The sequence below is a fragment of the Salinicola sp. RZ23 genome (assembly GCF_003206675.1).
Classification (GTDB): domain Bacteria; phylum Pseudomonadota; class Gammaproteobacteria; order Pseudomonadales; family Halomonadaceae; genus Salinicola; species Salinicola endophyticus.
This window is the reverse complement of sequence record NZ_PZJK01000011.1, coordinates 54,092-111,042: the sequence shown is the minus strand read 5'-3', so window position 1 is coordinate 111,042 and position 56,951 is coordinate 54,092. Positions and strand designations below refer to the sequence as shown.

50 protein-coding genes (1 of these 50 cut by a window edge) are annotated in these 56,951 nt (G+C 66.3%); 20 read left to right on the top strand and 30 right to left on the bottom strand.

Translation table 11 applies throughout. From position 1 onward, the window contains the following. Positions 1-82: 82 nt before the first annotated feature. The 5 genes from DOM67_RS11845 (at position 83) to DOM67_RS11825 (ending at position 6,502) form a co-directional block, all read left to right on the top strand. Positions 83-1,744 (top strand): ABC transporter substrate-binding protein, encoded by a 1,662-nt coding sequence (locus DOM67_RS11845; RefSeq protein ID WP_110676100.1) that lies wholly within the window; start codon positions 83-85, stop codon positions 1,742-1,744. A gap of 95 nt (positions 1,745-1,839) precedes the next feature. Further along, entirely contained in the window at positions 1,840-2,796 is a 957-nt protein-coding gene (locus DOM67_RS11840; protein WP_110676099.1) for an ABC transporter permease, read from the top strand. Further along, the gene (locus tag DOM67_RS11835) at positions 2,793-3,701 is read left to right on the top strand and encodes an ABC transporter permease (protein ID WP_110676097.1); all 909 of its coding nucleotides are present in this window, start codon (positions 2,793-2,795) and stop codon (positions 3,699-3,701) included. The genes DOM67_RS11840 and DOM67_RS11835 overlap by 4 nt, the downstream gene beginning before the upstream one ends. Before the next feature lie 3 nt (positions 3,702-3,704). After that, positions 3,705-5,354 (top strand): ABC transporter ATP-binding protein, encoded by a 1,650-nt coding sequence (locus tag DOM67_RS11830; RefSeq protein ID WP_110676096.1) that lies wholly within the window; start codon positions 3,705-3,707, stop codon positions 5,352-5,354. A gap of 260 nt (positions 5,355-5,614) precedes the next feature. Further along, positions 5,615-6,502 carry a GNAT family N-acetyltransferase gene (locus tag DOM67_RS11825; RefSeq protein ID WP_110676095.1) on the top strand — a complete coding sequence of 296 codons (888 nt, stop codon included), beginning with the start codon at positions 5,615-5,617 and terminating at the stop codon, positions 6,500-6,502. Between the two features lie 13 nt (positions 6,503-6,515). On the opposite strand, the gene DOM67_RS11820 is transcribed toward DOM67_RS11825, so the two are convergent. Further along, positions 6,516-7,019 (bottom strand): Lrp/AsnC family transcriptional regulator, encoded by a 504-nt coding sequence (locus DOM67_RS11820; RefSeq protein WP_110676093.1) that lies wholly within the window; start codon positions 7,017-7,019, stop codon positions 6,516-6,518. 291 nt (positions 7,020-7,310) lie between these two features. Between DOM67_RS11820 and DOM67_RS11815 the strand changes: the two genes are divergently transcribed. After that, positions 7,311-7,802 carry an Lrp/AsnC family transcriptional regulator gene (locus DOM67_RS11815; protein ID WP_110676092.1) on the top strand — a complete coding sequence of 164 codons (492 nt, stop codon included), beginning with the start codon at positions 7,311-7,313 and terminating at the stop codon, positions 7,800-7,802. A gap of 13 nt (positions 7,803-7,815) precedes the next feature. On the opposite strand, the gene DOM67_RS11810 is transcribed toward DOM67_RS11815, so the two are convergent. From DOM67_RS11810 to DOM67_RS11800, 3 genes are all read right to left on the bottom strand, one after another. Further along, positions 7,816-9,723 (bottom strand): propionyl-CoA synthetase, encoded by a 1,908-nt coding sequence (locus tag DOM67_RS11810; protein ID WP_110676090.1) that lies wholly within the window; start codon positions 9,721-9,723, stop codon positions 7,816-7,818. A 182-nt stretch (positions 9,724-9,905) separates the two neighbouring features. Further along, entirely contained in the window at positions 9,906-10,829 is a 924-nt protein-coding gene (folE2, locus tag DOM67_RS11805) for a GTP cyclohydrolase FolE2 (protein ID WP_110676088.1), read from the bottom strand. 115 nt (positions 10,830-10,944) lie between these two features. Beyond that, the gene (locus tag DOM67_RS11800) at positions 10,945-11,811 is read right to left on the bottom strand and encodes an aldo/keto reductase family oxidoreductase (protein ID WP_110676086.1); all 867 of its coding nucleotides are present in this window, start codon (positions 11,809-11,811) and stop codon (positions 10,945-10,947) included. 119 nt (positions 11,812-11,930) lie between these two features. On the opposite strand from DOM67_RS11800, the gene DOM67_RS11795 reads away from it, so the two are divergent. After that, positions 11,931-12,860: a LysR family transcriptional regulator gene (locus DOM67_RS11795; protein WP_106419227.1), complete on the top strand. Its 930-nt coding sequence runs from the start codon at positions 11,931-11,933 to the stop codon at positions 12,858-12,860. 14 nt (positions 12,861-12,874) lie between these two features. On the opposite strand, the gene copD is transcribed toward DOM67_RS11795, so the two are convergent. The 4 genes from copD to DOM67_RS11775 all read right to left on the bottom strand — a co-directional run bounded on the left by copD (position 12,875) and on the right by DOM67_RS11775 (position 16,890). Continuing rightward, positions 12,875-13,759 (bottom strand): copper homeostasis membrane protein CopD, encoded by an 885-nt coding sequence (gene copD / locus DOM67_RS11790; RefSeq protein ID WP_157958852.1) that lies wholly within the window; start codon positions 13,757-13,759, stop codon positions 12,875-12,877. Next, positions 13,756-14,133: a copper homeostasis periplasmic binding protein CopC gene (gene copC, locus DOM67_RS11785; protein WP_198651801.1), complete on the bottom strand. Its 378-nt coding sequence runs from the start codon at positions 14,131-14,133 to the stop codon at positions 13,756-13,758. Before copC ends, copD begins: the two co-directional genes overlap by 4 nt. Before the next feature lie 70 nt (positions 14,134-14,203). Beyond that, positions 14,204-16,396, bottom strand: a complete 2,193-nt coding sequence (locus DOM67_RS11780; RefSeq protein WP_198651800.1) for a TonB-dependent receptor — start codon at positions 16,394-16,396, stop codon at positions 14,204-14,206. A gap of 98 nt (positions 16,397-16,494) precedes the next feature. After that, on the bottom strand, positions 16,495-16,890 hold the full coding sequence (locus DOM67_RS11775; protein ID WP_157958851.1) for a DUF2946 domain-containing protein: 396 nt from the start codon (positions 16,888-16,890) through the stop codon (positions 16,495-16,497). Between the two features lie 223 nt (positions 16,891-17,113). Between DOM67_RS11775 and DOM67_RS11770 the strand changes: the two genes are divergently transcribed. From DOM67_RS11770 to DOM67_RS11760, 3 genes are all read left to right on the top strand, one after another. Then, a complete protein-coding gene (locus DOM67_RS11770; RefSeq protein WP_110676081.1) occupies positions 17,114-18,082 on the top strand; it encodes a LysR substrate-binding domain-containing protein in 969 nt (322 codons plus the stop codon). A 101-nt stretch (positions 18,083-18,183) separates the two neighbouring features. After that, complete coding sequence (locus DOM67_RS11765) at positions 18,184-19,437, top strand: amidohydrolase family protein (protein WP_110676079.1); 1,254 nt, start codon at positions 18,184-18,186, stop codon at positions 19,435-19,437. Between the two features lie 80 nt (positions 19,438-19,517). Beyond that, positions 19,518-20,906 (top strand): sodium:solute symporter family protein, encoded by a 1,389-nt coding sequence (locus tag DOM67_RS11760; protein WP_198651799.1) that lies wholly within the window; start codon positions 19,518-19,520, stop codon positions 20,904-20,906. Positions 20,907-20,984: 78 nt separating this feature from the next. Here DOM67_RS11760 and DOM67_RS11755 read toward each other — a convergent pair whose 3' ends face one another. The 12 genes from DOM67_RS11755 to DOM67_RS11700 all read right to left on the bottom strand — a co-directional run bounded on the left by DOM67_RS11755 (position 20,985) and on the right by DOM67_RS11700 (position 33,149). Then, positions 20,985-21,581: a phosphatase PAP2 family protein gene (locus DOM67_RS11755; protein WP_110676077.1), complete on the bottom strand. Its 597-nt coding sequence runs from the start codon at positions 21,579-21,581 to the stop codon at positions 20,985-20,987. 428 nt (positions 21,582-22,009) lie between these two features. Beyond that, the gene (locus DOM67_RS11750; RefSeq protein ID WP_110676075.1) at positions 22,010-23,152 is read right to left on the bottom strand and encodes an N-acetylmuramoyl-L-alanine amidase; all 1,143 of its coding nucleotides are present in this window, start codon (positions 23,150-23,152) and stop codon (positions 22,010-22,012) included. A 155-nt stretch (positions 23,153-23,307) separates the two neighbouring features. Continuing rightward, positions 23,308-23,919, bottom strand: a complete 612-nt coding sequence (locus DOM67_RS11745; protein WP_110676073.1) for an HAD-IA family hydrolase — start codon at positions 23,917-23,919, stop codon at positions 23,308-23,310. Between the two features lie 116 nt (positions 23,920-24,035). Continuing rightward, positions 24,036-24,875 carry a metal ABC transporter permease gene (locus tag DOM67_RS11740; RefSeq protein WP_110676071.1) on the bottom strand — a complete coding sequence of 280 codons (840 nt, stop codon included), beginning with the start codon at positions 24,873-24,875 and terminating at the stop codon, positions 24,036-24,038. Next, positions 24,872-25,765: a metal ABC transporter permease gene (locus tag DOM67_RS11735; RefSeq protein WP_110676069.1), complete on the bottom strand. Its 894-nt coding sequence runs from the start codon at positions 25,763-25,765 to the stop codon at positions 24,872-24,874. Before DOM67_RS11735 ends, DOM67_RS11740 begins: the two co-directional genes overlap by 4 nt. Further along, entirely contained in the window at positions 25,762-26,763 is a 1,002-nt protein-coding gene (locus DOM67_RS11730) for a manganese/iron ABC transporter ATP-binding protein (RefSeq protein ID WP_110676067.1), read from the bottom strand. The genes DOM67_RS11735 and DOM67_RS11730 overlap by 4 nt, the downstream gene beginning before the upstream one ends. Next, positions 26,760-27,701 (bottom strand): metal ABC transporter substrate-binding protein, encoded by a 942-nt coding sequence (locus DOM67_RS11725; protein ID WP_280951063.1) that lies wholly within the window; start codon positions 27,699-27,701, stop codon positions 26,760-26,762. Before DOM67_RS11725 ends, DOM67_RS11730 begins: the two co-directional genes overlap by 4 nt. Positions 27,702-28,064: 363 nt before the next feature. After that, entirely contained in the window at positions 28,065-28,757 is a 693-nt protein-coding gene (locus tag DOM67_RS11720; protein ID WP_198651798.1) for an SDR family NAD(P)-dependent oxidoreductase, read from the bottom strand. Between the two features lie 177 nt (positions 28,758-28,934). After that, entirely contained in the window at positions 28,935-30,230 is a 1,296-nt protein-coding gene (locus DOM67_RS11715) for an aspartate aminotransferase family protein (protein ID WP_232825231.1), read from the bottom strand. A 17-nt stretch (positions 30,231-30,247) separates the two neighbouring features. Further along, positions 30,248-31,342 (bottom strand): phosphotransferase, encoded by a 1,095-nt coding sequence (locus DOM67_RS11710; RefSeq protein WP_157958850.1) that lies wholly within the window; start codon positions 31,340-31,342, stop codon positions 30,248-30,250. Then, positions 31,342-32,367 (bottom strand): histone deacetylase family protein, encoded by a 1,026-nt coding sequence (locus DOM67_RS11705; protein WP_110676059.1) that lies wholly within the window; start codon positions 32,365-32,367, stop codon positions 31,342-31,344. The genes DOM67_RS11710 and DOM67_RS11705 overlap by 1 nt, the downstream gene beginning before the upstream one ends. 98 nt (positions 32,368-32,465) lie before the next feature. Beyond that, positions 32,466-33,149 carry a GntR family transcriptional regulator gene (locus DOM67_RS11700; protein WP_110676057.1) on the bottom strand — a complete coding sequence of 228 codons (684 nt, stop codon included), beginning with the start codon at positions 33,147-33,149 and terminating at the stop codon, positions 32,466-32,468. Positions 33,150-33,321: 172 nt separating this feature from the next. Here DOM67_RS11700 and DOM67_RS11695 point away from each other — a divergent pair, with 172 nt between their 5' ends. The 7 genes from DOM67_RS11695 to DOM67_RS11665 all read left to right on the top strand — a co-directional run bounded on the left by DOM67_RS11695 (position 33,322) and on the right by DOM67_RS11665 (position 41,782). Beyond that, complete coding sequence (locus tag DOM67_RS11695) at positions 33,322-34,080, top strand: class II aldolase/adducin family protein (protein WP_110676128.1); 759 nt, start codon at positions 33,322-33,324, stop codon at positions 34,078-34,080. 230 nt (positions 34,081-34,310) lie between these two features. Continuing rightward, positions 34,311-35,882, top strand: a complete 1,572-nt coding sequence (locus tag DOM67_RS11690) for an ABC transporter substrate-binding protein (RefSeq protein WP_110676055.1) — start codon at positions 34,311-34,313, stop codon at positions 35,880-35,882. 67 nt (positions 35,883-35,949) lie between these two features. After that, positions 35,950-36,930, top strand: coding sequence for an ABC transporter permease (locus DOM67_RS11685; RefSeq protein WP_110676053.1), 981 nt, complete (start codon positions 35,950-35,952; stop codon positions 36,928-36,930). 209 nt (positions 36,931-37,139) lie between these two features. Beyond that, positions 37,140-37,973, top strand: coding sequence for an ABC transporter permease (locus DOM67_RS11680; protein WP_110676051.1), 834 nt, complete (start codon positions 37,140-37,142; stop codon positions 37,971-37,973). 10 nt (positions 37,974-37,983) lie between these two features. After that, positions 37,984-39,702: an ABC transporter ATP-binding protein gene (locus tag DOM67_RS11675; RefSeq protein ID WP_110676049.1), complete on the top strand. Its 1,719-nt coding sequence runs from the start codon at positions 37,984-37,986 to the stop codon at positions 39,700-39,702. A 24-nt stretch (positions 39,703-39,726) separates the two neighbouring features. Further along, positions 39,727-40,722, top strand: a complete 996-nt coding sequence (locus tag DOM67_RS11670) for a glyoxylate/hydroxypyruvate reductase A (RefSeq protein ID WP_232825230.1) — start codon at positions 39,727-39,729, stop codon at positions 40,720-40,722. Between the two features lie 40 nt (positions 40,723-40,762). Continuing rightward, complete coding sequence (locus tag DOM67_RS11665) at positions 40,763-41,782, top strand: histone deacetylase family protein (protein ID WP_110676047.1); 1,020 nt, start codon at positions 40,763-40,765, stop codon at positions 41,780-41,782. 3 nt (positions 41,783-41,785) lie between these two features. Here DOM67_RS11665 and DOM67_RS11660 read toward each other — a convergent pair whose 3' ends face one another. Next, positions 41,786-42,310 carry a GNAT family N-acetyltransferase gene (locus DOM67_RS11660; RefSeq protein ID WP_110676045.1) on the bottom strand — a complete coding sequence of 175 codons (525 nt, stop codon included), beginning with the start codon at positions 42,308-42,310 and terminating at the stop codon, positions 41,786-41,788. A gap of 170 nt (positions 42,311-42,480) precedes the next feature. On the opposite strand from DOM67_RS11660, the gene DOM67_RS19815 reads away from it, so the two are divergent. Together DOM67_RS19815 and DOM67_RS11655 are read left to right on the top strand one after the other, a co-directional pair. Beyond that, positions 42,481-42,687 carry a hypothetical protein gene (locus DOM67_RS19815; protein WP_157958849.1) on the top strand — a complete coding sequence of 69 codons (207 nt, stop codon included), beginning with the start codon at positions 42,481-42,483 and terminating at the stop codon, positions 42,685-42,687. Between the two features lie 281 nt (positions 42,688-42,968). Next, positions 42,969-43,919 (top strand): LysR substrate-binding domain-containing protein, encoded by a 951-nt coding sequence (locus tag DOM67_RS11655; RefSeq protein ID WP_110676043.1) that lies wholly within the window; start codon positions 42,969-42,971, stop codon positions 43,917-43,919. A gap of 25 nt (positions 43,920-43,944) precedes the next feature. Here DOM67_RS11655 and DOM67_RS11650 read toward each other — a convergent pair whose 3' ends face one another. From DOM67_RS11650 to DOM67_RS11610, 9 genes are all read right to left on the bottom strand, one after another. Further along, positions 43,945-45,429: a tripartite tricarboxylate transporter permease gene (locus DOM67_RS11650; protein ID WP_110676041.1), complete on the bottom strand. Its 1,485-nt coding sequence runs from the start codon at positions 45,427-45,429 to the stop codon at positions 43,945-43,947. A gap of 9 nt (positions 45,430-45,438) precedes the next feature. Then, entirely contained in the window at positions 45,439-45,966 is a 528-nt protein-coding gene (locus DOM67_RS11645; protein ID WP_110676039.1) for a tripartite tricarboxylate transporter TctB family protein, read from the bottom strand. 286 nt (positions 45,967-46,252) lie between these two features. Next, on the bottom strand, positions 46,253-47,458 hold the full coding sequence (gene pcaF, locus DOM67_RS11640; RefSeq protein ID WP_110676037.1) for a 3-oxoadipyl-CoA thiolase: 1,206 nt from the start codon (positions 47,456-47,458) through the stop codon (positions 46,253-46,255). After that, positions 47,458-49,572, bottom strand: a complete 2,115-nt coding sequence (locus DOM67_RS11635; RefSeq protein WP_110676035.1) for a 3-hydroxyacyl-CoA dehydrogenase NAD-binding domain-containing protein — start codon at positions 49,570-49,572, stop codon at positions 47,458-47,460. Before DOM67_RS11635 ends, pcaF begins: the two co-directional genes overlap by 1 nt. Further along, positions 49,565-51,679, bottom strand: a complete 2,115-nt coding sequence (locus DOM67_RS11630; RefSeq protein ID WP_110676033.1) for an acetate--CoA ligase family protein — start codon at positions 51,677-51,679, stop codon at positions 49,565-49,567. The genes DOM67_RS11635 and DOM67_RS11630 overlap by 8 nt, the downstream gene beginning before the upstream one ends. After that, positions 51,676-52,473: an enoyl-CoA hydratase/isomerase family protein gene (locus DOM67_RS11625; protein WP_110676031.1), complete on the bottom strand. Its 798-nt coding sequence runs from the start codon at positions 52,471-52,473 to the stop codon at positions 51,676-51,678. The genes DOM67_RS11630 and DOM67_RS11625 overlap by 4 nt, the downstream gene beginning before the upstream one ends. A gap of 187 nt (positions 52,474-52,660) precedes the next feature. Beyond that, positions 52,661-53,656, bottom strand: coding sequence for a tripartite tricarboxylate transporter substrate binding protein (locus DOM67_RS11620; RefSeq protein WP_110676029.1), 996 nt, complete (start codon positions 53,654-53,656; stop codon positions 52,661-52,663). A gap of 230 nt (positions 53,657-53,886) precedes the next feature. After that, positions 53,887-55,221 carry an MmgE/PrpD family protein gene (locus DOM67_RS11615; protein WP_110676027.1) on the bottom strand — a complete coding sequence of 445 codons (1,335 nt, stop codon included), beginning with the start codon at positions 55,219-55,221 and terminating at the stop codon, positions 53,887-53,889. A gap of 412 nt (positions 55,222-55,633) precedes the next feature. Next, positions 55,634-55,927: a DUF1330 domain-containing protein gene (locus DOM67_RS11610; protein ID WP_110676025.1), complete on the bottom strand. Its 294-nt coding sequence runs from the start codon at positions 55,925-55,927 to the stop codon at positions 55,634-55,636. Positions 55,928-56,013: 86 nt separating this feature from the next. On the opposite strand from DOM67_RS11610, the gene ribB reads away from it, so the two are divergent. After that, positions 56,014-56,951, top strand: the 5' portion of a protein-coding gene (ribB, locus tag DOM67_RS11605; RefSeq protein ID WP_110676023.1) for a 3,4-dihydroxy-2-butanone-4-phosphate synthase. Its footprint extends 226 nt past the window's final position; only the first 938 of its 1,164 coding nucleotides appear in the window; its start codon is at positions 56,014-56,016; its stop codon lies beyond the right edge, outside the window.

The window sequence follows — 56,951 nt, the reverse complement described above, 5'->3', positions numbered from 1 at the left end:
CGCCCGGTCGAGGAGAAACCCTGCTTCAGTAAGCGCTGTATCCGAGTTCCATAACAATGTCAGTCGATCTAGGAGAAGGCTTATGACGCGTCATGACAACAGTCGCGACAACCGTCACGACAACAATAGCGACAAGCTGACGTCTCCCCAGGAGAGTCTTCAGATCTACCGGGCCATGCAGCGCGGTCTGTCCCGCCGCGATGCCATGAAACTGCTCGGCGCGGCCGGGGTGCTGGCCATGGGCATGGGCGGGGTGCCCGGCTTGTCGCCGGCCTTCGCGGCCGGGGGCGAGGCGACCCCACAGCGCGGCGGGCGTATCCGTGTCGCTGCCCACTCCTCCTCGACCAAGGATTCTCTCGATCCGGCGCTGGGGGCGACGGCGATCGACTACTGCCGCGCCTTCATGTTCTACAACGGCCTGACCCAGTTCGACCCTGACCTGCGCCCGCAGCCGTGTCTGGCCGAGAGCTTCGAGACTACCGACAGCGGCAGCCGCTGGGTCTTCGTTTTGCGTCAGGGGGTGACCTTCCACGATGGCAAGGCGCTCACCCCCCAGGACGTGATCTACTCGATCATGCGCCACAAGGACCCCGCGGTCGGCTCCAAGGTGCTGTCGATGGTCGAGCAGATCGACAGCATCCGGGCTCTCGATCAGCGCCGGGTCGAGTTCAACCTCTCTTCGCCCAATATCGAACTGCCCTCGATTCTTGCCGTCTCGCATCTGGTCATCGTGGCCGATGGCACCCAGGACTTCTCGAAAGGCAACGGTACCGGCGCGTTCCGCTGTCAGGAGTTCTCGCCCGGGGTGCGCTCTGTCGGTGTGCGTAACGAGAACTACTGGCGCTCGGGGTATCCGTATCTGGACGCCATCGAGCTGGTCGGCATCAGCGATGAATCCTCCCGGGTCAATGCGCTGCTCTCCGGCGACGTCCAGATGATCAACAACCTCGGCGGCAACGCCGCGGAGCGGGTCAAGCAGAGCCAGAGCGCCGTGCTCAAGGCGACCAACTCCGGCAACTACACCGATCTGGTCATGCGCTTCGACCAGCAGCCGACGAGTCGGCCAGCGTTCCGCGAGGCGATGAAGTATCTCTTCGACCGCGAGCAGATCAAGCGCGTGGCGCTGCGTGGCTACGGCGAGATCGCCAACGATCAGCCCATCCCGCCGGGAGCGCCCTACTACTTCGACGGTCTTCCCCAGCGGGAGTACGACCCCGAGCGCGCCGCCTCCCTGCTCCAGAAAGCCGGGGTCGCCGGTGCCACCGTGCCGATCGTCGCCTCCCCCGCGGCCAACTACTCCGAGGATATGGCGGTGCTGCTCCAGCAGTCGGCGGCGGCCGCCGGTCTCAAGCTCAACATCAACCGGGTACCGGCGGACGGCTACTGGTCGAATCACTGGATGAAGCACCCCCTGGGCTTCGGCAACATCAACCCGCGACCGACCGCCAATATCCTGCTCTCCCAGTTCTTCCTGTCGAGCGCCGCGTGGAACGAGTCGGGATGGAAGAACCCGCACTTCGACCAACTGGTCATCGCAGCGCGGGGCGAGCCCGATGAAGCCAAGCGCAAGCAGATGTACGCCGACATGCAGACCTTGATCCACAACGAGGGCGGGATCGGGATTCCCGTCTTCCTCAGCGATACCGAGGGCTATGACTCGCGGATCGGCGGCATGGATCGCACGGTGCCGCTGGGCTCCTTCATGGGCTACATGTTCGCCGAATACGTCTGGTGGAAGGGCTGAGCCGGGATTCGTACGTCAACGCAAGCCCCGCGCGTCGCCGACCTCGCCCTGGGGCGGGTGGGGCGCGAGCGGGGCGCTCGAGTCGGAGACGACCCATGCGCAACACGCTATTTGGACTCGTGGCCGGACGGCTGGGCGCCAGTCTGCTGACCCTGTTCCTGGTCTCGCTGGTGATCTTCGCCATCACCTCGCTGCTGCCCGGCGACACCGCCCAGCAGATTCTGGGCCAGTTCGCCACGCCCGAGCAGGTCGCAGCACTGAGAGAGCAGCTGGGGCTCAATCAGCCGGCCATCCTGCGTTACTGGCACTGGCTCTCCGGTTTCGTCACCGGCGACCTCGGTCAGTCGGCGAGCAATGGCATGGCAGTCGCGCAACTGATCAACGACCGCCTGCCCAACTCGCTCATCCTCGCCGGCATCACCACCCTCGTCTCGGTGCCCATCGCTATCACCATGGGTGTGGTGGCGGCGATGGGCCGCGGCGGCCTGATCGATCGCCTGCTCAATTTGGTGACTCTGTCAATGGTCGCGGTGCCGGAGTTCCTGGTGGCCACGCTGGCGGTGCTGATTTTCGCGGTCAAGCTCAACTGGCTGCCCGCACTCTCCTACGTCTCCACGGTCGATTCGCTGGGCGGCGCCATGAAGATCTACGCCATGCCGGTGCTGACACTCTGCTGTGTACTCATCGCGCAGATGGCCCGGATGACAAGGGCGGCGCTGATCGATCAGCTCGATAGCCCCTACGTCGAGATGGCGCAGCTCAAGGGCGTGCCGCCGATCCGCCGGGTCATGCGTCACGCTCTGCCCAATGCGGTCGGGCCGATCGCCAACGCCGTCGCGCTGAGCCTCTCCTATCTGCTCGGCGGCGTCATCATCGTCGAGACCATCTTCAACTATCCGGGGATCGCCAGCCTGATGGTGGACGCGGTATCCAATCGCGACCTCTCGCTGGTACAGGCCTGCGCCATGCTGTTCTGCGGCACCTATCTGGTGCTGGTCATGCTGGCCGATATCTGCGCGATTCTCTCCAACCCGAGGCTGCGTAACCGATGAACTCGCTCAAGACGATGACGCATCCCAAGGCCAATACCGTTCGGCGGCTGCGCCACGGTAGCCACTTGCCCGTCGGCGCCCCGCTGCGTCGCAATCGCCGCCGGCTCCAGCTGACCCGCTGGATCGGGCTCGGCGTGTTCGGTTTCTGGATTCTGGTGGCGCTGTTCGGGCCGCTGCTGGCCCCCCATCCCATGGGGGCATTCGTCTCCGACCAGATATTCGGCGGGATGAGCGCCGCCTACCCGCTGGGCACCGACTACATGGGCCGCGACATGCTCAGCCGGATCCTGACCGGTGCCCGCTACACCGTGGGTCTCGCCCTGGTCGCCGCCTGTCTCGCCAGCCTGATCGGTGCCGGCTTCGGCATGCTCTCGGTGCTGCTGCCGAGGTGGCTGGAGGAGGGCGTGCGCCGGGTATTCGACACCCTGATCTCGATCCCCAGCAAGATGATGGCGCTGGTGATGGTGTCGGCCTTCGGTGCCTCGATCCCGCTGCTGATCACGGCCACCGTGTTGAGCTATGCCCCCGGGGCCTTTCGGATCGCCCACAGCCTGGCCACCAATCTGGCCACGATGGAGTACGTTCAGGTGGCCCACACCCGGGGCGAGGGACGCCTCTACATCGCCGCCCGCGAGATCTTTCCCAACATGATCCAGTCGGTGCTGACCGACATGGGAATGCGCTTCGTGTTCATCGTGCTGCTGCTCAGCGGCATGAGTTTTCTCGGGCTGGGCGTGCAGCCGCCGGCGGCGGATCTCGGGTCGCTGGTGCGCGAGAACATCAGCGGCCTGAGTCAGGGCGCGGTCGCGGTCATCGCGCCGGCGCTGGCCATCGGCACGCTGACGATCGGCGCCAACCTGCTGATCGATAGCCTCTCCACCAGCCGTGCGACGCAGAAGGAGTGACCCATGCAAGGTGAATCGCTCATCGTGCGCGACCTCGAGATCGTCGCCACCCCCGACGGCGGGGAAGAACGCAGCATCGTCAGCCGGATCGGTTTCTCGCTCGCACCGGGCGAAGTGCTGGCGCTGATCGGCGAGTCCGGGTCGGGCAAGACCACCATCGCCCTGGCCATGCTGGGGTACGCCAGACGCGGATGCCGAATCGCCGGGGGCAGCGTGCGCCTGGGCGAGACCGAGGTGCTGTCGCTCTCGCCGGTGGCAACAAGGGCCCTGCGCGGACACCGCGTGGCCTATATCGCCCAGAGCGCGGCGGCGGCGTTCAACCCCTCGCGTTCGCTGATGGATCAGGTGATCGAGGCGGCGCTGCTGCACCAGGTGATGGATCGCCGCAGCGCCCGGGACAAGGCCATCGGTCTGTTCCGGGATCTGGCGCTGCCCGACCCCGAGCATATCGGCGAGCGCTACCCCCATCAGGTCTCGGGCGGGCAGTTGCAGCGCGTGATGGCGGCGATGGCGCTGCTCACCGATCCGGCCCTGGTGATTCTGGACGAGCCGACCACGGCGCTGGACGTGACCACCCAGGTCGAGGTGCTGCTCGCGTTCAAGCGGGTCATGCGTGAGCGCGGCACGACGGCGATCTACGTCTCCCACGATCTCGCCGTGGTCGCCCAGATGGCCGACCAGGTGCTGGTGCTCAATGGGGGCTGCGAGCAGGAGCAGGGCCGGATCGAGGAGATTCTCGAGCGGCCGCGGCATGCCTACACCCGGAGCCTGCTGGCGGCGACTCGGCCGGTGCGCCTGGCCGACTCGATGCCGGTCGCCACGGGGCAGCCGCTGCTGGAGATCGCGCAGCTCGATGTGGGCTACGGCAAGCTGAACCGTGACGGCGAGCCCTCGGACAAGGTGCTGCGCGGGATCGATCTCACGCTCTCCGCGGGTCGCTCCATCGGCGTCATCGGTGAGTCGGGCTCCGGTAAATCGACCCTGGCCCGAGCGATCGCCGGGCTGATCGCCCCCTGCCATGGCAGCGTTCAGTTCGATGGCACGCCACTGCCGCCGACCCTGCGCGGGCGCACGCCGGATCAGTTCCGGCGCATCCAGATGGCCTTCCAGAGTGCCGACAACGCGCTCAATCCGGCCCATTCGGTACGTCGACTCCTCGGTCGGCCGCTGGAGACCTATTTCCATCTGGACCGCGCCGAGCGGCGGCGGCGCATCGATGAACTCATGGCACTGGTCAAGCTGCCCACCAGCCTGCTGGAGCGCAAGCCCGGCGAGCTCTCCGGGGGGCAGAAGCAGCGCGTCAATCTCGCGCGCTGCCTGGCGGCCAAGCCGGATCTGATTCTCTGCGACGAGGTGACCTCGGCCCTGGACACCGTGGTCGGTGCGGCGATTCTCGAACTGCTGGCGGAGCTGCGTCAGGAGCTGGGCGTCGCCTATCTGTTCATCAGCCACGATATCTCGACGGTGCGCGCGCTGTGCGACGACGTCATGGTGCTCTACCACGGTGAGTGCGTGGAGTTCGGCCCGTGCGAGACGGTACTCGAGGCACCGCGCCATGACTACACGCGCAAGCTGATCGGCTCGGTACCAGAGCTGCGCCCCGGCTGGCTGGAGCACCACCCGCTGGCCATGGCGGAGGGGACCCCGGCCTGAACCTCGCCGGGGCAGAGGGCATGATTCAGTAGCCGCGCCGGCGGTGCTCTCTGCCGAATTGGCAGACTTCAGCGCAGATGCCACTGCGCCGGGGTGGCGCAGGTGGCGGACCGGCCGAGGGTGGCGAAAAGGTGCGGTGGCCGGGAAGGGCCGCCGTTAGACTGTTTCGATATGAGCGATGGCGATGACCTGCCGCGGGCATTGGGCCCGAAGGCGTCCCCGGACATCGTTTCCTCGGACCGGGTATTCCAGGAGGAGGCATGAACCCTACCGATATTGCCACGACACAGAGAGTGGATGCATTCGTGAGTGCGGCCCGGCCGCTGGAGAGCGGTGATCTCCACCATCTTCATCAGCTCGCCGTCAGTGTTGCCTGGCCCCACCGGAGCCGGGATCTGAGGCTACTGATGTTGCTGGGGCGGGGGTATCTGGCGCTGGACGAGATCGAGCGCGTGCTGGCTTCCGGCATGTACTTCGAGATGGGCGAGGATTTCGCCATGCTCGGCATGATGATCACCGCCCCGAGGCTCCAGACCTTCGGGGCGGGGCGCTGGCTGCTGGATCGGATCCTGGCGGATTGCGGCGGCCGCGATCTGCGCTTGAACGCGACGCGAGCGGCCTACCGCCTGTATGAAAGTGCCGGCTTCGTGCCGGTGGCGACGGTCCATCAGCGCCAGGGCATGGTGGGCGAGGGGCCGCTGCCCGAGGGCGGGCCGACGTGCCCGGTACGTACGCTGCAGGCGTCGGATCTGGCGGCGCTGCCAGCGCTCGATCAGGTGGCTTTCGGGGCCGAGCGCCGCGCGGTGCTGGAGGCGCTCTTCGCCGTCAGCGAGGGCACGGTGGCTCTTCGCGACGGCGTGCCGGCGGGGTTCGCGCTGATTCGCGACTTCGGCCGCGGGCGCGTGATCGGCCCGGTGGTGGCGGAGGACGAAGCGATGGCGATGGCGCTGATCGCGCCGCTCGTCACCCGCCACCGGGGGCAGTTCCTGCGTATCGATACCGCCTGTGACAGCCCGACGTTCTTCGCGTTTCTCGACGCTGCGGGGCTAGACGCCTTCGACACCGTCACCCAGATGCGCCTGGGCAAGCAGAGAGGCGGTGACGGGTCGGTCCGCACCTTCGGCCTGGCCGCGCATACGCTCGGTTGAGGGCGTCCAGGCGTCACGTTTCGCCGTGGTTATCGTCCCCGGCCAACGGGCCCAGCGGGACCTCGGCTCGGTGCAGCGGCGTCTTCATCACCACGTAGCTGAAGTAGCGCGCGATCCCCACGTCCTGCGCCAACCATTGCTCCATCAGCCGCTGGAACTCGGAGAGTCGCGGCACGAGCATGCGCAGCAGATAGTCGTAACCGCCGGAGACCAGGTGGCACTCCATCACCTCGGGGGTGTCCGCCATGGCCGCCTCGAAGCGCTGGAAGCTGTCGCGACGGTGGTTGCTCAGCGTAATCTCCACGAACAGGGTCATCGACGGGCCGAGCCGAGCCAGATTGAGACGTGCATGGTAGCTCTCGATGTAGCCAGCCTGCTGCAGCCGCTTGACCCGGGACAGACAGGGGGAGGGCGACAGCCCCACGCGATCCGCGAGCTGGGCATTGGTGATGCGTCCGTCGCGCTGCAGCTCGGTGAGGATGGCGACATCGAGGCGATCGAGTTTGGGTGATGTCATGAGTCTAATCCAGGGCCCTTCCCTGCGGGTTGCGGCGTACAGTGTGAACGGGCCTTTGGCCGCCTCCCGTTGGTGTCGCCGCGTTGCGGGTGGCACGCCTGTGGCGCCTGGCGGGTGGTATTTCCATCGCTCTGCAGTTTTCAATATCGTGACCCGGGGGGCAAGTTACGGGCGTGACTCTTTTGCCCGGTCGTGTCAGGCAGCGGCGCGAATCGACATCGATACGCCGGGCCCGTCAGCGCATGTCATCAAGGCCCCGCCGCGAGATAGCCGACTTTTGGGGAGACAAGAATGAAGCTGGATCGTACTGATCTGAGGATCCTGACCGAGCTGCAGAAAAATGGCCGCATCCCCAACGTCGAGCTGGCCGAACTGGTTCATTTATCGCCCAGCCCCTGCCTGATGCGGGTCAAGAAGCTGCAGGCGGCGGGCTACATTACCGGCTATTCGGCGCTGATCGACCTGGCGAAATTCGACGAGATATTGACGGTATTCACCGAGGTGACGCTCTCCCATCATCGGCAGATCGACTTCGACCGTTTTCAGCAGGCGGTCGAGAAGATCGACGACTGCCTGGAGTGCCATCTGATGTCGGGCGGGTTCGACTATCTGCTCAAGTTCGTGACGCGTGGCATCGCCGAGTACCAGGCGCTCATCGAAGGGCTGGTCGAACAGGACGTGGGGATCGAGAAGTACTTCAACTACGTGGTCATCAAGTCACCTTTCTCGAAGTCCCACCTGCCGCTCAACACGCTTTTCGGACCTCAGTCGGCGTCGTCCTGAACGGCGAGCCGGCTCAATCGTCCTTCTCCGTGGCCTCGCTTCCGCGCAGATTGGCAATCGCCTCGCGGGCATCCTCCAGGCTGGTCGGATCGTCGATGGTGGCGGGCACGTCGAAGGTCTCGCCGTCGGCGATCTGGCGCAGCGCGCGGCGCAGGATCTTGCCCGAGCGGGTCTTGGGCAGACGCGCCACCACCCGCACCTGCTTGAAGCTCGCCACCGGGCCGATCCGTTCCCGCACCAGGGCGACGAGTTCCTGCGCCAGCGTCGCGTCGTCGCCGTCGAAGCCATCCTTGGGGATCACCAGCCCCACCGGCTGCTGGCCCTTGAGCGTATCCTGGGCGCCGATCACCGCGCACTCGGCCACCGCCGGGTGAGACCCCAGCACCTCCTCCATCTCACCGGTGGAGAGCCGGTGGCCGGCGACGTTGATCACGTCGTCGGTGCGCCCCATCACGAACAGATAGCCCTCGTCGTCGATATAGCCGCCGTCGCCGGTGAGGTAGTAGCCCGGGTAGGTCGCCAGATAGGCCGAGTGCAGGCGCTCGGGATCGCCCCAGATACCGGCGAGGCAGCCCGGCGGCAGCGGCTGCTTGATCACCACGCTGCCCTCGGTCAGCGCGCCCACCTCCTCGCCGTGGCGGTCGAGGATGCGCACATCGTAGCCCGGCACCGGAAAGGTGGCGGAGCCGGCGCGGGTGGGCACCGGGTCGAGCCCCAGCGGATCGGCGGCGATCGCCCAGCCGGTCTCGGTCTGCCACCAGTGGTCGACGACGGGCACGTCGAGATGCGCCTTGAGCCAGTGGTAGGTGGGCGGGTCGAGGCGCTCCCCGGCCAGAAACAGCGAGCGCAGGCTGGAGAGGTCGTAGCCCTCTTTCAGCCGCGCGTCGGGGTCCTCCTTCTTGATCGCACGGAAGGCCGTCGGGGCGGTGAAGAAGCTCTTCACTCGGTACTCTTCGATCACCCGCCAGAAGGCACCGGCATCGGGGGTGCGTACCGGCTTGCCCTCGTAGACCACCGTGCTGGCACCGCGCAGCAGCGGGCCATAGACGATGTAGGAGTGGCCCACCACCCAGCCCACATCGGAGGCGGAGAAGAACACCTCACCCGGGGCGATGTCGTAGATCGTCTCCATCGAGTAGTGCAGCGCCACGGCGTAGCCGCCGGTATCGCGGACCACGCCCTTGGGACGGCCGGTGGTGCCGGAGGTGTAGAGGATGTAGAGCGGGTCGGTGGCCTTGACCGGAACGCAGGCGGCGGGCTCGGCGGCGGCCATCAGCGTCTCCCACTCGACCTCGCCGGGGCCGAGCTCGACGCGGCAGGCGTCGCGCTGCAGATAGACGCAGTGGGCCACCGCATGGGCGCTGCGCGACAGCGCTTCGCGCACGATCGGCTGATAGGCCACCACGCGACCGGGTTCGAGCCCGCAGGAGGCCGCCACCACCACCCGGGGCTTGGCGTCCTCGATCCGCGCTGCCAGTTCGCGGGCGGCGAAGCCGCCGAACACCACCGAGTGGATGGCGCCGAGACGCGCGCAGGCGAGCATCGCGATCAGCGCTTCCGGCACCATCGGCAGGTAGATCACCACGCGCTCGCCCGGCACCACACCCAGCCCGCGCAGGGCGCCGGCGCAGCGGGCGGTGGCGTCGCGCAGCTCACGGTAGGTGTAGCGCCGCTGCTGGCCGCTGAGCGGCGAGTCCCAGTAGAGCGCGATACGCTCGCCGTGCCCCTGCTCGATATGATGGTCGAGGGCGGCATGACACAGGTTGAGCTCGCCATCACCGAACCAGCGCGCATGGCCGCCGGCATCGACCTCGAGCGCCCGGGTCGGCGGGGTGGACCAGGGAATGCGCCGGGTCTGGCGCATCCAGAAGGTTTCCGGGTCCTCGAGGGAGGCTCGGTACTCGTCCTGATAACGACTCATGGCTTACCCCGCTGCGTGCGCCCTTTCACCCGCGCCATGGCGCGGGTCGGAGGCAGCGTCTGCGTGAACAGGTTGTCTGATCACACTCTATGGGGGCAGCGGCGTGGCGACCGTCAGACCATCGGCTAGCTTCGACGAATGGACGCGGGCGAGGGCCGGGCAGGGCACGCCGGCGGCACGTCTCAGGGCACCTCGAAGTCGCGCTCGGCCCGGGCCACTGCGTCGTGGGCGTGCAGACTCTCGGCGTGGGTGATGTCGACGCGGTAGCCGGCGACGCCGGCCTGGGCCTCGCACTGCGCCGCCAGCCGCCGCGCGGCATCCTCGCAGAACATCAGATTAGCGCCGTTGCGTTCGGCGAAGGCCTGCTCGTCGACACGCTTGACCAGTGTCTGCACCGGCGTCTGCAGGGTCTGTTCGAAGGCGTCCAGGCGTGCCTCCGGGGCGTAGGCGGCATCTGCGGTCAGACGCAGGGCGATCACCGCCCGGCTGCGCTGGCTGTGGGGCGTGGGGAAGCTGCCGCTGTGCTCGATCCACTCGGCCACCGCCTCGGCGTCGAGGGTCTCGGTGTTCTGCTCTTCGGCCCAGTGGCGCCAGTCGCGGGACATGGCGTGGCGGGCCAGCGCGGTCGAGCAGGGGCAGGTGGATGAGTAGTCGAGTTCGAGTGTCAGGGTCTGGGTCAGCCCCTCGTGGCTGCCCTCAAGGGTCAGCGTGAGCGGGTAGTGACGCCAGCCGCTGGCGTCACTGAGCAGGGCACGGCGGCGCAGCGGCAGCGCGAAGCGCAGCGCCAGATAGAGGCGCTGGCTGGTGTCCTGCTGGCTATCCAGCAGGGCGTGGCCCAGGGCGTCCAGCCGCTCCGGCGTCACTGGCGATTCGTCCAGACGGTCGAGCAGGCGGTAGAGGCGCGACATGTGGATACCGCGCTGGCCCGTCGCGAGATCGACACTGACATCGGCGGTGGCCGGCAGTCGAGCGCCGTCCGACCACTGCAGGCGGGTGGCGATGCCCTGCATGCCGACACGTTGCAGGGCTCGGTATGGCGCGCCCTGGGACGGTTCCGGTTCGCGCCCAGCGGCGACATCCGGTAGCGGCGGTACGGTGAGATTCATGAGTGCTCGTCGACGGTTGGAAATGTTATTTTATAACATATCGTTCGAGCCGATGGGTACACCCTTCGGTTACCGCGTGATGCCGCCATGAGGGTCGCGCGAGCGAACCGATGAATCAGTCGCCGATGCGGTCCAGCCGTGCCATCTGCGCCGCGGGAATCTCCAGCGCTGCCGCCTGGATATTCTGCTGCAGATGATCGGGAGACGAAGTCCCGGGGATCAGCAGGATGTTGGGTGAGCGAGCCAGCAGCCAGGCCAGTGCTACCTGCATCGGGGTGGCGTCGAGCGTCGCCGCGACCTCGGTGAGCGTCTGCGACTGGAGTGGGGTGAATCCGCCCAGCGGGAAGAACGGCACGTAGGGAATGCCCTCCGCGGCCAGCTGATCGATCAGCGCATCGTCGGCGCGGTTGGCCAGGTTGAACTGGTTCTGCACGCAGACGATGGGCACGATCTTCTGTCCGTCGGCCACCTGGGTCGGCGTGACATTGCTCAGGCCGATATGCTTGATCAGGCCGCGCTCGCGAAGTTCCGCCAGTGTCGTCAGCGGGGCCTCCAGCGAGCCCTCCGCCGGCCCATGCACATCCAGCATGCTGCGCAGGTTGACGACCTCCATCTGCTCGAGCCCCAGATTGCGCAAGTTGTCTTCCACAGCCTGGGTCAGCTCGGCGGGCGAGAGGGCGGGCAGCCAGGCGCCGGTGTCATCGCGCCGGGCACTGACCTTGGTGACGAGGCAGAGATCGCTCGGATAGGGGTGCAATGCCTGCTTGATGAGCTGATTGGTGATGTGCGGGCCGTAGAAATCCGAGGTGTCGATGTGGTCGATACCGGCGGCGATGGCTGCCTCGAGGACCTGCAACGCCCGTGCCGGATCCTTGGGCGGACCGAACACGCCGGGGCCGGCGAGCTGCATTGCTCCATAGCCCAGTCGTTTGACCCGTCGGTTGCCGAGTGGGTAGGTGCCAGCCTTGTCGATGAGGGACATGCGTTCACTCCTGTGTCGAGGTCGGGGCGTCAGATGCCCCGATGTCCCCTCATGGTAGGCGCGTCAGTGCTGTGCGACTATTGTCCTCAATCCATACAAGGTGTGCGGAGAAATGCACAATGAGTGCCGATCTCGGTGATCTTCAGGTCGTGCTGGCCGTGGCCAGAGCCAAGGGGTTTCGGGAAGCGGCGCGGCTGAGCGGTAGCAGTGCGTCGCGCTTGAGCGATGCGGTGCGGCGTGCCGAGACGGCGCTGGGCATTCGGCTGTTTCATCGCACCACGCGGGCGGTGACGCTGACCGAGGCCGGCGCTGCCCTGGTCGCGCGGCTGGCGCCAGCGGTCGAGGAGGTCGAAAACGCGCTGGATGCGATCAACGGCTTTCGGGATCGCCCCGCCGGCACGCTACGCCTCAATGTCCCGGTCAGTGCGGCGCGGCTGATCCTGCCATCGATCCTGCCCGATTTCCTCAAGGCTTACCCGGAGATCCGCGTGGAGGTCACCGCCGACAGTGCGGCGACGGATACGCTGGCGGCGGGCTTCGATGCCGGCATCCGCTACGACGAACTGCTCGAGCAGGACATGATCGCCGTGCCCATCGGCCCGCGCGAGCAGCGTTTTGCGCTGGCCGCCTCGCCCGATTACCTGGCGCGTCATGGCACCCCCACGCATCCCCGCGAGCTGCTGCAGCATGCCTGTATCCGTGGCCGTTTCACCAACGGCAACCGGCCGGCATGGGAGTTCGAGCGCGGCGAGGAGGCGATTCGCATCGAGCCCACCGGCCCTTTGACGATCAGCATCGGCGGCGGTGTGGATCTTGGCGTCGAGGCGGCGTTGCAAGGCGTCGGCCTGATCATGCTGTTCGAGCAGTGGCTCCAACCGTACCTGGCCAGCGGTGAGCTGGTCGCGGTTCTCGAGCCCTGGTGGCTACGCTTCCCCGGCCCTTATCTCTACTACTCGGATCGCCGGCTGGTACCTGCCCCCCTGCGCGCCTTCATCGACTTCATTCGCGATCAAGACTCGCTCCCCCGGCGGCGGGATCACGTCTCCTGAGCCGCTTCGTCGCCTCAGCGGGGCTGCATCATGCCGAAGGCCGCCACCAGGGCAATGACCGCCGTCGCCACGGTCAGTTCGAGCAGCGTGGCACGCTTCAGCCGGATCAGTGCGCCGGGCGTGGCGGCGAGCCGAGGGACCAGGCGATAGCGGTTGTAGAGCGCCACCAGCACCATGACGAGGACCAGGGCCACCTTGATGCCCAGCAGTCGTTGGTAGGTCATCGACCAGTCGTCGGGCCAGTCACCGACGATCAGCCCGGTATTCACCGCCCCCGACAGCAGGACCATGGCCACCGCGATATGCCCCCACTGCGAGAAGCGGGTCAGCGCCAGGGCGGCGGGCCTCTGGGCGCCGCGAGTGCCAAGCTGGCCCAGCAGCAGCAAGACCGGCAGTAACGCGCCGAACCAGAAACCGCCGGCCAGCAGATGCAGCCAGTCATTGCCCTGGTGCAGCCAGCCGAGCGCGCCGGCGTGCATCGCCGCGTGCCCCGATAGCGTCAGGCTGCCCAGCATCAGCGCACTGCTCAATGCCACCGCCGGCGCGCGGCAGCGGCGAGGCGGTAGCGAGGTGGCGAGCAGCAGCGCCACCGCGATCATCTGGCAGAGCCAGGCGCTGCCGAGGGTGGTTTGCGTGGCGACCCGCGCCAGCAGTGCCGTATCTCGCATCGCGGACCAGCTGCCCGACAGCTCGGCGGTACGCAGCGGCAGGCTGGCGAGCGTCACGACCGTGGCCGTGCCGATGGCGCACCAGCGTGCGCCACTCAAACGTTGCCAGAGCCAGTCGCGCAGCTCGGAGGGAGGCATCGACAACAGATAGGCGCTGGACCCCCACAGAAATAGAGCCGCCGCGTCGAACGCGAAGCGGCTCATCACCAGCGCAGTGCCGGGTTCGGTCACGGTGTCACGCTGAACGCGTAATCGCCCTCGGTCTTGTGACCATCGACGGAGAGGACATGCCATGTGACCTGGTAACGGCCGGGCTCGAGCGCGGTCTCGACCGGGGCGGTCAGGGTCGTGCCATCGTCTGCCAGGGTGGCCTTGCCCAGCTCGACGGCAGAGCCATCACTGCCGTTCAATTCGAGACCGCTGAAAGCCAGCTCCAGGCCCTCGGTGAAGGTGAGCGTCAGGCGCTCCGGCGCCGTGACATCCGCGCCCTCGGCGGGGGTCGCGGCCTCGAGATGCGCATGCGCGAGCGCTTGATGGCTGAAGGCAAGTGCCCCCAGGGTCGCGATCAGGGAGAGTGACTGGCGTAGATTCATATGACGTTTCATGGGTCGGTTTCCTTGAGTGGCCGCCCCCACTGGGGCGGCTGGTGGTATGTCGAGTGGCGATGAAGCCGCCTCAGAAATGAAAATCTAGCTTGGCCCAGACCATTCGGCCCGGATCGTTGACCCGAGTGTTACCCGGATACCCGAAACCGGCGTTGCCCGCGAGGTTGAGGTGTTCGCTGTAGGTGTTGTCGAAGACGTTGTCGATACCGCTGCTGAGGGTGAAGTTGGGGTTGAAACGGTAGGCGCCATTGAGCGAGAAGACGCCGAAACCTGCCGAGTCACCGAGATCCTGGCCGACGACATTGCCCTGGTTCAGCGCGATCCGATGCTGGGGCGCGACCAGCCGCCAGAGGGCGCCGACCGAGTAGTCATCGCGCTCGTAGGTGAGGCTGAAGCGCGACTCCAGCGGGGGAATCTGCGGCAACGGCTGGTCATCGGTCGCATTGCGGCCCCAGGCATAGGCCAGGCTCGCTTCGCCGGTCCAGTTGTCGCTGAAATCGTAGGCGGCGCCGAGTTCCGCCCCGGCAATATTGGCGTCGACGTTGCGGACCTGGGTGTTGGCCCCGTCGTAGTCGAAGAGGATGAAATCCTCGACATAGCCAAGATAGCCGGAGACCCAGGCGCGGGTGCGTTCGCCACGGTATTGGGCGCCGACGTCGAGCTGCGTGGTCTTCTCCGGTTTGACACCGGCGAAGGCGTTCGGGCTGCCGTCGGGGCCGTCGAGCCCGGGCTTGAGTTCCCAGTAATCCGGGAAGCGCTGCACGTGACCCACGCCGGCGTACCAGGTGACCGGCGCCGAGGCGAGATCCTGCTCGTAGCGCACGAAGCCGCTGGGCAGCGTCGTGCGCCGGGTATCGCCCGCGGTGGCGGTATCGTCGTTATGGTCGTCGACGTGGTAGCGATCCAGACGTGCGCCGCCGATGACCCGGTCGCGGTCGCTGGCGTACCAGGTCAGCTGGTTGAACAGGCCGTACTGGATCTGTTCGTAGTCGCTGTCCCAGTGGTCGCCGTCGCGATTGCGATGAATCTGCTGCTGGGCGTCGACGCCGGCGATCCAGCTGAAGTCGCTCCACTCCCAGGTCGAGGCGACGCGGGTGCTGCGCGTGCGGCGATCCAGCCGCATCGCCATGCCGTCGCTCATGTCCATGCTGTCGTCGCCCATGTCCATGCCGCCACCGCCCATGTCCATGCCGCCGCCACCCATGTCCATGCCGCCGCCACCCATGTCCATGCTGTCGTCGCCCATGTCCATGCCGCCGCCACCCATGTCCATGCCGCCTGAAGGATCGCGCAGCGTGAAGTTGTCCATGATGTGGTCGGCGTAGGCGTAATTCGCCTGCAGTTCGAGTTTGCGCCAGTGTTCACTGATATTGCGCTTTTCAAAGCGAACGCCTGCCGTCTCCCGCAGGAATCGACTGCCGTCCATGCCACGCCCGGCGTAGCGCGCCTCGCCATTGCCACGACCGGCGGTGACCTCCAGCCAGGTGTCGTCGTCCGGCGTCAGACCGAGGGCGATATCGCCATTCCACTTGTCCCATTTCGACGGCACCGTATCGCCGTTGCCATCCTTGTAGTCGTTGGCTTCCGATTCGTTGCCGATCAGGCGAACGTAGCCCGCTTCGTTACCCGCGGCGGCGTCGATGCGTCGATCGAAGCGGCCATAGGTGCCCAGCATCACGCTGCCATCGACCCGCGTGCCGGGGGCGTCGAACGACTCGGGCCCGCGGTCGAAGCGCACGGTAGCGGCTGAGGCACCGGGCCCCCATAGCACCGACTGCGGCCCCTTGGTCACGACCAGGCTGTCGTAGGCCTCCGGGGAGATATAGGAGGTGGGGGCATCCATGCGAAACGGGCAGGCGCCGAGCATCTCACTGCCATCGGTCAGGATCTTGATCCGCGAGCCGAACATCCCCCGAAACACCGGGTCACCATTGGTGCCGCCGTTACGAATCGAGGCGAAGCCCGGAATGGTCTTCAGATAGTCGGCGCCATCGCTCGCCGGCATGGGTTGGCGAGGTTGGCGTGGGTCCGTCTCTACCGTGATCGGCGAGCTGAGCGGGACGGCGGTCACGACCAGGGTGTCGTGATGGCTCGCGACGTGATCGTCATGGTCGTGGCTCATCGTCTGCGCCAGGCTCGGCGTGGCGAACGCGGCGCTCGCCAACGTGACCGCGGCTGCCAACGCGTGGCGCGGGGGAAGGCTGCGGCCAGGCGCGGCTGTCTGTGCGGCACCCCAGCGGGGGCCGTGTGCAGTGGTGGACATGAAGTTCCCTTGAATGCGTTTCGAGTGTGATCCGGCCGCACGGGCGGGCAGCACCACCGCCGGAAGCGGAAGCCGGATGAACAGGATGAGAGTGCGAATCAGGAGAACGCGGGTGGGGCGCGGGGGCGGCCTTCGAACCACAGGTGGTCGCTCGAGGCCGCGGGGCGCGGCGATTCGAAACGACCACCGGCGGGCTTGAGGACGCTGCGGACAACGGCGGGAACGTCGCTATGGGCGGTGGGGAAGTGCTGCCACAGCGAGCAGTAGCCGCACTGATCGTGCCAGGCGAAGACGGCGCGCTCCGGTGTATCGCGGGCGTGCATGGACGCCATCGACATGCCGGGCATCGCCGCCATTCGCATCGACGAATGAGACGACTCCGACGCCTGGATCTGCGAGATCAGCGGCCCCAGGAACAGCATCATCATCGCCAACAGCGCCAGACTGGCGGCCAGGCGACGGTAGGTGCTGCGGGTTCGAGTGAGTCGGATCATCGTCATCCACGCGATGGCGGTGGGCAGGAAAAGTCATGTGTTACCCACACGTCTCGGATGGTAACCAAAAAGTTCCGCGGCGACTCGCCGGGGGATGAGGTGGATTGTCGCACCACGGCACGTCCTGCTCGGTGCCATCCACGCCCCGTGATCCGCGAGGGGCGTTCGCGGCGGCGGGATCACGTATCCTGGCTCTCTCTTCGTCGCCTTGCCGGAGCTTCCCATGCGCATGTACCCGCTGCCGCCGCTCAACTCGCTGGTCGCCTTCGAATCGGCGGTGCGCCACATGAGTTTTACCCGCGCCGCGGGGGAGCTCAATCTGTCGCAGAGCGCGGTGAGCCGCCAGGTGGTTCATCTGGAAACGTTCCTGGGGCGCAAGCTGTTCGTGCGCCAGCAGCGGCGGCTGACCCTGACCCGGGCCGGCGAGGCCTATGCGCTGCAGGTGCGGGCGATCCTCGACGACTGTGTCCAGGCCACCGCCGAGGTGATGAAGAGCACTGGCGAGAACGAGCTGACGCTCGCCTGTACCGCCGGCGTGGCGCAGTTCTGGATGGCGCCGCGGCTGAGTCTGTTCCGGCGCGCTCATCCCGATATCAAGCTGCGCCTGATCGTGCGCGATGGTGTCACGTCGCTCTCCTCGTTCGAGTTCGACATCGGGCTCTACTACCTGAAGAGCCCCACGCTGCCGGGCTTTGCCACCACCTTCGTGATTCCCGAGCAGGTCTATACCGCCTGCGCCCCGGACTATCTCGCCGCCTGTCGCGAGCGCTACGCGCTGGGCGAAGATGAGCGCCTGAGCCCGGCCCAGCTGCAGCACGAGACGCTGCTGATGCTCGAGGATGCCCAGAGCCTGTGGATCTCCTGGCAAGACTGGTTTCGCTACCACCGCCTGGCCAGCCCTGCGCTCTCCAACACCTTGGTGTGCAACCACTATCCGACGCTGGTGGAGATGGCGAGCCTGGCGCAGGGCGTCGTGCTCGGCTGGCGTCATGTGATCGATAGCCAGATCCACCGCGGGCGCCTGGTGTGGGCCTCCGACCACTGGGCGAGCCACGGTGGCGGCTATTTCCTGATCACCCCGGAGGAGCGCCGCGAGAACTACGCCACCCGCTGCTTCAAGCGCTGGCTGCTGGAGATGGCGCCCAATGAACCGCTGGCCGCGGGTCCGGGAGGCGATCACGGCGTGGGCTGAACGATGCGCCGGCCGCATGCTGACATGCGTTTTTGTCGCTTTTCAGGCCCTTCCCGCGCTGATTAGGCTCGAGGCGTTCTCGTCCCCATAAGAGCCCAACCATGACCGAACGCACGCCCCCCACCCGTCTGCTCAAGAACTTCCGTCTGGTCGACGGCAGCACCGCCGACCCCCGTGATGGCCTCGAGGTACTGATCGAGGGCGCGCGCATCGTCCAGGTCGCCGAGACGCCGATCGACGCCCCCCACGCCGAGGTGGTCGATCTCGGCGGGCGTACCCTGATGCCGGGGCTGATCGACTGCCACGTCCACGTGATCGCCACCACCGCCGACCTCGGTGCCAATGCGCTGCTGCCCGATGCGCTGGTCGCGGCGCGCGCCACGCCGATCCTGAAAGGCATGCTCGAACGCGGCTTCACCACGGTGCGCGACGTCGGCGGCGCCGACCGCGCCATCCAGCAGGCGGTGGCGGAAGGGTACTTCGTCGGTCCGCGCCTGGTGATCTGCGGCAAGGCGCTGTCGCAGACCGGCGGCCACAACGACTACCGCGGCTTTTTCGACGAGCGTGACGACCAGTACCAGACCCGCCGGCTCGGCTCGATGGGGCGTATCTGCGACGGCGTCGAAGCGGTACGTCGTGCGGTACGTCAGGAGATCAAGGGCGGCGCCCAGTTCATCAAGGTGATGGCCAACGGGGGGGTCTCGTCACCCAGCGACCCGATCGACTTTCTCAGTTTCTCGCGCGCCGAGCTCGAGACCATCGTCGAGGAGGCGAGCAACGCCCAGACCTATGTCAGTGCCCATCTCTACACCGACGAGGCGATCCGGCGCGCGGTCGAAGCGGGGGTGCGTTCGCTCGAGCACTGCAATCTGATCACTGCGGAGACCGCGCGTGTTGCCGCCGAACGCGGGGCGATGGCGTGTCCGACCCTGGTGACCTACGAGCGGCTCAAGCTCGAGGGCGCCGAGTACGGGCTCAAGCCGGAGTCGGTGGCCAAGATCGACGACGTGCGCCTGGCCGGGCTGGAGAGTCTGGTGACCATGCGCGAGGCGGGGCTGGAGATGGCCTACGGCACTGATCTGCTCGGCGAGATGCATCCGCACCAGTCCGACGAGTTCGTGATCCGGGCCCAGGTGCTGCCGCCCCACGAGGTGATCCGCAGCGCCACCGCCACCGCGGCCAAGCTGCTGCGCATGGAGGGTGAGGTCGGCTGTATCGCGCCGGGGGCCTACGCCGACCTGATCGTGGTCGACGGCAATCCGCTGGAGGATATGCAGCTGCTGACCGGCCAGGGCGATCACCTGGCGCTGATCATGCAGGGCGGGCGCCTGATCAAGGACCGCCTGACGCGCTGAGAGCGCTGGCGCCGGTCATCCACGACCGGCAACGGGACATCGAGCACGATCCATAACAACCACAATCGGAGGCCTGCACCATGCATGCACTCTTCGTCATCGCCTATCTGCTGCTGATGGTCGCCGTGGGGCTCTACTTCTCGCGGCGCAAGGTCCACGACGATACCGACTTCATCGTCGCCGGACGCTCGCTCTCGACCCTGGTGCTCACCGCGACGCTGCTGGCGACCTTCGTCGGCTCCGGCTCGATCGTCGGCGGTGCCAGCTTCGTGTTCCAGCACGGGCCGGGGGCGGCGATCTTCTTCTTCGCCGGCACGCCGATCGCCGCCCTGGTGGTCTACTTCCTGCTTGCGCGCAAGATGCGTCGCTCGCGTGCCACCACCATTCCGGCACTGATCGAGACGCGCTTCGGCCCGGTGGCGCGCTCGATCGCCTCGCTGATCATCCTGCTCGCCTATGTCGGCATCGTCTCGTATCAGTTCACCGGGGCGGGCCAGGCGCTCAATCTGGTGTTCGGCCTGCCGGTGTGGCAGGGCGTGGTGATCGCGGCGCTGGTGATGATCGGTCTGGCGACCATGGGTGGGCTGGTCTCGGTGGCCTACACCGACTACCTGAGCGCGGTGATCATCTTCGGCAGCATGCTGATCGCGCTGCCGCTGGTGCTGACCCGGCTGGGCGGCCTCGACGGCCTGTTCGAGGCGCTGCCGGCGACCCACCAGACGCTGCTCGGCGGGCTCTCGCCGTGGCAGGCGCTGGGCTACTTCCTGCCGCTGTTCCTGCTCATTCTGGGCGATCAGAACCTGTTCCAGCGCTTCGCCGCGGCGCGTGACCCGGCCACCGCCAAGAAGGCTGCGATGGGGCTGGTGCTCGCCTCCATCGTTTGCACCTCGCTGATCACGCTGCTGGTGTGCGCAACCCGTGTGCTCTATCCCGATATCACCCCCTCGACCGCGATGATGACCCTGGCCCAGCAGGGCGTTCCGACGGTGATCGGCGGTCTGCTGCTGGCCTCGATCGTGGCGCTGCTGCTGACCACGGGCAATTCGTACCTGCTGTCGGCCTCGGCCAGCCTGACCCAGGATATCGTCGGTGGCCTGTTCAAGATCCAGGTGCCGGCGGGCAAGGCGCTGCTGCTCAACCGCCTGGCGGTGGTGCTGCTCGGCCTCCTGGCCTGGATACTGGGCGCCTTCTTCCCCAGCGTGCTGGCGATGCAGATGTACTCCTACGGCATGTACGGCGCGGCGATCACGCCGGTGTTCCTGGCCGCCCTGCTGTGGCCGCGGGCGACCCCGGCCGGGGCGCTGTCGGCGATGATCGTGGGTGGCGTGATGACACTGGTGTGGGAGATCGCCCTGGGCAAGCCGATGGGCTGGAACAGCGTGCTGGTCGCGATGCCGCTGGCGGCGCTGACGCTGATCGGTGTCAGCCTCGCCGGGCGGCGTCCGGCGGCGGTCTCGAGCGCTGCCTGAGGGGAACGCAGACGCTGGCAGCGACGCCGAACGCACGGCCGGGCAACCTGCCCGGCCCTTTGGTCTCTGGTGCTTGGGTCAGCGTGGCAGCCAGCCGCGGGAAATCAAGGGCGCCAGCAATCGCCGGTGAATCCCCCGGGCCAGCCTGTGCAGCGCGGGCATGTAGTAGGTCTCGCCGCGCGCGGCGAGTAGCGCCACCGTGCCCGAGATGGCCAGAGCCCCCAGCATGTCCAGGGGAAAGTGCACCCCCAGATAGATCCGCGACCAGGCGATGCCCAGGCCGATGGCGGCGAAGATCACGCCCAGCGGGCGCAGCTCCCGCGACAGCAGCAGGGTCACCGCGGCGGCGGTGATCACCGTCATGTGGTCACTGGGGAAGGAGCTGTCGGCGGCATGCGTCAGGTAGGTGTGCCCCACCGGCAGCATGAACGGGCGCGGATGACTCCATACCAGCCCGATTACGCTGTTGACGCCGAGCGCCGCGACGCAGGCCACCAGGCCGCGCAGTGCCAGGCGCTGGTGCACCGGGTCGCGCTGCAGCCAGCCGACGATCATCAACAGCGGAACCAGATAGATCGCGTAGATCGCCAGCGCGTAGGCGAGATCGAGGGTCAGCCGGGAGGCGTGGGCGGGGGCGTTGAGCCAGTCGAACAGGCGAAGGTTGAGCGCTTCCATGATAGCGGTACGTCGGCGTCCTTGAGCGTCGTGCGGAGAGAACCAGATCGCCATGCTACTGCCGCGGAGGCGGGCGGTGCGCAGGGATTGGTAACGAAACGGTCATCTTTTTGTCAGCCGCCGCCCGATGCTGTCGGCGCCCGGCAACGGGGTGACCGTCTGTGTTCTACGCCGGTTCGCTTAACACGAGCTTATAACGCCTTTCGCAGCCGCTAGACGATGTGGGCTCATCCGGCGGCAGGGCGTCGCGAGGGCGCTGTGAACCCCTCCCTGGGCGCTACCTTTGCCATCCCTGGCAAAGGACCCTCGCTTTGCCCTGCCTCCGGCGCCCATCGTCAGAGGGTTTGTAAACACCCTCTTAGGGCGGCCACGCCGTCGCTGACGGCGTGGCCGGGTGGCGCTGATAGCGGAGAGGCGTGGCCGGCACTTCACGCCGGCAGCGGGTTGGCTTCGAAGAAGTCGGCCACGCTCTGGTGCAGCGCCTCGGCCAGCGACTGCTGGTGCGACTTGATCAGCAGGCGCTTGCAGTCGGCGCGGTTGGACATGAACCCGGTCTCTACCAGCATCGAGGGGATGTCCGGCGACTTGAGCACGGCGAACGCCGCCTTGTTGACCCGATGCTGATGCAGGTGGGTCACCTCGCCGAGATGGCCGAGCGTGGTCTTGGCCAGCTTCTGGCTGGCGACGTCGGTACCGCGCATCGACAGGTCGATCAGCACCGACTGCACGTCGGGGTCATCCGAATAGATGTTGCTGTCGCGGGTCGAATCGTAGCGGTCGGCGGCGTTCTGGCTCTCTGCCAGCCAGCGCGCCATCGCCGAACTGGCGCCGTGCTCGGAGAGGATGTAGACCGAGGCCCCCGAGGCCGAGGGAGTAGGCGCGGCATCGGCATGGATCGAGATGAACAGATCGGCGTGATGGTCGCGGGCCATCAGCACGCGCTGATGCAGCGGGATGAAGATATCGCTGTCACGGGTGAGCGACGGCTCGAAGCGCGGGTCCGCGTGGAGCCGCGCCTTGAGTGCATCGGCTACGCCCAGGGCGACGTACTTCTCGTAGTGATCGTCGGCGCTGATGCAGCCGGGGTCCTTGCCGCCATGGCCGGCGTCGATCTCGATGATCGCCTTGCGCGGCTGGTGGTGGGACTCGGCTTCGGCGGTGACCGCCGCCATCAGCGGATCGGGGTCGTTGATGCTGACGATCAGCTGGGCGCGGTGGGCATCCAACTCGCGCACGTGGGTCTTGGGCTGCTTGAGCCGCTTCAGATCGAGCACGATGCGAATGCCGTCGCCGTGACGTCCGGTACGCACATCCTTGACGATACCGGCGTGCTGCCTTGGGGCGGTCGACGGTGCGATGCGCGAGACCTGCGGCAGGTCGATGACCACCCGCGGCGGGTTATCCAGGGTGAAGACCTTGTGCTCGTGGCTGCCCTCGAGCTCGATGACGAAGCTGGCGCTGTCGTCGTCTTCCTGCAGGGTGAAGGGGGTGAGCGGGTTGGCGGCCAGCGCGCGGGTACTGGGGAGGAGACAGGTGGCCAGAAGCGTGGTGATGAAGCGCCTTCTATCCATGACGGTGACTCGTAAAGATGGGTGACAATGGGTAACGAGGCTGACGTTATAACATAACTAATTTAGCCCATAGGGCAACAAGACTCTGACCCTTGCCGACAGCAAACGATCCCTTGGCGTGTGATATCTCGCGGGGTTTGTCTCCCCGCGATTCGCTATCGGTCAGCCGGCGTCACCTTCGCCAGCAGCGCCTGGCAGTCCGGAAAGTGCCAGTCCACCGCTTCGGGGCAGGGGTTGTCGGGTACGTTGACGAGAATCGTGGTCGCCCCTGCCGCGCGGCCACAGGCCATGTCCATGGGGCTGTCGCCGACCATCACCACCGCCGAGGGGGCGATCTGCCAGTGCTGGATGAAGTGGTCGAGGCCGCCGGGGTGGGGCTTGGGCGGCGCCTCGTCGCGGCCGAGCACGTCGTCGTCGGCGAAGCACGCGTCCAGCCCGATCGCCTCCAGGGTGATATGCGCCAGCTCCTTGGCATTGCGCGTCAGGATGCCCAGCCGGCAGCCGCGCTGGGTCAGCGCCAGGATCAGCTCGACCGCACCGCTGGCGGCGGTCGAACGCATCGCCAGCGCGCGCTCGTGCTCCAGCAGCCAGGCGTGCTTGGCGTCGCGCTCGGCCCTGGGCAGGGTCTCCAGGTGGTGCAGGATATCGGCGCTTTCGGGAATCTCCAGTTCGCGCCGGATCGCCGGGAAGTCGTGTACGCCGACGGTGAGCGTGCCATCCATGTCGAAGACCCAGTGGCGGCGGTGGTGCAGGGGGTGGGACGTCATGGGGCGCTCCTCGCGTGGCATGCCAGGCATCCTGCCATGATCGATGGGGCTGTGCGACGCGGTTGTGCGATTCGGCCGCGCCTTCGACAACCGCCCGCTCAGATCATCGCTTCGTCTCATACCATCGCTTCGCTTCTGGCCGTCTGGCGCAGTGAGTGGACGAAGGCGATCACGAACACCAGCGTATAGAGCAGCACGATGGTCGGCGCTGGCGCACTGTCGATGAAGAACGACAGGTAGACGCCGAGGAAAGCCACCGATACCGACATCGCCACCGCCACGATCAGCATGATGCCGAAGCGCCGGGTCAGCAGGAAGGCGACCGCGCCGGGGGCGATCAGCAGCGCGATGGCGAGGATGATACCGGCGGCCTTGAGTGCCCCGACGATGGTCAGCGAGATCAGGCAGAGCAGGCCGTAGTGCAGCCAGCGGGTGTGCAGGCCGACGGCGCGGGCCTGGGTCGGGTCGAAGGCGTGGAGCAGAAAATCCTTCCACTTCAGCCCGATCACTCCCGCCGTGACCAGCGCGATCGACGCCGACTCGACGATGTCCTGCACCCCCACGCCGAGAATATTGCCGAACAGGATATGGTCGAGATGCACCGTCGACTGGATCTCGACATAGAGCACCAGCCCCAGTCCGAACATGCCCGAGTAGACGATGCCCATCACCGTATCCTGCTTGATGCGACTGTTCTCCTTGAGAAAGCCCGTGGCGACGGCGCAGAACATGCCCGCAGCGAAGGCGCCGACGGCGAGCGGTATACCGATCAGGTAAGAGATCACCACGCCGGGGAAGACCGCGTGCGAGATCGCATCCCCCATCAATGCCCAGCCTTTCAGCACCAGAAAGCAGGAGAGCAGTGCCATGGGAATCGCCACCAGCACGGCGATGATCATGGCGTTGAGCATGAAGTCGAACTGGAACGGGGAGATCAGCCACTGACCGAGACTCATCGGGTTTCCTCCCGGGGCAGCGACTGTGTCTCGTGCAGGGTGCGCGACGCCCGGCGGCGCGCGGCGAGCATGCCGTGCTTGGGCGCCAGGAAGAAGGCGCTCAGGAAGATCAGCGTCTGCAGCACGACGATGACACCGCCGGTGGCACCGTCGAGGAAGTAGCTGATATAGGCGCCGGTGAAGCTGGTCAGCGTCCCTATCGCGACCGCGATGACCAGCAGGCGTGGAAAACGGTCCGTGAGCAGATACGCCGTGGCGCCCGGCGTGACCACCATGCAGATCACCAGAAAGGCGCCCACCGTCTGCAGCGCGGCCACGGTGGACGCCGAGAGCAGCGTGAAGAAGGTGATCTTGAGCGCGCGGGTGTTGAGTCCGAGCGTGCGCGCATGGTGCTCATCGAAGAAGGTCACCAGCAGATCCTTCCACTTGACCAGCAGCACCGCGAGCGAGACGACGCCGATGATCGTGAGCTGGAGGGTATCGCTCGGCGTGATCGCCAGCACGTTGCCGAGCACGATCGACTGAATGTTCACCGCCGCCGGCGCCAGCGACACCATGAACAGCCCCAGACCGAAGAAGGCGGTGAAGATCAGCCCGATGATCACGTCCTCTTTCAGCTTGCTGCGCTGGTTGAGAAACAGCATTGCCGCCGAGGCGAGACCGCCGGCGAAGAAGGCGCCGAGCGCGAAGGGCAGGCCGAGCATGTAGGCCCCGGCCACGCCCGGCACGATCGAGTGCGACAGCGCATCGCCGATCAGCGACCAGCCCTTGAGCATCAGATAGCAGGAGAGAAAGGCGCAGACGCCGCCCACCAGCGCCGAGACCCCCATGGCGTTGCGCATGTAGCCATAGCCGAACGGCTCGCCAAGATAGGGGAGCAGCTCGCTCATGACTGGCGCTCCTCCGGTGTCTGGCGCCTCTCCGGCGACTGGCGCTGGCGTGCTGCGATGCCGTTGTGCAGCACCAGCGCGCGCTCGTCGTCGGTGAACACGCCGACCGGGTGGCGTGACGCGCCGTCGTCGGCACTCTGTTCGAGCATGAAGTGGCGCAGGACGCCGCCGAAGGCGCGTTCCAGATTCTCCTGGGTGAAGGTCTCGTGGGTGGGGCCGTGGGCGAGCACGGTGCCCTTGATCAGCACGCTGCGATCACAGAACTCCGGTACCGAGCCCAGGTTGTGGGTGGAAGCCAGCATCACCCGGCCTTCATCGCGCAGTTCGCGCAGGAGCGCGATGATCTGATCCTCGGTCTTGACGTCGACCCCGGTGAACGGCTCGTCGAGCAGAATCACCCGGCTATCCTGCGCCAGCGCCCGAGCCAGGAAGACGCGCTTGCGCTGGCCGCCGGAAAGCTCGCCGATCTGGCGCTGGCGGAACTCACGCATGTCGACCCGATCCAGTGCCGTCTCGACCGCCTCGCGATCCTGGCGCTTGGGGATTCTGAGCATGCCCATATGGCCGTAGCGGCCCATCATCACCACGTCCTCGACCAGTACCGGGAACTGCCAGTCGACCTCCTCGGACTGGGGGACATAGGCGATCAGGTTGCGCTTCAGGGCGCTATCCACGGACATGTCGAGCACGCGAATCTCGCCCCGGGCGAGCTTGACGAAGCCCATGATCGCCTTGAACAGCGTCGATTTGCCGGAGCCGTTGACCCCGACCAGCGCGGTGATGGTGCCGTTGGGGATCTCGAAGCTGGCGTCGCGCAGCGCGGTGTGGCCGTTGCGGTAGGTGACCGTGGCCCCCCTGACGGCAAGGCCGTCCCCCGGTGGTCGGGTGTCGGCGACCTGTGATGGTCGGGGGGCGGCGACCTGTGATGGTCGGGCTTCGGCGACCTGTGAGGCTCGGATGTCGGCGACCTGTGAGGCTCGGATGTCGGCGGGCGTCATTGCGCCTGTCCTTGGCTGAGCCCCGCGGTCAGACCATCGGCGATGGTTCGGGAGGTGACCTCGAGCAGATCGATGTAGGTCGGTACCGAGCCATCGGCGGCGCTCAACGAGTCGACGTAGAGCACGCCACCGTAGCGGGCGCCGGTCTCGCGGGCGACCTGCTGCGCTGGCTTGGCGGAGACGGTGCTCTCGCTGAAGACGGCGGGGATGTCATGTGCACGCACTGTGTCGATCACCTGGCGAACCTGCTGTGGCGTGCCCTGCTGGTCGGCGTTGATCGGCCATAGATAGCGTTCCTTCAGGCCGAAGTCCCGGGCCAGATAGGAGAAGGCGCCTTCGCTGGAGACCAGCCAGCGCTTCTCCTCGGGGATGGCGGCGAACGTCGCACGGATCGGCGCGATGGCCGCCTCGATCTTTTCCTTGTAGGCCGCGGCATTGGTGCGATAGGTGCCCGCGTTGTCGGGATCGTGCTGGATGAAGGCATCGCGGATGTTATCGACGTAGATCATCGCGCTCGACGGCGACATCCAGGCATGCGGGTTGGGTTTGCCGTCGTAGGGCCCGGCAGCGATGCTGATCGGCTCGACGCCGTCGGAGACCACGGCACTGGGCACGTCATGGAGATGTTGGAAGAACTTCTCGAACCAGCGCTCCAGATCGAGTCCGTTCCACAGGATCAGATCGGCGCCCTGGGCGCGCATGATGTCGCCCGGCGTCGGCGAGTAGTCGTGGATCTCGGCGCCCGGTTTGGTGATCGACTCGACGGTTGCCGCGTCCCCGGCCACGTTCCGGGCCATATCCGCGATCACCGTGAAGGTCGTCACCGCCTTGAACGGGTGGGGCGTGTCATCCTGCGCAAAGGCCGGCAGCGCGATCATCAGCGTCGTGAAGGTCACGATCCGCACCAGCGTCGAACGTCGATCAGTCATTCCAGGCATGCGGGGCTCCGAGTCGAAACGAGGCTTTACAGGGTGGCCGCCACCGGTGTGCTCCAAGCCCACTCACGGCGTCGAGCGCGCAACGGTAGCGTGATTTTTTTTACCCTGGTTAAATAGTATTCCTTTTGTTGCGATGTATAGCATCGGTTTAATCGGCTGTGAAGGGGGAAGCGATGGCAATCGAAAAAGCGGGAGGGGCGCGGTAGGGAAGGAGCGCAGTGGAGAAAGGATCGAAGGGGGAGGAAAGGCGCGACGCGGGGGAAGCGGGGGAAGTGGGAGAAAGTGGGGGAAGTGGCCGGACCGCTCGAGAGGGCAAGCTCGGGTCCTTGACGTCCGGGTGGTGCTTGCCCATGAGCCGCTAATTCAGATCGTATCCTCGATCTGCCAGTTGATCGGGACCGTGGCGATGCCGGCAGAGGGCGGCAGCGTCACGAGCATCTGTACCACGCGGGCGACCTCCTCGGGCTGGGTGACGCTGGCGCCATCGACCTGGGCGGCGGTGGCCATATCGGTCGCGACGAAACCGGGGCAGATCGCGGTGGCGCGGACACGGGTCTCCGCCGTGCAGTGGCGCAAGCCGTGGACGAACGCCTGGGCGGCAAACTTGCTCATCGCGTAGAGACCGGAAGCGGCGGATCTGACCCTCAGCCCGGAGAGCGAGACGATCGAGATCACCTTGCCCTGTTCGGCGGCGACCAGGTGCGGCCAGGCTTGCTGAGTGAGCAGCATCGGCGCGCGGGCATTGACCGCCATCACGCGGTCGAACTCATCGCCACTCGCCTCCAGTACCGTCGATTGGCTGAGGATACCGGCGTTGTTGATCAAGGCATCCAGGCGGCCGAAGGTGCGCAGGGTTTCATCGACCCAGGCCTGGCCGCTGGCGGCATCGAGGGCATCGTAGTGACAGCTCAGCCAGTCGTCGCGCGTCGGACGTTCGCTGGGCGGGGTACGGCAGCCAAGACTCACGCGCCAGCCGGCGGCCAGCAGGGTGTCGGCAATGCTGGCGCCAATACCGCGATTGGCGCCACTGATCATGGCAACCGGAGCGTCGGACATGATCTCTCTCCTGGTTGGGATGGAATGACGGATGGAATGACGGGTGGGGGGACGGGTGAGGGCCAAGCCAGGCCGCTGGGCGTTCTCGTCATCTTCAGCATGCCGCTTGCAGCGGTCTATCACCGCGCCTGAGTCGTCATGTTAGTGGTTGGCGGTCAGGAACGTCATTGTCGGGATTTATCTGTCGCGCCATGTCTCGAGCACGTCGACCAAGGCCGCTTCGAGCACCTCGCACAGACGTTCGACGTGCGTGCGGTTGAAGACCAGCGGAGGGCGGATCTTCAGCACATTGGCCTGTGGCCCGGTGGCGCTGATCAGCACCTGGCGCTCGCGCAGGCCGTCGACCAGCGCCTGCGCGAGCGCGGCGTCCGGTGCGCCCTGGGCATCGAGCACCTCGACACCGGCCAGCAGACCCGCACCGCGCACCGCGCCGAGCCGGTCCGTGGTGGCCGCGATCTGACCCAGGCCGGCGTGCAGATCGGCGCCAACCGTGGCGGCCTGTGCCACCAGATCCTCCTCGGCCATGACGCGCTGGACCGCCAGCGCGGCGGCGCAGGCCACGGGATTGCCGCCGAAGGTATTGAAGTAGCGCGCCGTCTCCCCGAAGTGGTCCATCACATCGCGCCGGCCGGCAACCCCGGCTACCGGATGGCCGTTGCCCAGCGGTTTGCCGAGCGTGACCAGATCGGCCCTGACGCCGTGGCGGGGGAAGCCCCACAGGACGCCGGTGCGGCCGAGCCCGGCCTGCACTTCGTCGGCGATATAGAGCCCGCCGGCGCGCCGGATCGTCTCGACCGCCGGGGCGAGAAACCCGACCGGATCGGTCACGATGCCGTCGCTGGAGAAGACACTGTCGAGCAGCAGCGCGGCGGGCCGGATGCCGTGGGCGGCGAGATCATCGATCGCCGCCTGCACGCCGGCGGCGAAGCGTACACCCATCGCCGCGGCGCCGTCACCGCGATCCACGGGCGCTGGCACGGTGCGCACGCTCGTGCCCAGCTTGACCTTGCTGCCGAGGGAGGGCGACGCCTCGGCGATCGCCTGGGTCACGCCGTGATAGGCCAGCTCGGTGACGATCAGCCCCTCGCCGCCGGTGAAGGCGCGGGCCATGCGCAGGGCGAGATCGTTGGCTTCACTGCCTGAACAGGTGAAGACCAGCTGTGCCAGGGGCGCCGGCAGTGAGTCGATCAGCCGCTCGGCGCAGTCGAGGATCGTCTCGTGCAGGTAGCGGGTATGGGTATTGAGGGTGGCCGCCTGGTTGGCGATGGCTTCCACGACCTTCGGGTGGCAGTGGCCGACACAGGCGACGTTGTTGTAGGCGTCCAGGTGCGCCGTGCCGTGGCGGTCGAAGAGCCACACGCCCTCACCGCGCACGGGATGGAACGGCCGCTGATAGAACAGGCGGTAGGAGGCGCCGAGCAGGCGCTGGCGCCGCGCCAGCAGGGCCGCGTCGACGGCATCGTCATCTTTCACGCTGGGCTCCTGCATGTTCATTCTCCCGTACCCGATGAATTGAAGGGTGAATCGAGCGCCTCGCTCAGGCGGCGCTGGAAGGTCGCCGCGGACAGGCTCAGGCAATGCTCCAGGGCCCGGCGGGAAGCGGCCGTATTGCGCAGCAGGTAGTCGGCGTTTTGCGGGTAGCGTCCGGCGCGATGGGTGGAGACCGTAATCGCCATTGCCAGCCGGGTTTCGATCAAGCCGCGCAGCAGTGCGCCCTCTGCATCATCGAGCGGCGAATGGGCATGATAGCCGGCGATCAGCGCCAGGGCCCCCGCCAGCGGATCGGCGGCATCCTTCATCTGGTAGGCCGCGGCCACGGCGAGATCGACCACCCGCGGGGCGAACAGCATATCGCCGAAATCGATGATCCCCGCGGGGTGCTCGGGCAGGGGGTTGGCGTCGCCCTGGGTCGATGTGAACAGCACGTTGTGACCATTGAGATCGTTATGGATCAGCTGACGCGGCAGCGCCGCCAGGCGTGGACGCAGCTGCTCGGCGAAGCGCTGAAGCCGGTCGCGGATGCGCTGGCGCGAGGCGTCATCGAGGCTATCGGTCTGCGGCAGCAGGTCGTCGGCGCGCTGCAGGTCCCATGGCATCGACAGCTCGCGAACCGGGTGGTCGAAGTCGGCCAGGGCGACGTCGATCCGCGCCAGCCAGCCGCCGAGCCTGGACTGGAAACGCGGGGAGGCCACGCGGTCGGCCAGCGGCGTGCCGGGCAGGAAGGTCGACAGGCGCACGTGACTGACGCGGCCATCCTCGAGCCGCAGTGGTGGCGCCGGATCGCCATCGCGGTCGCGCAGCACCCGCGGAACCGGCAGGGTCGGATCCCGTTCGGCCAGGTGCATCAGCGCCCGGACCTGAAAATCGCTCACCGCCTGGCGCTCCGCCGGATGGGTGAACTTGAGCAGGTAGCGCTGGCCGTCGGCCGCCGCCGCGCGAAAATTGCAGTCGCGCTCGCCGCTGAGTGGCTCGAGGGTGGCAGCGAGGCCGAAGCGCGTGGCCAGCACCCGTTGGGCGGTCTCTGGCGACACCGTCAGGGCCGTGGCCGCGAGGACGTCCGTGCTGTCGTCTGTGTGACTCGTCATCATTCGAACCCCGACAGCGCGCTGACCAGGTTGTCGCCGAGGGCATCGGAGAGGTAACCCCCCTCCTGCACGATGACGGTGGGCAGGCCGAGCTGGGCGATCTGGCGGGTGATCTGCGCAAAGCCCTGCGTGGTCACCGCGACGCCCTGGTAGGGGTCGTGTGCGTAGATATCGAGGCCGAGCGAGACGACGAGCGCGCCGGGGGCGAAGTCGGCGATGCGCTCGCAGGCGCGGCTCAGCTGGCGCAGATAGTCAGCGGTCTCGAGCCCCTGGGGCAGCGGCAGGTTGAGGTTGTAGCCCTCGCCGGCGTCGCGCCCGGTTTCATGCGCGTGACCGGTGAAAAAGGGGGTCATGAAGTGCGGGTCCGCATGCAGCGAGACCGTCAGCACATCGTCACGGTCGTAGAAGATGCCCTGGGTGCCGTTACCGTGGTGAACGTCGATATCGAGTATCGCCACCCGGGCATGGTGACGGCGTAGCGCGCTGGCGGCGATGGCGGCGTTGTTGAGATAGCAGAAGCCGTTGGCACGCTCGGCGTAGGCGTGGTGCCCCGGCGGGCGGCACAGCGCGTAGGCGAGGCGATGACCTGACTGGACGTGGCGAGCCGCGCTCAGGGCGCACTGGGCGGCACCTCTCGCCGCCCGCCAGGTGCCGGGCCCGATCGAGGCGGCCATATCGCCCAGGTGGAAGCCGACCCGCCCGACCAGATGATCCGGGTAGGTGCAGGGCTCGCCGGGAAAGGGGTGGACGTTGGCGACCACTTCCTCCGGGTTGCGGTCCTCCAGGGCCAGCCAGCGGCTGTGGACGTGTTCGAGGAAGTCGAGATAGCGCGGGGTGTGGACAGGGGACAGTGTGTCGTGGTCGACCTCGGCATCCGCGGTGACCAGGGTATGGCCGGCGCTGGCGGCGGAGCGCTGCAGGCGATCGGCCCGTTCCGGCTGCTCGTTGCTGCGGCGGACCTGACCGCGCACGACGAAGAACTGCGGGTCGTGATCGCGGTGAGCGTCACTCACGAACACATGCATAGTCATCTCCCCCTGGTTGGCAGGTCTGCGATATCGGTACTCGGGCCCGTGCGGTGCGGCCAGAGACCGCTGCCATGCTCACGGGCGCCGGGCCGCCATCAGCGCTTGGCACGTTCCCGGAACATCTCCATCACCCGCTGCTGGGCGACGCCGATATGGTAGTCCAGCGCCGCCTCGCCGGCGTCGGGGGAGCGGGTGCGCAGCGCTTCCAGAATCGGCTCGTGGGTATCGGCGACGCGCATGGCGTCATCGTAGAGCTGACCGATCAGCAGAATGCAGAAGCGCATCTCGTGGCACAGCTCGTCGAACACGCGCACCAGGCGCTGGTTGCCGCTGAACTCGCACAGCATGCGATGGAAGGCGACATCCTCCTCGATCTGCTGCACGGCGGTGCCGTCGCGGGCCACCTGGCGCATCTTCTCGAGCTGATGCGTGAGCGCCGCTTCCATCTCGTCGGTCAACTTGCCGGCGAGCAGGCGAACGGCGTGGCGCTCGAGGCAGAGGCGCAGGTCGTAGACATCCTCCAACTCGTCGGCGTTGAAGGTGCGCACGAAGAAGCCGCGCCGGGGTTGGGAGACCAGCATGCCGCGGCTTTCGAGCAGACGTGCCGCTTCCCGCACCGGGGCGCGGCTGACGCCGAAGTCGCGTGCCAGTTGCGCTTCGGCCAGATGCACCCCGGGTGCGAAATCCCCCTTGAGCAGCGCTTCCGTCAGCATGTCGGCAATCTGGTTGACCAGATCGCGCTGCTGAATGGTGGCAAATCCCTGCGTGGTCGTCGTCATGGCATCTCGTTTGGCTGGCGGTTGGCATCGTTCACACACTCTGTGGCGATCGTAGCGGGTCGACTGTCGAGTGTCGACAGTTTGAAAATTGCCTGATAGGTTAATGACAGACCCCGCGGTCGCCGACGATGACGGCGCTGTCGCATGCCCCCACAGGAGATCGATGATGGATATGGCGAATGACGCTCACCAGGCCTCGAAGCAGGTCGCACGTCGCGACCTGGCGGCAGCCTATCGGCTGATCGCGCATTTCGGCCTGGATGACAGCATCTATACGCATATCTCCGCACGTGCCGAAGCGGGCAAGGAGAACTTCCTGATCAACCCTTACGGCTATCGCTTCGAGGAAGTGACCGCGGCCAACCTGGTGACCGTCGATCTCGAAGGGAAGGTGCTCGACGATCCGGAGCGTGCCGGGATCAACAAGGCCGGCTTCACCATCCACAGTGCGATCCACGAGGCGCGCCCGGACGTTCACTGTGTACTACATACCCACTCGGTGGCCGGTGTCGCCGTCTCGTGTCTGGAAGAGGGGCTGTTGTCCCTGAACCAGTGGTCGATGGAGTTCCACGGCCGCACCGCCTATCACGACTACGAGGGGATCGCCCTGGACCTGGCCGAGCGCGAGCGCCTGGTCGCGGATCTCGGCGACAAGCCGGTCATGGTGCTGCGCAACCACGGCATGCTGGTGTGTGGGCGGAGCGTCGGCGAGGCTTTCAAACGGATGCACAACCTCGAGCGCAGCTGTCAGGCACAGCTCGCGCTGATGGGCAGCGGCATGAAGATTCGCCGGGTGGACGATGCCCTGGCCGAGCACACCGCGCGGCAGTACGAAAAGTGGGACGCGGATCACGGTGTCACCGATCGCGATCCGGAGTGGGAGGCCTATCTGCGCCTGCTGCAGCGCATTCAGCCCGATTTCGAGGGCTGACGGAGCGCCGCCGGAGGCCCGCACGTCTGCCGGCGATCCCTGAGGTTGGATATCAGAGACGGGACAGTACGAGGTCGTACATCACCCGGTCGTACATCACCAGATTGGACATCACGAGGCTGGATACGAGAAGGCGCGCGGTAACCCTGACCTATCGCGCTGAACGCGTCTGAAAGGCGCTTTGACAGTGGTTCGAAGATTCGACAAATCCAATAACGACGAGATCTGCCATGACCCTGCTATCGTCCGTGACCGGCCGTCTGACGGCGGCCGCGCTATCGCTTGCTGTCGCACTGCCCGCCGTGGCTCAGGAAACGCCGTCATCCGGCGGAGTCGCCAATGTCGCCATTCAGCCCGAGCCGCCGGGGCTGATGCTGCCGCTGGTGCAGAACGCCCCCACCCAGCGGGTGGCCGGGAATATCTTCGAAGGGTTACTGCGTTACGACGCCGACCTCGAGCCGATGCCGCAACTGGCGACCTCCTGGGAGATCAGCGACGACGGCCTGACCTACACCTTCCATCTGCACCCCGACGTGACATGGCATGACGGCGAGGCGTTCTCCGCCGCCGACGTGGTGTTCTCCGCCGATGTGTTCCTGCGCGAGACCAACCCGCGAACCCGCGCGATTCTCGACCACGTCGCCAGCATCGAGGCGCCGGACGACGAGACGGTGGTCTTCACGCTCAAGCAGCCCTTCCCGGCCTTCATCCAGGCCTTCGAGGTCGGTACCTTGCCGATCGTGCCCAAGCACCTCTACGCGGGCACCGATTTCTACAACAATCCGGCCAACAACCATCCGATCGGCACCGGCCCGTTCGAGTTCGCCAAATGGGATCGCGGCTCGGTGATCGAGCTGGACAAGAACCCGAACTACTACGAAGCGGGCAAGCCCTATCTCGACAAGATCTACTGGCACGTGATCCCGGATGCGGCGTCCCGGGCAGCGGCCTACGAGAACGGGACCCTGAACATCATGCCCGCCGGCTCGGTGGAGAACTTCGATATCCCGCGTCTCGCCAAGTTGGACGGAAGCTGCATGACGGAGGCAGGCAGCGAGTACTTCAACCCGTTCGCCATGCTGTGGCTCAACAACCGTGAAGGGCCGACCGCCGACAAGCGCTTCCGCCAGGCGGTGATGTACGCCATCGATCGCGATTTCGCCAAGAACGTGCTCTGGAATGGGCTGGGCAAGGTGCCCAACGGCCCGTTCAGTTCGACCCTGGCCGCTCATGACGACGATCTCCAGCCGTACCCCTACGACCCGGACAAGGCCAGGGAGCTGCTCGCCGAGATGGGCTACAAGGGCGAACCGGTACGCTTGTTGCCGCTGCCCTACGGCGAGACCTGGACCCGCTGGGCGGAAGCCGTGCGCCAGAACCTCGAGGATGTGGGCATCGACATCGAAACCGAGTCCTCGGACGTGGCGGGGTGGAACCAGAAGGTGAGTGACTGGGACTACGATATCGCCTTCACCTACCTGTTCCAGTATGGCGATCCGTCACTGGGCATCGCCCGGACCTACATCTCCAGCAATATCGCCAAGGGTTCGCCGTGGAACAACGTCGAGGGCTACAAGAACCCCGAGATCGACAAGCTGTTCGCCGCTGCCGCGGTGGAGAACGACCCCGACAAACGCCAGGCGATGTACGACCAGATTCAGCAGACGCTGCACGACGACGTGCCGCTGGCGTGGATCATGGAGCTGGCGCAGCCGACGATCTACCGCTGCAACGTGCATGACCTGATCACCACCGGTATCGGTCTCAACGACGGGTTCAAGAACGCCTGGATCGAGCAGTAGGCGACCCCCGTTTCGGTAGGCAGCGTCGGCGGCCTTCAGGTGGCCGACGCTCGGCGAGGACAGAACCATGGCTTATGTCTCTCTGATCCTGGGTCGTGTCGGCAAGGCCGTCATCGTGCTGTTGGCGATCCTGGTATTCAATTTCTTCCTGATTCACGCCGCCCCCGGTGATCCGGCGGCCGTCATGGCGGGCGAAGCCGGGGCGACCGACCAGCAGTTCCTCGACGATCTGCGCGAACGCTTCGGTCTCGACCAGCCACTGCCGGTGCAGCTCTGGCGCTACATGAGCGGGGTGCTGCAGCTCGACTTCGGCTACTCCTATCGCCAGCAGATGCCGGTGCTCGATCTGATTCTGGAGCGATTGCCGGCGACGCTGCTGCTCACCGGCGCGGCGTTCTGCATCTCGCTGCTGTTCGGGATCATCGCGGGGACGCTGGCCGCCATGCGCGCCAAACGGCCATCGGGCTCGATCATCATGGGGCTGGCGCTGCTGTTCTACGCCACGCCGCTCTACTGGGTGGCGATGATGGCGGTGCTGGTCTTTTCGGTGACGCTCGACTGGCTGCCCGCCTACGGCTACTCGACGGTCGGTGCCGACTACACCGGCCTGGCCCACGTCGGCGACGTCGCGGTTCATCTGATTCTGCCGGCGCTGACGCTGGGGCTGTTCTTCATGGCGGTCTACACCCGGATGACGCGCACCTCGATGCTGAGCGTGTCGCAGCAGGATTTCGTCAAGACGGCACGCGCCAAGGGGCTGGCGCCGGGGGTGATCCAGCGTCGGCATATCCTGCGCAATGCACTGCTGCCGATCATCACCCTGGCCGGGCTGCAGGCCGGGCAGATGGTGGGCGGGGCGGTGCTGACCGAGACCGTGTTCGCCTGGCCCGGTATCGGCCGGCTGATGTACGAGGCGCTGATGCAGCGGGACTACAACCTGCTGCTGGGCATCTTCTTCTTCTGCGCGCTGCTGGTGATCCTGTTCAACATGCTCACCGACGTGATCTATCGGCTCGCCGATCCGCGGATCAAGCAAGGCGCTACCTGAATGCCTGCGCGGACGGATCGCTTTGCTATGGCCGCCGTCCTGGCGGCCACCGAAGGCCAGCCTGCGGCTGTTCCATTTCGCTCCCGGCGAAATGGTGCGCGGTGCTCTAGCGCAATCCTAACAGCCAGTTATGTCTTGCTCTCTGCGCGCCGAGCGCCTCGCGCTTCATTCCGCTCGGCGATCCAGGCAACTCTTTCTTTGGGGGCCGCATGAATTTCTTCAAACGCTTTGCCCAGAATCGTGGCGCCCTGGTGGGGCTGGTGATTCTCGGTCTGGTGGTGCTGCTGGCCTTGCTGGCGCCCTTTCTCTATCCCGACTCTCCCTGGCGCATGGTGCAGCGACCGTTTCTGGCGCCGGGCGAAGTCTCCGGTTTCTGGCTGGGCACCGATGTCATGGGGCGCGACGTCGCCGCGGGGCTGGCCCACGGCGCCTGGGTGTCGCTGCTGATCGGCTTGATCTCCACCGTGGTGGCGCTCGCCATCGGGGTGCCCCTCGGGGCGCTGGCGGGGTATTTCGGTGGCAAGGTCGACGACGCTCTGATGCGCTTCACCGAGTTCTTCCAGACCATTCCCAACTTTGCGCTGGCGATCGTGCTGGTGGCGATCATGGAGCCGAGCACGTTCTCCATCGTGCTGGCCATCGCCATCGTCAGCTGGCCGCCGGTGGCACGCCTGGTGCGCGGTGAATTTCTCTCGATCAAGCATCGCGAGTACGTCGAGGCGGCGCGCCTGGTCGGCCAGACCCACCGTGACATCATCATCAAGCAGATCCTGCCCAATACGCTCTCACCGGTGATCGTGCTGGCCTCGCTCATGGTGGCCACGGCGATTCTGCTGGAATCCTCGCTCTCCTTCCTCGGTCTCGGCGACCCGGACACCATGTCCTGGGGCTACATGATCGGCGCCGCGCGGACGGTCATGCGCCAGGCCTGGTGGCTGTCGGTCATTCCGGGGGTGGCGATCCTGCTCACGGTGCTGGCGCTCAATCTGGTCGGCGAAGGGCTGGATGATGCACTGAACCCGCAGCTCGCCAGAGCACGCTAGGAGACCGACCATGAGTGAACCCACACGAGAGTCCGGCGCGCCCCTGCTGCGTATCGAGCGCCTGTCGCTGGCCCTGCCGGAGGGCGCCGACCGGCTCTATGCCGTCGATAACGTCAGTTACGACCTGACGGCGGGCGAGATCCTGTGCGTGGTCGGCGAATCCGGTTCCGGCAAGTCGATGACGGCCAATGCGCTCATGGGGCTCTTGCCGAGCGGTGTGCGTGTCGCCCAGGGGCGGGCGCTGTTCGACGGCCAGGACGTGCTGGCGATGGATGAACTCAGCCACCGTGCCCTGCGCGGGCGGCGTATCGGCATGATCTTTCAGGAGCCGATGACGGCGCTCAACCCGCTGATGCGGGTCGGCGAGCAGATCGCCGAAGTGTTCGAGGCGCATGATTTGTTGACCCCGAGGGCGCGCAAGGAGAGGGCGCTGGCGCTGCTCGAGGAGGTCCGCCTGCCCGATCCGACGTCGGCGTTGCGCGCCTATCCCTTCGAGCTCTCCGGCGGCCAGCGTCAGCGGGTGATGATCGCCATGGCCCTGGCCCTCGAGCCGGAACTGCTGATTGCCGACGAGCCGACCACGGCGCTGGATGTGACCACCCAGGCGCAGATTCTGCATCTGGTGAAGGATCTGCAGGCGCGGCGCGGCATGGCGGTGATGTTCATCACCCACGATTTCGGCGTGGTCGCCGAGATCGCCGATCGCGTCTGCGTCATGCGCGAAGGCAAGATCGTCGAGATGGGGGAGGCCCGCGAGGTGCTCGACCATCCCCGGCATGACTACACCCGTGCGCTGATCGAAGCCATTCCCGCCGATGTCGTGGCGGCGGTAGGAAGACCCGCCGATGTCCTGGCGGCGGTGGAAAGGCCGGGGGATGCCATCCCGCGGCAGCAGGACGACATGCAGTCGACACCGCTGTTGTCGGTCAGCGGCCTCGACAAGGTCTATCGCACCAGTGGCGGCTGGTTCCAGCCCAAGCGTGAAGTCGTCGCGCTCGATGGCATCGGCTTCTCGCTCGGCAAGGGCGAGACGCTGGGGATCGTCGGCGAGTCGGGCTCCGGGAAATCGACACTGGGGCGCTGCATCGTGGGCCTGAACCGGCCGGACAGCGGCGAGATCCGTCTCGACGGGGTGGACCTGAGCGCCCTGGAGGGCCGCGCGCTGCGAGCGCATCGGCGTCGCATCCAGATGGTCTTCCAGGACCCGTATGCGTCGCTCAACCCGCGCATCCGTGTCGGCATGGCGATTGCCCAGGGGCCGATCGCCAACGGCGTGCCCAAGGCCGAGGCGCTGGCACAGGCGCGGGCGCTGCTGGCAACGGTAGGGCTTGATGGCGGCGCCGCCGAGCGCTATCCCCACGAGTTCTCCGGCGGCCAGCGTCAGCGTATCGGCATCGCCCGGGCGCTGGCGCTCAACCCTGAACTGATCGTGGCCGACGAGGCCGTCTCGGCGCTGGACGTCTCGATCCAGGCGCAGGTGCTGAAGCTGCTCGATGACCTGAAGCGGGAGCTCGACCTCTCGCTGCTGTTCATCACCCATGACCTGCGGGTGGCGGCCCAGATCTGCGATCGCCTGATCGTGATGCAGAAGGGCCGTATCGTCGAGCACGGCAGCGCCAGGGAGATCTTTACCTCGCCGCAACACCCTTATACCCGCGAGCTGCTGGAAGCGATACCGGGACGCCGCGATGCGCCGGCGCCGGTGACGGCAACCGCCGGGGTGCTCTGAACCGATCCACGACACCGGGAACGCATGACGACCATGGAAACCGAACATCACGCACGGACACCCGAACCAGGCGCCGGTGCACCCACCGTACAGGGCGTGCTGTTGGGCTCGGCCGAGATCATGACGACCTACATTGCCGCCTTCGAGCAGGTGGCGCCGCATATCCGTCTGGCACTGCCGGATGCCATCACCGATCCCGAGAGCGTGACCTTCGCGCTGGCCTGGGACCCGGGAGCCGAGGATTTCCGGCCCTATCCCCATCTGCGCCTGGTGTCGTCGATCGCCGCTGGCGTCAACGGGATTCTCCAAAGCCCCAGCCTGCCGAGTGACGTGCCGCTGATGCGCATTGCCGGTGAGTCCCAGGCCCAGATGATGGCGGGATTCGTGACCTGGCACGTGCTGTGGCATCACCGTCGCTTCGGTGACTATCTGCGCCATCAACGTCAACGCCACTGGGAGCGTCTGCCGAAGCGCGCCGCCGCGGATGTCCGCGTGGGGCTGCTGGGGGCGGGCAGGATGGGCGGGGCGGTGGCGCGCTCACTGGTGGCGCTGGATTACGACGTGGCGATCCATTCGCGCAGCGGGCGCAACCTGCCGGCCGGCGTCGAGGGGTTCAGCGGTGAGGCGGGGCTCGAGCGGCTCGCGGCGCGCAGCGACATCCTGATCAATCTGCTGCCATTGACCCCGCAGACCCGGGGCATCCTCGACGCCACGCTGTTTGCCCGGATGCCACGGGGCGCGGCGCTGATCCACGTCGGGCGCGGTGAACATCTCATCGAGGACGACCTGCTCGCGGCCCTGGCGAGCGGCCAGCTTGCGGCGGCCTCGCTGGACGTCTTCGCGATCGAGCCGCTGCCGCAGGATCATCCGTTCTGGCGGCACGAGCGGATCCTGGTCACGCCGCACGATGCCTGTGACTCGACCCCGCCACAGGTGGCCCAGGCGGTGGCGAAGGCGCTGCAGCGTCTGGAGAGCGGCCAGCGACCTGCGGGCATGGTAGATCGAACGGCGGGTTATTGAACCAGGCCTAGTCACGGATGGCGGACAACCAGGACACTCCATGAAGACCTTCTTTCACGACGATCAGCTACTGCACCAGCCGCAGACCTATTTCTCCCGCGGCAAGATGCGCAAGCCCCAGGAAGTGCGCGACCGCGCCGAGCACCTGCTGGCCGCGGCCAAGCGGCTCGGTTTCCAGATACAGGCGCCGACCGACCAGGGGGTCGGCCCGCTGCGCGCCGTGCACTCGCTGCCCTACCTGCGCTTTCTCGAGAGCGCTCACCGGCGCTGGCACGAGCTGGGCGAGGACTGGGGCGAGGAGGTGATCTCGAATGTGTTCGTGCGCTCGCCCAACGCCTTGCGCGGCATCCTTGCCGAAGCTGCGCGCTACCTGGCCGATGGTAGTGCGCCGGTGGGCCGGCACACCTGGCAGGCGGCCTACTGGGCGGCGCAGAGCGCGGTGGCGGGGGCCGACACCCTGCTCGCCGGCGAGCGCTTCGCCTATACGCTGTCGCGCCCGCCGGGTCACCACTCGGGGATCGACTCCGCCGGCGGCTTCTGCTTCCTCAACAACGCGGCGATCGCCGCACAGCGTCTGACCTCGCGCTATCCCCGCGTCGTCGTGCTCGATACCGACATGCACCACGGCCAGGGCGTGCAGGAGATCTTCTACGAGCGCGACGACGTGATGTATATCTCGATCCACGGCGACACCACCAATTTCTACCCGGCGGTCTGCGGTTTCGAGGATGAGCGGGGGCGCGGCGCGGGGCTCGGTTACAACCTCAATCTGCCGATGCCCCACGGATCATCGGAGGCGGTCTTCTTCGCACGGTTGGCAGAGGCTTGCCAGGCGATTCGCCTGTTCGAACCGGATGCGCTGGTGCTGGCGCTGGGCTTCGATATCCACGAGAAGGACCCCCAGGCCAAAGTGGCAGTCTCCACGCCGGGGTTCGGCAGACTCGGCCGCGACATTGCCGCCCTCGATCTGCCCACGCTGGTGGTGCAGGAGGGCGGCTACTACCTGGAAGGGCTCGAAGAGAACGCGGTGCGCTTCTTCGAAGGGTTGTTGGAGCGCTAAGACTTATTTCAGGCTGTTCTGCCGACGGTAGATATCGATGTTCGAGTGGTGGTGGCGAGATTGTGCCTCATGGCTCATGCCAATCTTCTGGGCGACCCTGGCGGACGCTCGGTGGTCGATGTCGACGATCGCCATAATGGAATCCAGTCCGCATTGCTCAAACCCGTAGCGAAGTGCGGCGCTAGCCGCTTCGGTGGCGAGGCCGGCACCCCAAGCTCTCCTGGCTAGACGATAACCGAGTTCGATCTCTTCCCTGCCATTGAGCTCTGTCGGACCCAGTCCGCAGAAGCCGAGCAGTACTCTGCGGGCCTTATCTTCCAAGGCCCACATTGCGAAGTTTCGCTCTGCCTGACAAGCCCGGTTGGCTGCAATGAAATCACGAGTCTTTTCAGTGCTGTAAGGCCCATGAAGCGAAAAACGCATGACCTCGGCATCGGCGAGAATCTCTGACAACGCGCCAATATCGGTCGGCCGAAATTCGCGGATTCGGAGCCTGCGGGTATCCACAATGGCGATGCTGTCGGTCATGTCGTCACTCACTTGCTCTGCTTCTGGGAACAGACTCAGCGGGGAGCGTGAGTCGCGGGGCGTTCGAGCTCATCGATGACCCGCATACCGATTATCGACGCCTCCAATTTTTCGTCACAGTCGTGTAATTATATCGTCCGTGTCATTCCCCCCATTCAAGCAGAAGCAGCGTGAAGATTTCACGGCGCATCAAGGCGTTGATCGTTATGGCCGTGGTTGTCTACGTGCTCGCGCACTTGATTCGCGCCATACTGTCGACGATGCTGCGTTCGAATGCGCTGCTGCATCCGTTGCGCCGATCGCCGGCATCGCCGCGGCGTACCACGCGGCTCGAGAGCGACGAGGCCGAAACGCTGAAGCACCGCACGCGCTGCTGACGTCCAGTCGCTCGGCGCTTGTTGTGGTGTAAACCCGGCTCAATCCCCGTACATGTCACAGCGTCCCCCTTCACTATTAGGCGTGTCGAGATGGGGATATGCCGATCATCGACTCTGAGCGGCGAAGTCTGTCGTTTTCGGCGAGTCGTGTAGTCGGCAAGCGTCCTGGCGCCTTATCAGATCGAAGACCTAGCATTCATGGTGATGCAAAAACTAAGGTCTAATACCTGGGCTGCGTAGTGCTGTGCTATAGAATCCGGTTTTGCAGCGGGTATCTACCTATGTCGCATCCTCTCCCTCCCTTGAATCCGCTGCGGGCTTTCGAGGTCGCGGCCCGGTTGTGCAGCCTGACCAAGGCGGCCGAGGAGCTGCACGTTTCGCAGGTCGCGGTGAGTCGTCAGGTCAAGGTGCTCGAGGACTACATGGGCGTGGTGCTGTTCTATCGCCAGCATCGCGGTATCGAGCTGACGCGGGAGGGGCTGGAGCTCTACCGAGGCGTGAAGAACGCCTTCAAGGAGATCTCCGACGCTAGCCGACGTGTCTCGCGTCGCGGGCGCAAGGATGTGCTGTCGATCCAGTCTTACACCACCTTTTCGCAGCGTTGGCTCATTCCCCGGCTGGCGGATTTCAACGCCCGCAACGACCTGCTCGAGGTCAAGCTCTCGTCGTCTCTGAAACCGGCGGACTTCGATAGCGGCAACGTCGACGCGGCAATCCGTGCCGGGCGCGGAGAGTGGTCGGACCTGCACGCCGAGAAGCTGGTGGATATCGAACTCATCCCCGTTGTCTCCGCCGCTCTGCAGGCCTCGGCTGGGATCAAGACCGTGCGCGATCTATCCCGCGTTCGGCTACTGCACTCGATGGCCCGCTCCTCGGACTGGCAGCACTGGCTCGCCGCCTATGGCGATACGGTCGAGGACAAGGCGAGTGTTCAATTCGAGAGCTCTGCGCTGGCCTACGAGGCGGCGTCGACGGGTATGGGCTGCGCCATCGCCGTCAAGATGTTCGTGGAGAAGCAGCTCGAATCGGGAGAGTTCCTGGCCCCGTTCCCGGAGACGTTGAAGACCGGCGAAGCCTACTATCTGGTCTGGCCCAAGGGAACGCCGCCCTCGGATGCGCTGCTCAGATTTCTCGAGTGGATGCGGGGTGTGATGCAGACGCAAACGCCGGCAGCGCCCGCTGCCGGCGAAGAGGGAACGCCGCCGGCGCGGGTGCTGGACTCCCTCGGTTGAGGTCGGGCCGGCAGTGCGTCCGGTGCTAGACCTGCGCCGCTTTCTTGAAGAAGGACTTGCGCAGGCGCGGCAGGATCAGCGAGATCACCATGATCGCCAGCAGCGTCGCGCTGATGGGATCGGTCAGGAACGTGGTCATGTCGCCATTGGCGATCGAGACTGCGCGGCGGAAGTTGGTCTCCAGCATGTCGCCCAGCACCAGGGCGAGAATGATCGGCGCCAGCGGAATATCTACCTTGCGTAGCAGATAGCCGATCAGGCCGAACGCCAGCGTGATGAAGACCGGGAAAATGGCGTTCTCTGTGGCATAAGCGCCCATCAGGCTGATCCCGGCAACGATGGCTGCGATGATCGGTCCCGGGATGTCAGACACCTTGGCCCAGAAGCGAGCCCCCGCCAGACCGATGATGATCATCACCGGCACTCCGATCCAGAGTGAGGCGAAAATCGTGTAGGGGATCTCCGGGTTGGTCGCGAACAGCAGCGGTCCGGGTTGAATGCCTTGAATCATCAGCGCGCCGATCAGGATCGCGGTGGTCGGCGAACCGGGAATGCCGAGTGCCAGCAGCGGCGCCAGCGCGCCGGATACGGCGGCATTGTTGGCGGTTTCCGAGGCCGCCACACCCTCCAGGCTACCCTTGCCGAAGCGCTCGGGGTGACGCGAGCTCTTCTTGGCCACGCCATAGGACGCGAACGAAGCGATCGAGGCGCCCGCACCAGGAATGATCCCGATCACGTAACCCAGAATGGAGCTGGTCAAGAACACGCGCTTGAGCTGGGTGAACGTGCTCAAGGGAACCGCGAACAGCCCACTCATGGGCTGGCTCTTGACCGAACCCGCCGCGCCTTTCTCGATCATGAACAGCACTTCGGAAAGGGCGAACAGCCCCAGTAGTACCGGTACCAGCGGCAGGCCCTCGAAGAAGTCCGGGTGATAGCTGAAGCGCGGCACGCCCGTCTGGGTGTCGAGCCCGATGGTCGCCAGGCCGAGCCCCAGGCCCATGGCGATCAGCCCCTTGAGCAGCGAAGGCGAGAGGCTGGAGACCAGGCTCAGGCCGAGCAGCGCGAGCGCGAAGTAGGCCTCCGGGCCCAGGGCGAGGGCATACTCCGACAGCGGCACGGCGGTGAAGAAGAGCAGGACGGCACTGACGAAGATGCCCACACCCGAGGAGATGATGGAGACGTTCAGCGCCAGGCCGGCCTTGCCCTGCTGCGACAGCGGGTAGCCATCCCAGGAGGTGGCGACCGCCGCGGCGGTGCCCGGCGAGTTGAGCAGAATCGCCGAGATCGCACCGCCATATTCGGCGGCGACATACAGGGCCACCAGGGTGACGATGGAGACCGTGGGGTCCATGCCGTAGGTGAATGGAATCATCAGGGCGACGCCCAGGCTCGGACCCAGCCCGGGGATGGCCCCGATGAGATAGCCCAGGAGCGCCCCGCCGAGCAGACCCACCACGACCAGCGGGTTGGCGAAAGAGCCGAATCCGACCAGTATTTGATCAATCATCTGATGCCCTCAATCGAAGTAGACGCCGAGTGCCATGACGAAAATGGCGTAAATGGTGGCGGAGAACAGGGGAGGAATGATCGCCAGCATCGTCAGGCGTCGTTCGCCTGCGACCCACATGAGCAGGAATGAGAACAGGGCGATCGTAATCAGCGGCCCTGCCGTCTTCAGCAGCGTGGTCTCGGCGATGAGGATGGCGACGGCGGCCAGCACCGACAGGGGGCGGCTGAATGCCAAACGCTCCTGGGGCGTTCTGCGCGGCTTGATGAAGAGGCTGATGAACAGCAGACCCAGAAGCAGCAGCAGGTTGATGACGGCGATGATGAGCGGGAATCCGCCGGGACCCACGTGTGGGCTCGGTACCTGAACATGAAGCCGATAGGCTTCGCTCAGATAGAAGATATCGACAGCGATGAGCAGCAGATAGATCACGACTTCTGCCAGAGATTTCTTGATCGTCAAGATCTGATCGCGATCGTGATGGTCATCGACATCGTTGCCGATTCGGGAGGGGGATTTTACGGCCTCTACGGTCATGAGGAACCTCCACAAGACGTGATGGTGGTATCGTTCTTGTTGCCATTCGGGCGAGGCGAACGCGCGCTCTTCGGCGCCAGGATGGAAACACCGCCGAAGAGATAGCGCTACTATGGGGGATGCGGCCGACTCGGATCGACTGAGGATATGTCAGGGAGGTCTGGCCATACTGTTGGTCACATTTTCGACCAATGGCTACTGGCCAATCGTGACGCCCAGTGGGTGCCGCGTGACCGCTGAACTCGCCCGGTCCGGCGACACGGGGCGCCCCGCTGGCAAGGCGACCTCAGCACCGCTCGATCAGTAGCGCCACGCCTTGGCCCACGCCCACGCACATGCTGCACAGCCCGTAGCGCCCACCGCTGGCCTCCAACTGATGCAGCGCGGTGGTGATCAGGCGTGCACCGGAGGCGCCCAGTGGGTGGCCGATGGCGATGGCGCCGCCGTTGGGGTTGACGCGCGGGTCGTCGTCGGCGAGTCCCAGCCGGCGGCCTACCGCCAGCGCCTGGGAGGCGAAGGCCTCGTTGAGCTCGATGGTGTCCATCTGCTCGAGGCTGAGCCCGGTCTGGGCCAGCAACTTCTCGATCGCCGGCACCGGGCCCATGCCCATGACCCGCGGTGCCACCCCGGCCGTCGCCATGCCGACGATGCGCGCGCGTCCGACCAGGCCGTGCCGGCGGGCACCCTCGGGCGTGGCCAGCAGCAGCGCACAGGCGCCATCGTTGATACCCGAGGCGTTGCCGGCGGTGATGCTGCCGTCTTCGTGCGTCACGCTGCGCAGCTTGCTCAGCGCTTCCAGCGTACTCTCCGGTCGCGGATGCTCGTCGCAGGTGAACGCAAGGTCGGGCTGGCCGCGCCGGCTCACGGTCACCGACATCAGCTCCCGGTCGAAGAATCCGCGGGCGTGGGCGGCCTGCCAGCGCTGCTGGCTGCGCAGGGCGAAGGCGTCCTGATCGACGCGGCTGACACGCTCCTCCTCGGCGACGTTCTCGGCCGTCTGCGTCAGCGGATCGACGCCGTAGCGTGCCTTCATCGCTGGATTGATCAGGCGCCAGCCAATGGTGGTGTCTTCCAGGGTCTGGCCGCGCGAAAAGGGCTTTTCGGCCTTGCCCATGACATAGGGTGAGCGGCTCATGCTCTCGACGCCGCCGGCCACCATCAGTTGAGCCTCACCGCAGCGCAGGGCGCGGGCGGCACTGCCGACCGCATCCATGCCGGAGCCGCACAGACGGTTGAGGGTAGATCCCGGGACTTCGAGCGGCAGCCCGGCGAGCAGCGCGGCCATGCGTGCGACGTTGCGGTTGTCCTCGCCGGCCTGGTTGGCACAGCCGTAGATCACGTCGTCGACCCGGTGCCAGTCGAGCTCGGGGTGGCGCTGCATCAGCGCCTGTATCGGCAGGGTCGCGAGATCGTCGGCACGGATGCCGGAGAGGGCGCCCTGAAAGCGCCCGAACGGGGTGCGGATGGCGTCACAGATCCACGCTTCTGACATCACGTCTTGCTCCTGTTGGCGGGTTCGGAAGGCCCTTGGGAAGATTCTCGAGAACACGCCGTGGACAGGACGGCGGGGTCACCGGCCACATGGCCCTGGCCGCTCGCCCGGGCGAGCTGGTCGAGGGCGGTGGCAAGGGCCTCTGCGGGCATCTGGCGGGCGATGAACACCGGCCCGCCGCGCCAGCGCGGAAAGCCGTAACCATTGACCAGCGCGATATCGATATCCTCGGCACGGCGACAGACACCTTCCCCGATGACCAGCAGCGCCTCGTTGATCAGCGCCGCCACCACGCGTTGCTGGATCTCGCTGGCGCTGAATGCGCGCGGCTCGATACCCTGCGCCTGGCGATAGGCGTCGATCATGGACATCACCTCGGGATCTTCCGAAGGCTGCAGCGAATCGTCGTAGCGGTAGTAGCCCTGGCGGGTCTTGCGTCCGAAGCGGCCGGCCTCGCACAGGCGGTCGGGCAGACCGACATAGCGCCGGTCAGTGTCTGCCGCGGCAGTGGCCTGGCGCATCTTCCAGGCGATATCGAGTCCGGACATGTCGGCGACCTTGAATGGCCCCATGGCGAAGCCGAACGCCTCCAACGCGGTGTCGATCTGCGTCGGGGAGGCGCCCTCTTCGAGCATGAACTCACACTGCCGGCGGTAGGCGGCATAGATCCGGTTGCCGACGAAGCCCCAGGCATTGCGGACCACGATCGGTGTCTTTTTCAGCGCCTTGGCGAAGGTGTGCGCGGTGACCAGCGTCGTGTCGTCGGTACGCGCAGTGGCGACGATCTCGAGCAGGGGCATGCGATCCGCCGGGCTGAAGAAGTGCAGCCCCAGCACCCGCGATGGCTGCGCGACCTCGGCGGCGATCGCGTCGATATCGAGATACGAGGTGTTGGTCGCCAGTAGCGTGTCGGACGAGGTCAGCCGCGACAGCTCGGCGAACAGCGACCGCTTGATCTCGAGATCCTCGACGATCGCCTCGATGACCAGATCGGCCTGCTCGACGCCCGCCAGTTGAGTGCTGCAGGCCAGACGCGACAGCAGCTCGGAGAGCGGTGTGGCGGTGGTACCGTGCCGCTCGATGAGCTGTTGTTGCGCCTTCTCGATCCGCTCGACGCCAGCGGCCAGCGCCTGGGCATCGCGCTCTATCAGGTCCACTCGATAGCCGGCGCGCAGCGCGGCCAGAGCGATGCCGCTGCCCATGGTTCCGGCGCCGATCACTGACACCCGTGTGAGCGTCGCCGGCGCGGCGGTGAGCTCTGCCAGCGGATTGGCACGCTCGGCGAAGAACAGATAGCGCAGGGCTCGGGCGGCCTCGCTGTCGCGCAGTGCCAGAAAGCGTTCGCGCTCGTGTGCCACGCCTTCGGCGAAGGGCGTGCGTGTGGCGATCATCACCGCATCGGCGGCCTCGGCGGCGGCGGGCAGGCCGCGTTGTCGACGTACCTGCTGCGCCTGCAGGCGTGCGCTCTGGTCGGCATCGAAGGGGGGCACCGACCGCGCACTGACGCGGCGCTTGTCCGCCGGCATGCGGCGCGCGAAGTCGAGCGCCGCGACCTCCTGGTCGGCGCGCTCGGTGGTGTCCAGCATCTGGTCGACGAGCCCCCACTGGTGAGCCGTGGCGGCGTCGATGGGCTTGCCGGCAACGATCATCGTCAGCGCGTGATCGACCCCCACCAGCCGTGGCAGGCGCTGGGTACCGCCGGCCCCCGGGATGATGCCGACATTGACCTCCGGCAGGCCCAGACTGGCGCCGGGGGTTGCCAGGCGCGCGTCGCAGGCCAGCGCCAGTTCGAGCCCCCCGCCCAGCGTATGGCCACGGACCACGGCGACGATCGGCAGCGGGAACGCCTCGAGTGCCTGCGTGACCTCGGGTAGTGACGGTGCGGTGGCGGGCTGGTCCAGTTCGCGCAGATCGGCCCCCGCCATCAAATGCTTGCCGGCCCCCTGCAGCACCACTGCGCGGACGCGCTGGGTGTCGATTGCCGCCAGCGCGTCGAGGATGCCCTGGCGGATACGTTGGTTACCGCTGTTGACCGGTGGATTGTCGAGGGTGACCACGGCGATGTCGTCGACGTAGTCGAGCTCGACCCGTGGCGGCTGGTGCGTATCAGGCATGGGCGATCTCCTCGCCGGCCGCTGCGGTGGCGGTCGTCACCAGCACGGCGTCGGCGGCCACCACGCCTTCCCCCTCCGGCAGCACGAACAGAGGGTTGATCTCTGCCGTCACCAGGCGCTCACCCAGCGCTGCGGCCAGCGTGGAGAAGTCGACGATCGCCTGCGCCAGTGCCGCGGTATCGCGCGGCTCGGACCCGCGGTATCCGGCTAGCAGCGGCCAACTGATCAACTGGCGCATCATCGCGTGGGCCTGATCCAGGCTGAGCGCCTGGCCGTCGGGCAGCAGATGCAGGGCCGTGTCCTTGAACAGCTCCGCGGTGACGCCGCCTGCCCCGAGCAGGATCGAGGTGCCGAGCGCATCGCGGTTGGCGCCCAGGATCAGCTCGAAGCCGCCCGGTACCATGGCTTCGACGAGGAACCGCTGCGGCGTGTGCCCGGTATGCTCGGCGACCGCCTGCTGCATGCGCGTCAGGCGCTCGGCGATGGTGTCGGCGCCGAGATTGAGCGCCACGCCGCCGATGTCGCTCTTGTGCAGGAGCGTACCGTCGAGCACCTTGAGCACCACCGGCGTAGCGATCTCGGCGGCGGCGTGCGCCGCCTCCTGCGGCGTGGTCACCGTGCGGCTGGCGGGAACCGCGATGCCATGGGTGCGGAATAGTTGCTTGGCGCTCGCTTCGTCCAGCGACCCTTGGGGAGTGTCCGCCATCGCCGGCGTGACGGCGGCGGCCGGGGCGGATGTCACCCGCGTGGAGGTGACATGGATCGCCTCCAGCGCTGCGCTGCAGCTCTCCGGTGAGCTGAAACCGGGGATGCCGGCGCGGTTCAGGCGTTTCAGCGTCTCCGGTGCGTGCGGGCTGACATACGCCAGCACCGGCTTGTCGCTGAGCGCCAGATTGGCCTGGATGGCACCGACGACCAGGTCGGGCATGGCCAGACCGGAAGAGCCGATGATCACCACCAGCGCATCGTAGGTCTCGCTCTCCAGCAGCGTACGAATCGCCTGACGCAGCAGATCGGGCTGCAGGCCAGCCAGTGTGACGTCGATCGGATTGCGGTCGAGTTCCGCCGGGGTGTCGCCCTGCAGCTCGCGCAGGCGCGCGGCGGTGGCCTCGTCCGGAACCGGCGCCTCGAATCCCTTCATGCCCAGGCTGTCGGCGATCAGCGTACCGGCGCCGCCGGTGGAAGTCAGGATCGCTACGCGGCGCTTTTGCATGCGGCGGCCGGCGGTGAGTACCGCGGGGATGTCGAGCAGCTCGTCGAAGGTGTCGGCGCGCACGATACCCAGGTCACGGAAGAAGGCGTCGTAGACCCGGTCCTCTCCGGCCAGCGCACCGGTATGGGAGCTGGCCGAGCGTGCGCCGGCCTCGGAACGGCCGATCTTGAACACCACCACCGGCTTGCCGGCGGCCCGCGCACGTTCGGCGGCGGCACGGAAGCGCGCCGGGTGGCGGATGCTCTCGAGATAGAGGGCGATCACCCGGGTGTCGGGGTCGTCGACCAGATGATCGATGAAGTCGCTCACCTCCAGGTCGACTTCGTTGCTGGTGGAGACCAGGGACGAGAGTCCGATACCGCGGCCGGCGGCGCGTGACAGCAGCGCGCCGAGGATACCCCCGCTCTGCGACACCACGGCGATGCCACCTCGCGGCAGCTCGCTCACTTCGAGGGCGCCGCTGGCCGACAGCGGAATGCCGGCGGAAAGGTTGACCAGGCCGATGGTATTGGGGCCTAGCAGGCGCATGGCACCGGCGGCCTGCTTGAGCTCTTCCTGCATCGCCAGGCCCGAGTCACCCGCCTCGGCGTAGCCGCTGGCGAGCACGATTGCTGCGCGGCACCCCAGCGCCGACAGCTCGCGCACCGCCTCGATACTGCGGCGGGCGTTGAGCAGGACCAGCGCGACATCGGGCGCCTTGGGGAGGTCGGGAATGCGCGCGTAGCACTTCAGCCCCTGGATCTCGCTCGCCTTCGGGTTGACGGGATAGATATTCCCCGAAAAACCGTGCTTCAGCAGATACGAGATCGGGCGACCGGAGGTCTTGTGAGGATCGGCCGAGGCACCCACCACGGCCACACTCCGGGGGTTGAGCAGGGCGTCGAGCTGGCTCATGCGGTGGCCTCCTTGGCGCGTGCCAGAAATGCCTGGACAGAGTCGCGATGCTCGCGGGAGGTGTAACAGATCCCCTGCGCCTTGCTGCCCTCGGCGAACACCTGCTGCTCGGAGAGCTCGTAGCTACGGTTGAGAATGGATTTGGTCAGCGCCGTGGCGGTGCGCGAGCCGCGACTCATCTGGGTAGCCATCGTCAGCGCGCTCGACAGCAGCGCATCGCCCGAGCAGCGCTGATCAGCGATGCCCAGGGCGAGTGCCTCTTCGGCCTCGACGCGGCGGCCGCTGAAGATCAAGCCCTTGGCGCGGCTGAGCCCGACTCGGCGCGGGAGGAAGTAGAGGCCACCGCCGTCGGGAACCAGCCCGCGCGCGATATAGGCCCAGGTAAAGGTGGCGGCATCGGCGGCGATGACGAAATCGCAGGAGAGCGCGAGGTCGGCGCCCAGCCCCGCGGCGGCGCCGTTGACTGCCGCCACAGTGGGAATCGGCAGATTCAGCAGCAGGCTGGCCGCGTAGTGCACGCCCTGCTGGCGTTCCCAGCCGTTGAAGCCGACCGTGGCCGGGTCGGCCTCCATGCGCTGCTGCATGCCGGCGATATCGCCACCGGCGCAGAAACCCTTGCCCTTGCCAGTGAGCACCAGGGCGCGGATCGAGCGATCCTCGCGGATGCGCTTGAGTTGCTCGACCAGTTCCGCACGCATGGCATCGCTCATGGCGTTGCGCTTCTCGGGGCGGTTCAGCGTCAGAATGGCGATGTCATCCTGCTGCGAAAATTCGATCAATTGACTCTGTGACATGAACAATCCTCTGATGCAGTGGGGGCGACGACACGCTGACAGGGTGTGTTACGGGTCGGTCGCGTGGTGGCGGGGTCGCCGCGACGGCGAACCCGGTCGTCTTGGCCCCAGGAACGGTGGCAGTCGATGTGTGAGTTGGTCGGATGGCGTGGGGGCAGGCCGCGGCGCGGGTGCGCCGCGGCAGGTCTCACTTGACCCCGGCTTTTTCCAGCGCGACCTCGGCGGTGTCGCTCATGCTGTAGATGAACTTCTTGTAGGCCTCGGGGCCCATCCATGAGTCGATCACCCCGGAATTGCGCGCGTACTGCTGGTAGTTCTTGTCTTTCATCGCCCTGTGGAAGGCGTCCGCGATCTGCTGCTGGGTCTCTTCGGGGATGCCGGCCGGACCGAACACGCCTCTGACCTGGACCCAGTCGTTGTTGACCTGATAGCCCTGCTCTTCGAAGGTCGCGACGTCGGGGAGTGCTTCCAGGCGGTCCGCGGCTAGCACGCCCAGACCATGGAGGCGGCCTGCATCGAAGTAGGACTGGGCGCCACTCAGATTGGACATGCCGACATCGATATGTCCGCCCAGCACTGCGGCGACGATATCGGGGGTAGCGTTGAAGGCGACCCATTCGAACTCGACACCGGCGGCCCGTTCGAGCATGGAGAGCGCAATGTATTGGGTGGAGCCGATCGAGCCGAAACCGCCCACACTGATCTTCTTGTCGCTGCGTTTTGCCGCCGCGATCAGATCGTTGAGGTTGCGGTAGGGCGAATCTTCGGCGGTCCAGATGAGGTTGGGGTCGACCTGGGTCGATGCGATCCAGGAAAAGTCGTCCAGGCTGAAGACACCCTTGAGATTGGTCAGCATGCCGGTCAGCGGGGTCAGGGTGTTGATTCCCAGTGTCAGGCCATCAGGCGCGGCGGCACGAACCCGCGCCAGCTGTGCGGCACCGGCGCCGCCAGGCGAATTGATGACCACGACCGGCTGGCCGATTTCCGGCTCCAGCGACTTTGCCAGAGTCCGCATGAAGACGTCGGAAGAGCCGCCAGCCTTGGTGTGCATGACGACCTTGACGGGGCCGGAGGGCCAGGTCTTGTCCTGAGCCATGGCCGTCGAGCCGATGACGCCAGCGAAGGAGAGGGCGGTGGCCGCCAGGACGACGGCTGTCTTACGTAGCAAGTGTGAAGTCTGCATGGCGTGTCTCCGTTATTGTCGCTTGTGGAGTTATCGATGTCCGATGGACTCGGCAGCAGATTCACACAGCAGACGTTCACGGCGCGACCGACGATAAGTCAGGACAGAGCCAAGATATTTTTAGAGTTTCTTCGGGTGTTTATTGCCTGATTTATTCAATGAGACTTTGGTCTATGACAAGAGTGGCGCGCCGGCTCACCTCTTGCGGCGCGTTGAGAGTCAGGTGGATATCACACCAGCGTCGCCGGCATCTCGTGGGTGTCGAGGATCTTCCGCTTGAGAGCCTTGCTGGCGTGTTTGGAGAGAACCTGCTGGCTCAATTCGTCATATTTGGCGATGAGTTCTTCCAGTGACAACGGGTTTTCGGGGTCGCCTTTGCGGCACGTCTGTAGGTGCGAAAAGGTTTGTCCATCGGTGGTCGTCAGGTGAACTCTGGCCATTCTTTGCGTGGGATAGTGCGCCGATAATTCGCGGTCTTCCTCTACGCTGATGCGTTCCATCAGGGCGCGAATATCGCGGCGGACCAGGGTCTCGGGCGCGAATGCCTCTAGGCGCAAGCGCCGCGTGAGCAGATAGGTCGCCAGACTGTACTGGAGGCTGAAGCGTGCTTCCTGCGGGGTGGTCGGCTCGGGCCGGTCGCACATCTGGTGCGTGGCTGCGTAACCCTCGACATGAATGTGCGTGATCGCTTCCACCTGCGTCCCGGTGGTGGCGAGCAGCGTTGCCAGCCCGTCGATGGCCGGGAAGATGTGTCCGCAGCAGCCGTGCGCCTTGATCGTCATGCGCGTAATGGGCGTCCACTCGCCGATACCGGCGAGCGCGCGCTGCCAGTCGCCGGGCGAGTCGCTGGTGGCCGCGGCGAATCCTGCCGGCGCCTCCAGACTGGCGAGAGAGGCGGTGATCCCGTGGCTGGCGGCATAGCCGGCGAGCACCCCTGCCTCGGCGGCATGGCCGGCGTGCAGCGGCTTGGCCATGCCACTGCCCTGCAGGTTCTGCTGATGGCCTGCGGCGAAGCTGCTGGCGAGAGCCACGGCGTGAGCGATTGTCTCAGCGTTGCCGCCCAGCAGCATGGCGGTGGCAGTGGCGGCTCCCAGGGTGCCGACTGTCGCCGTGGTGTGCCAGTAACGATAATGACTGGGCTGAATGGCGAGCGCGACACGACAGCCGAGCTCGTAGCCACCGATGATTGCCCGGTGCAGCGCTTGTACCTCGGCGCCGATCTCCTGGGCCACGGCCAGCGCAGCGGCGATCGTCGGGCTGCCGGGGTGATAGCCGCCGTCCTTGAAGATGTCATCGAACTCGACGGTATGGCTGGCGGTAGCATTGACCAGCGCCGCATAGCGCGGCGAGCGGTGGGTGCCGTCGACATAGCTCACGGCATTGCCCTGACAGGGGAGGGCGGAGAAGGCGCTGGCCAGCAGGGTAGCCGGCGCCTGAGTGGTGCCGGGAAGGGTCGTGGCGAACCAGTCGAGCAGCGCCTTGCGTGTCGCCAGTGTCACCTCGTCGGTGAGTGCCGCGGTGTTCCAGTGATGTGCGGCTGTGGCCAGCGTTTGAACGATTGACATCTCTCTCTCCCCGAAGATGACCGAAAGCCCGGCAGCACGCGGTAGAGCCGCGTCCGGGCCATATCCGCAGCAGCGTGACCCAGCTTCACCGGTACGAGAACTGACAATTGTTTAAGCCAGCACTGCGTTCTGGTTAGTAGGGGATTGTCGATGAACGCCACAGGCGATGCCGGAGCCGTTCCTGCGGCCTTCGGGTGCCAAGCCATCATGGCGCGCGGACAATCATGGCACGCGGATGTCAGGGTAGGTTTTCTCGGTCTTGGATACGCCGTGCTCGACATCAAATTCTACAGGCTGACTCAAAGATTGGAGCCCTGCAGGAACTCGTGACGGGACTACGTCGAGGTGGCTATCCATTGGGTGAGCCAAGACGGCGGTCGTGCTCGAGTCTGCACACCGAAATGGCTTTTCGTCAGGCGGGCACGATGGTGATATCGACCATCGCGGCATGACGCCGCGCGGCGCGCGCCTCGCGATATTCCGCGGAGTGATAGCAGGCCAGTGCCTGTTCCAGGCTCGGGAACTCGAAGATCACGCAGCGTTCCGGCGTCTGGCCGTCGCGACTCTCCAGCACCTGGGGCTGATCACTGCGTACCAGCAGGCGCCCACCGTAAGCCTCGAAGGCCGGCGGGGCCAGCTGCTGGTACATCTGGTAGCGCTCGCGTTGCGTGATCTTGACCGTGGCGATCCAGTAAGCCTTGGGCATGTCGCTCTCCGTCGATTGCTTTTTGTATTATGGTATGCCAAAACGAGTGGGAAGACATCTCTTCTCTCCACTGACTGGACCACGCCATGACTACCAAGCCGCTCACCTGCCGTGACGACACGCCTTTCGATACGATCGAAGAGATCATCGCCGACATGCGTGCCGGGAAAATGGTCCTGATGGTCGATGACGAGGATCGCGAGAACGAGGGTGACCTGGTGCTCGCGGCGGATCATGTCAGTGCCGAGGCGATCAATTTCATGGCCCGCCATGCCCGCGGGTTGATCTGCCTGACGCTGAGCGGAGAGCGCTGCGATCGTTTGGGGCTGCCGCTGATGGTGCGCGACAACGGCTCCAGCTTCACGACCGCTTTCACGGTCTCGATCGAGGCGCGTGAGGGCGTCACCACCGGCATTTCTTCCGCCGATCGTGCGGCCACCGTGCGTGCCGCGGTGGCGCCCGATGCCAGCCCGCGGGATCTCGTCAGCCCTGGGCATATCTTTCCGCTACGTGCCCAGCCAGGGGGCGTGCTGCAGCGCGCGGGGCATACCGAGGCCGGCTGTGACCTGGCGCGCCTGGCGGGCCTGGAGCCAGCCGCGGTGATCGTGGAGGTGATGGAGGAGGATGGCAGCATGGCCAAGCGCGACTCGCTGCTGGCCTTCGCTCGGCAGCATGGGATCCGCATCGGGACCATCGCCGACCTCATCCATTATCGCTCGAGTACCGAGCAGACTATCGCCAGCGTCGGCCACCAGGCGCTCGACACCGTGCATGGCCGGTTCGAACTCTACAGCTTCGCCGATAGCGTCGACGATGAGGTTCATCTGGCGCTGATGATGGGCGCGCCCGATGCCGAGCGCGCTTTCCCGGTGTATGTCCATGTCACCGATCCGCTGCGCGATCTGGTCGGGGCGCGGGCGCCCGGCGCGCCGCTCGGCTGGACGCTGTGGCAGGCATTGGAAACGATCGCCGCGCAGGGCGAGGGGGTGGTGGTCATCCTCGCGCATCAGGACTCGCCGGCGTC

Excerpts from the sequence above, each read along its gene's own strand:
- DOM67_RS11625 (WP_110676031.1), bottom strand. The coding sequence starts at position 52,473 with ATGTCACAGAGTCAATTGATCGAATTTTCGCAGCAGGATGACATCGCC.
- DOM67_RS11690 (WP_110676055.1), top strand. The coding sequence starts at position 34,311 with ATGACCCTGCTATCGTCCGTGACCGGCCGTCTGACGGCGGCCGCGCTA.
- DOM67_RS11615 (WP_110676027.1), bottom strand. The coding sequence starts at position 55,221 with ATGTCAATCGTTCAAACGCTGGCCACAGCCGCACATCACTGGAACACC.
- DOM67_RS11610 (WP_110676025.1), bottom strand. The coding sequence starts at position 55,927 with ATGCCCAAGGCTTACTGGATCGCCACGGTCAAGATCACGCAACGCGAG.
- DOM67_RS11645 (WP_110676039.1), bottom strand. The coding sequence starts at position 45,966 with ATGACCGTAGAGGCCGTAAAATCCCCCTCCCGAATCGGCAACGATGTC.
- DOM67_RS11730 (WP_110676067.1), bottom strand. The coding sequence starts at position 26,763 with ATGACGCCCGCCGACATCCGAGCCTCACAGGTCGCCGACATCCGAGCC.
- DOM67_RS11760 (WP_198651799.1), top strand. The coding sequence starts at position 19,518 with ATGCATGCACTCTTCGTCATCGCCTATCTGCTGCTGATGGTCGCCGTG.
- DOM67_RS11660 (WP_110676045.1), bottom strand. The coding sequence starts at position 42,310 with ATGACCGACAGCATCGCCATTGTGGATACCCGCAGGCTCCGAATCCGC.
- DOM67_RS11845 (WP_110676100.1), top strand. The coding sequence starts at position 83 with ATGACGCGTCATGACAACAGTCGCGACAACCGTCACGACAACAATAGC.
- DOM67_RS11710 (WP_157958850.1), bottom strand. The coding sequence starts at position 31,342 with ATGACGAGTCACACAGACGACAGCACGGACGTCCTCGCGGCCACGGCC.
- DOM67_RS11745 (WP_110676073.1), bottom strand. The coding sequence starts at position 23,919 with ATGACGTCCCACCCCCTGCACCACCGCCGCCACTGGGTCTTCGACATG.
- DOM67_RS11740 (WP_110676071.1), bottom strand. The coding sequence starts at position 24,875 with ATGAGTCTCGGTCAGTGGCTGATCTCCCCGTTCCAGTTCGACTTCATG.
- DOM67_RS11810 (WP_110676090.1), bottom strand. The coding sequence starts at position 9,723 with ATGAGTCGTTATCAGGACGAGTACCGAGCCTCCCTCGAGGACCCGGAA.
- DOM67_RS11705 (WP_110676059.1), bottom strand. The coding sequence starts at position 32,367 with ATGCATGTGTTCGTGAGTGACGCTCACCGCGATCACGACCCGCAGTTC.
- DOM67_RS11720 (WP_198651798.1), bottom strand. The coding sequence starts at position 28,757 with ATGTCCGACGCTCCGGTTGCCATGATCAGTGGCGCCAATCGCGGTATT.
- DOM67_RS11620 (WP_110676029.1), bottom strand. The coding sequence starts at position 53,656 with ATGCAGACTTCACACTTGCTACGTAAGACAGCCGTCGTCCTGGCGGCC.
- DOM67_RS11635 (WP_110676035.1), bottom strand. The coding sequence starts at position 49,572 with ATGCCTGATACGCACCAGCCGCCACGGGTCGAGCTCGACTACGTCGAC.
- DOM67_RS11685 (WP_110676053.1), top strand. The coding sequence starts at position 35,950 with ATGGCTTATGTCTCTCTGATCCTGGGTCGTGTCGGCAAGGCCGTCATC.
- DOM67_RS11695 (WP_110676128.1), top strand. The coding sequence starts at position 33,322 with ATGGCGAATGACGCTCACCAGGCCTCGAAGCAGGTCGCACGTCGCGAC.
- DOM67_RS11655 (WP_110676043.1), top strand. The coding sequence starts at position 42,969 with ATGTCGCATCCTCTCCCTCCCTTGAATCCGCTGCGGGCTTTCGAGGTC.
- DOM67_RS11795 (WP_106419227.1), top strand. The coding sequence starts at position 11,931 with ATGAGTGCCGATCTCGGTGATCTTCAGGTCGTGCTGGCCGTGGCCAGA.
- DOM67_RS11675 (WP_110676049.1), top strand. The coding sequence starts at position 37,984 with ATGAGTGAACCCACACGAGAGTCCGGCGCGCCCCTGCTGCGTATCGAG.
- DOM67_RS11765 (WP_110676079.1), top strand. The coding sequence starts at position 18,184 with ATGACCGAACGCACGCCCCCCACCCGTCTGCTCAAGAACTTCCGTCTG.
- DOM67_RS11670 (WP_232825230.1), top strand. The coding sequence starts at position 39,727 with ATGACGACCATGGAAACCGAACATCACGCACGGACACCCGAACCAGGC.
- DOM67_RS11700 (WP_110676057.1), bottom strand. The coding sequence starts at position 33,149 with ATGACGACGACCACGCAGGGATTTGCCACCATTCAGCAGCGCGATCTG.
- DOM67_RS11750 (WP_110676075.1), bottom strand. The coding sequence starts at position 23,152 with ATGGATAGAAGGCGCTTCATCACCACGCTTCTGGCCACCTGTCTCCTC.
- DOM67_RS11800 (WP_110676086.1), bottom strand. The coding sequence starts at position 11,811 with ATGTCCCTCATCGACAAGGCTGGCACCTACCCACTCGGCAACCGACGG.
- DOM67_RS11665 (WP_110676047.1), top strand. The coding sequence starts at position 40,763 with ATGAAGACCTTCTTTCACGACGATCAGCTACTGCACCAGCCGCAGACC.
- DOM67_RS11735 (WP_110676069.1), bottom strand. The coding sequence starts at position 25,765 with ATGAGCGAGCTGCTCCCCTATCTTGGCGAGCCGTTCGGCTATGGCTAC.
- DOM67_RS11835 (WP_110676097.1), top strand. The coding sequence starts at position 2,793 with ATGAACTCGCTCAAGACGATGACGCATCCCAAGGCCAATACCGTTCGG.
- DOM67_RS11840 (WP_110676099.1), top strand. The coding sequence starts at position 1,840 with ATGCGCAACACGCTATTTGGACTCGTGGCCGGACGGCTGGGCGCCAGT.
- DOM67_RS11725 (WP_280951063.1), bottom strand. The coding sequence starts at position 27,701 with ATGCCTGGAATGACTGATCGACGTTCGACGCTGGTGCGGATCGTGACC.
- folE2 (WP_110676088.1), bottom strand. The coding sequence starts at position 10,829 with ATGAATCTCACCGTACCGCCGCTACCGGATGTCGCCGCTGGGCGCGAA.
- DOM67_RS11775 (WP_157958851.1), bottom strand. The coding sequence starts at position 16,890 with ATGATCCGACTCACTCGAACCCGCAGCACCTACCGTCGCCTGGCCGCC.
- DOM67_RS11825 (WP_110676095.1), top strand. The coding sequence starts at position 5,615 with ATGAACCCTACCGATATTGCCACGACACAGAGAGTGGATGCATTCGTG.
- DOM67_RS11815 (WP_110676092.1), top strand. The coding sequence starts at position 7,311 with ATGAAGCTGGATCGTACTGATCTGAGGATCCTGACCGAGCTGCAGAAA.
- DOM67_RS11680 (WP_110676051.1), top strand. The coding sequence starts at position 37,140 with ATGAATTTCTTCAAACGCTTTGCCCAGAATCGTGGCGCCCTGGTGGGG.
- DOM67_RS11770 (WP_110676081.1), top strand. The coding sequence starts at position 17,114 with ATGCGCATGTACCCGCTGCCGCCGCTCAACTCGCTGGTCGCCTTCGAA.
- DOM67_RS11830 (WP_110676096.1), top strand. The coding sequence starts at position 3,705 with ATGCAAGGTGAATCGCTCATCGTGCGCGACCTCGAGATCGTCGCCACC.
- DOM67_RS11630 (WP_110676033.1), bottom strand. The coding sequence starts at position 51,679 with ATGAGCCAGCTCGACGCCCTGCTCAACCCCCGGAGTGTGGCCGTGGTG.
- copC (WP_198651801.1), bottom strand. The coding sequence starts at position 14,133 with ATGAAACGTCATATGAATCTACGCCAGTCACTCTCCCTGATCGCGACC.
- DOM67_RS11820 (WP_110676093.1), bottom strand. The coding sequence starts at position 7,019 with ATGACATCACCCAAACTCGATCGCCTCGATGTCGCCATCCTCACCGAG.
- DOM67_RS11755 (WP_110676077.1), bottom strand. The coding sequence starts at position 21,581 with ATGGAAGCGCTCAACCTTCGCCTGTTCGACTGGCTCAACGCCCCCGCC.
- DOM67_RS11650 (WP_110676041.1), bottom strand. The coding sequence starts at position 45,429 with ATGATTGATCAAATACTGGTCGGATTCGGCTCTTTCGCCAACCCGCTG.
- DOM67_RS11780 (WP_198651800.1), bottom strand. The coding sequence starts at position 16,396 with ATGTCCACCACTGCACACGGCCCCCGCTGGGGTGCCGCACAGACAGCC.
- pcaF (WP_110676037.1), bottom strand. The coding sequence starts at position 47,458 with ATGTCAGAAGCGTGGATCTGTGACGCCATCCGCACCCCGTTCGGGCGC.